Source organism: Allobosea sp. UC22_33 (genome assembly GCF_042700715.1).
Lineage (GTDB): Bacteria > Pseudomonadota > Alphaproteobacteria > Rhizobiales > Beijerinckiaceae > Allobosea.
In genome coordinates this window covers 4643904-4699057 of record NZ_CP170556.1, presented here as the reverse complement: position 1 = coordinate 4699057, position 55154 = coordinate 4643904, and the positions used below count along the sequence as shown (strand labels likewise).

Annotated in this window: 52 protein-coding genes, 1 tRNA gene and 1 pseudogene (2 of these 54 cut by a window edge); 26 read left to right on the top strand and 28 right to left on the bottom strand. The window is 66.5% G+C overall.

All coding sequences use genetic code 11. The annotated features are described in order from the left end of the window. Together ACFJGT_RS22735 and serA are read left to right on the top strand one after the other, a co-directional pair. On the top strand, nucleotides 1-342 hold the 3' portion of the coding sequence (locus tag ACFJGT_RS22735; protein ID WP_377842810.1) for an NfeD family protein. It extends 105 nt beyond the left edge of the window; the window shows 342 of its 447 coding nt (coding positions 106-447); its start codon lies off the left edge, out of view; the stop codon is at nucleotides 340-342. A 119-nt stretch (nucleotides 343-461) separates the two neighbouring features. Next, nucleotides 462-1721, top strand: a complete 1260-nt coding sequence (serA, locus tag ACFJGT_RS22730) for a phosphoglycerate dehydrogenase (RefSeq protein ID WP_377842808.1) — start codon at nucleotides 462-464, stop codon at nucleotides 1719-1721. Between the two features lie 3 nt (nucleotides 1722-1724). On the opposite strand, the gene ACFJGT_RS22725 is transcribed toward serA, so the two are convergent. After that, nucleotides 1725-1910 carry a hypothetical protein gene (locus ACFJGT_RS22725; RefSeq protein ID WP_377842806.1) on the bottom strand — a complete coding sequence of 62 codons (186 nt, stop codon included), beginning with the start codon at nucleotides 1908-1910 and terminating at the stop codon, nucleotides 1725-1727. Between the two features lie 245 nt (nucleotides 1911-2155). On the opposite strand from ACFJGT_RS22725, the gene ACFJGT_RS22720 reads away from it, so the two are divergent. Both ACFJGT_RS22720 and ACFJGT_RS22715 read left to right on the top strand, forming a co-directional pair. Then, complete coding sequence (locus tag ACFJGT_RS22720) at nucleotides 2156-3142, top strand: LLM class flavin-dependent oxidoreductase (RefSeq protein WP_377842804.1); 987 nt, start codon at nucleotides 2156-2158, stop codon at nucleotides 3140-3142. Nucleotides 3143-3400: 258 nt separating this feature from the next. After that, a complete protein-coding gene (locus ACFJGT_RS22715; RefSeq protein WP_091861663.1) occupies nucleotides 3401-3856 on the top strand; it encodes a Fur family transcriptional regulator in 456 nt (151 codons plus the stop codon). Nucleotides 3857-3865: 9 nt separating this feature from the next. Here the strand turns inward: ACFJGT_RS22715 and ACFJGT_RS22710 are convergent, their stop codons facing one another. Then, on the bottom strand, nucleotides 3866-4138 hold the full coding sequence (locus ACFJGT_RS22710; protein ID WP_377842801.1) for a GNAT family N-acetyltransferase: 273 nt from the start codon (nucleotides 4136-4138) through the stop codon (nucleotides 3866-3868). A gap of 29 nt (nucleotides 4139-4167) precedes the next feature. Next, nucleotides 4168-5781, bottom strand: a complete 1614-nt coding sequence (locus ACFJGT_RS22705; RefSeq protein ID WP_377842799.1) for a glucan biosynthesis protein — start codon at nucleotides 5779-5781, stop codon at nucleotides 4168-4170. A gap of 274 nt (nucleotides 5782-6055) precedes the next feature. Here ACFJGT_RS22705 and ACFJGT_RS22700 point away from each other — a divergent pair, with 274 nt between their 5' ends. From ACFJGT_RS22700 to ACFJGT_RS22685, 4 genes are all read left to right on the top strand, one after another. Continuing rightward, a complete protein-coding gene (locus tag ACFJGT_RS22700; RefSeq protein ID WP_377842798.1) occupies nucleotides 6056-6604 on the top strand; it encodes a glyoxalase superfamily protein in 549 nt (182 codons plus the stop codon). Nucleotides 6605-7175: 571 nt separating this feature from the next. Continuing rightward, on the top strand, nucleotides 7176-8321 hold the full coding sequence (locus tag ACFJGT_RS22695) for a type III PLP-dependent enzyme (protein ID WP_377842797.1): 1146 nt from the start codon (nucleotides 7176-7178) through the stop codon (nucleotides 8319-8321). Nucleotides 8322-8550: 229 nt separating this feature from the next. Further along, a complete protein-coding gene (locus ACFJGT_RS22690) occupies nucleotides 8551-9087 on the top strand; it encodes a GNAT family N-acetyltransferase (RefSeq protein ID WP_377842794.1) in 537 nt (178 codons plus the stop codon). A gap of 152 nt (nucleotides 9088-9239) precedes the next feature. Then, complete coding sequence (locus ACFJGT_RS22685; RefSeq protein WP_377842792.1) at nucleotides 9240-10676, top strand: homospermidine synthase; 1437 nt, start codon at nucleotides 9240-9242, stop codon at nucleotides 10674-10676. A 193-nt stretch (nucleotides 10677-10869) separates the two neighbouring features. Here ACFJGT_RS22685 and ACFJGT_RS22680 read toward each other — a convergent pair whose 3' ends face one another. The 4 genes from ACFJGT_RS22680 to ACFJGT_RS22665 form a co-directional block, all read right to left on the bottom strand. After that, a complete protein-coding gene (locus ACFJGT_RS22680) occupies nucleotides 10870-12267 on the bottom strand; it encodes an MFS transporter (protein WP_377842789.1) in 1398 nt (465 codons plus the stop codon). Next, complete coding sequence (locus tag ACFJGT_RS22675) at nucleotides 12264-12935, bottom strand: LON peptidase substrate-binding domain-containing protein (RefSeq protein WP_377842787.1); 672 nt, start codon at nucleotides 12933-12935, stop codon at nucleotides 12264-12266. The genes ACFJGT_RS22680 and ACFJGT_RS22675 overlap by 4 nt, the downstream gene beginning before the upstream one ends. A 23-nt stretch (nucleotides 12936-12958) precedes the next feature. Then, entirely contained in the window at nucleotides 12959-13858 is a 900-nt protein-coding gene (trxA, locus tag ACFJGT_RS22670; protein ID WP_377842785.1) for a thioredoxin, read from the bottom strand. Between the two features lie 82 nt (nucleotides 13859-13940). Beyond that, on the bottom strand, nucleotides 13941-14465 hold the full coding sequence (locus ACFJGT_RS22665) for a prolyl-tRNA synthetase associated domain-containing protein (protein WP_377842782.1): 525 nt from the start codon (nucleotides 14463-14465) through the stop codon (nucleotides 13941-13943). Nucleotides 14466-14698: 233 nt separating this feature from the next. Between ACFJGT_RS22665 and ACFJGT_RS22660 the strand changes: the two genes are divergently transcribed. The 3 genes from ACFJGT_RS22660 (at nucleotide 14699) to ACFJGT_RS22650 (ending at nucleotide 17138) form a co-directional block, all read left to right on the top strand. Next, nucleotides 14699-14773, top strand: a tRNA-Gly gene (locus ACFJGT_RS22660). Between the two features lie 604 nt (nucleotides 14774-15377). Next, nucleotides 15378-16241 (top strand): flagellar motor stator protein MotA, encoded by an 864-nt coding sequence (gene motA / locus ACFJGT_RS22655; RefSeq protein ID WP_377842780.1) that lies wholly within the window; start codon nucleotides 15378-15380, stop codon nucleotides 16239-16241. A 21-nt stretch (nucleotides 16242-16262) separates the two neighbouring features. Further along, entirely contained in the window at nucleotides 16263-17138 is an 876-nt protein-coding gene (locus tag ACFJGT_RS22650) for a flagellar motor protein MotB (protein WP_377842778.1), read from the top strand. Between the two features lie 49 nt (nucleotides 17139-17187). On the opposite strand, the gene ACFJGT_RS22645 is transcribed toward ACFJGT_RS22650, so the two are convergent. Further along, nucleotides 17188-18420 carry an MFS transporter gene (locus ACFJGT_RS22645; RefSeq protein ID WP_377842775.1) on the bottom strand — a complete coding sequence of 411 codons (1233 nt, stop codon included), beginning with the start codon at nucleotides 18418-18420 and terminating at the stop codon, nucleotides 17188-17190. Nucleotides 18421-18797: 377 nt separating this feature from the next. Between ACFJGT_RS22645 and ACFJGT_RS22640 the strand changes: the two genes are divergently transcribed. Then, nucleotides 18798-19511 (top strand): orotate phosphoribosyltransferase, encoded by a 714-nt coding sequence (locus tag ACFJGT_RS22640; protein ID WP_377842773.1) that lies wholly within the window; start codon nucleotides 18798-18800, stop codon nucleotides 19509-19511. Between the two features lie 3 nt (nucleotides 19512-19514). Further along, nucleotides 19515-20150, top strand: a complete 636-nt coding sequence (locus ACFJGT_RS22635) for a TIGR00725 family protein (protein WP_377842771.1) — start codon at nucleotides 19515-19517, stop codon at nucleotides 20148-20150. Nucleotides 20151-20162: 12 nt separating this feature from the next. On the opposite strand, the gene ACFJGT_RS22630 is transcribed toward ACFJGT_RS22635, so the two are convergent. Further along, entirely contained in the window at nucleotides 20163-20666 is a 504-nt protein-coding gene (locus ACFJGT_RS22630) for a MarR family winged helix-turn-helix transcriptional regulator (protein WP_377842769.1), read from the bottom strand. Nucleotides 20667-20921: 255 nt separating this feature from the next. Here ACFJGT_RS22630 and ACFJGT_RS22625 point away from each other — a divergent pair, with 255 nt between their 5' ends. Next, nucleotides 20922-21602, top strand: coding sequence for an alpha/beta fold hydrolase (locus ACFJGT_RS22625; protein WP_377842766.1), 681 nt, complete (start codon nucleotides 20922-20924; stop codon nucleotides 21600-21602). Between the two features lies 1 nt (nucleotide 21603). Here ACFJGT_RS22625 and hemH read toward each other — a convergent pair whose 3' ends face one another. Continuing rightward, complete coding sequence (gene hemH, locus ACFJGT_RS22620; RefSeq protein ID WP_377842763.1) at nucleotides 21604-22668, bottom strand: ferrochelatase; 1065 nt, start codon at nucleotides 22666-22668, stop codon at nucleotides 21604-21606. A 182-nt stretch (nucleotides 22669-22850) separates the two neighbouring features. Here hemH and ACFJGT_RS22615 point away from each other — a divergent pair, with 182 nt between their 5' ends. Continuing rightward, nucleotides 22851-24371, top strand: coding sequence for a bifunctional metallophosphatase/5'-nucleotidase (locus ACFJGT_RS22615; protein WP_377842761.1), 1521 nt, complete (start codon nucleotides 22851-22853; stop codon nucleotides 24369-24371). Next, nucleotides 24368-25066 carry a uracil-DNA glycosylase gene (ung, locus tag ACFJGT_RS22610; RefSeq protein WP_377842759.1) on the top strand — a complete coding sequence of 233 codons (699 nt, stop codon included), beginning with the start codon at nucleotides 24368-24370 and terminating at the stop codon, nucleotides 25064-25066. Before ACFJGT_RS22615 ends, ung begins: the two co-directional genes overlap by 4 nt. A gap of 9 nt (nucleotides 25067-25075) precedes the next feature. Here the strand turns inward: ung and ACFJGT_RS22605 are convergent, their stop codons facing one another. The 7 genes from ACFJGT_RS22605 to ACFJGT_RS22575 all read right to left on the bottom strand — a co-directional run bounded on the left by ACFJGT_RS22605 (nucleotide 25076) and on the right by ACFJGT_RS22575 (nucleotide 33804). Then, nucleotides 25076-26308 (bottom strand): phenylacetate--CoA ligase family protein, encoded by a 1233-nt coding sequence (locus tag ACFJGT_RS22605; RefSeq protein ID WP_377842756.1) that lies wholly within the window; start codon nucleotides 26306-26308, stop codon nucleotides 25076-25078. A gap of 169 nt (nucleotides 26309-26477) precedes the next feature. After that, nucleotides 26478-27323: an ABC transporter ATP-binding protein gene (locus ACFJGT_RS22600; RefSeq protein ID WP_377842754.1), complete on the bottom strand. Its 846-nt coding sequence runs from the start codon at nucleotides 27321-27323 to the stop codon at nucleotides 26478-26480. 70 nt (nucleotides 27324-27393) lie between these two features. Then, complete coding sequence (locus tag ACFJGT_RS22595; RefSeq protein WP_377842751.1) at nucleotides 27394-28722, bottom strand: ABC transporter substrate-binding protein; 1329 nt, start codon at nucleotides 28720-28722, stop codon at nucleotides 27394-27396. A 104-nt stretch (nucleotides 28723-28826) separates the two neighbouring features. Beyond that, nucleotides 28827-29906: a branched-chain amino acid ABC transporter permease gene (locus ACFJGT_RS22590; RefSeq protein ID WP_377842749.1), complete on the bottom strand. Its 1080-nt coding sequence runs from the start codon at nucleotides 29904-29906 to the stop codon at nucleotides 28827-28829. A gap of 13 nt (nucleotides 29907-29919) precedes the next feature. Next, nucleotides 29920-30834, bottom strand: a complete 915-nt coding sequence (locus tag ACFJGT_RS22585) for a branched-chain amino acid ABC transporter permease (RefSeq protein ID WP_377849048.1) — start codon at nucleotides 30832-30834, stop codon at nucleotides 29920-29922. Nucleotides 30835-31006: 172 nt separating this feature from the next. Beyond that, a complete protein-coding gene (locus ACFJGT_RS22580) occupies nucleotides 31007-31822 on the bottom strand; it encodes an ABC transporter ATP-binding protein (RefSeq protein ID WP_377842747.1) in 816 nt (271 codons plus the stop codon). Then, nucleotides 31819-33804, bottom strand: a complete 1986-nt coding sequence (locus tag ACFJGT_RS22575) for an AMP-dependent synthetase/ligase (protein ID WP_377849047.1) — start codon at nucleotides 33802-33804, stop codon at nucleotides 31819-31821. The genes ACFJGT_RS22580 and ACFJGT_RS22575 overlap by 4 nt, the downstream gene beginning before the upstream one ends. A gap of 271 nt (nucleotides 33805-34075) precedes the next feature. Here ACFJGT_RS22575 and ACFJGT_RS22570 point away from each other — a divergent pair, with 271 nt between their 5' ends. Next, complete coding sequence (locus ACFJGT_RS22570; RefSeq protein WP_377842745.1) at nucleotides 34076-34474, top strand: VOC family protein; 399 nt, start codon at nucleotides 34076-34078, stop codon at nucleotides 34472-34474. A 228-nt stretch (nucleotides 34475-34702) separates the two neighbouring features. On the opposite strand, the gene ACFJGT_RS22565 is transcribed toward ACFJGT_RS22570, so the two are convergent. The 3 genes from ACFJGT_RS22565 to ACFJGT_RS22555 form a co-directional block, all read right to left on the bottom strand. Further along, complete coding sequence (locus ACFJGT_RS22565) at nucleotides 34703-34975, bottom strand: hypothetical protein (RefSeq protein ID WP_377842742.1); 273 nt, start codon at nucleotides 34973-34975, stop codon at nucleotides 34703-34705. Nucleotides 34976-34978: 3 nt separating this feature from the next. After that, a complete protein-coding gene (locus tag ACFJGT_RS22560; protein WP_377842740.1) occupies nucleotides 34979-35653 on the bottom strand; it encodes a Crp/Fnr family transcriptional regulator in 675 nt (224 codons plus the stop codon). A gap of 264 nt (nucleotides 35654-35917) precedes the next feature. Further along, nucleotides 35918-39478, bottom strand: a complete 3561-nt coding sequence (locus ACFJGT_RS22555) for an indolepyruvate ferredoxin oxidoreductase family protein (RefSeq protein WP_377842738.1) — start codon at nucleotides 39476-39478, stop codon at nucleotides 35918-35920. Between the two features lie 315 nt (nucleotides 39479-39793). On the opposite strand from ACFJGT_RS22555, the gene ACFJGT_RS22550 reads away from it, so the two are divergent. Next, nucleotides 39794-40438 (top strand): DUF1007 family protein, encoded by a 645-nt coding sequence (locus ACFJGT_RS22550; RefSeq protein ID WP_377842735.1) that lies wholly within the window; start codon nucleotides 39794-39796, stop codon nucleotides 40436-40438. Beyond that, nucleotides 40429-41451 (top strand): nickel/cobalt transporter, encoded by a 1023-nt coding sequence (locus ACFJGT_RS22545; protein WP_377842733.1) that lies wholly within the window; start codon nucleotides 40429-40431, stop codon nucleotides 41449-41451. The genes ACFJGT_RS22550 and ACFJGT_RS22545 overlap by 10 nt, the downstream gene beginning before the upstream one ends. A gap of 148 nt (nucleotides 41452-41599) precedes the next feature. Here the strand turns inward: ACFJGT_RS22545 and ACFJGT_RS22540 are convergent, their stop codons facing one another. The 5 genes from ACFJGT_RS22540 to ACFJGT_RS22520 are packed head-to-tail and all read right to left on the bottom strand — an operon-like array spanning nucleotide 41600 to nucleotide 46062. Further along, nucleotides 41600-41983 carry a nitrile hydratase accessory protein gene (locus ACFJGT_RS22540; RefSeq protein ID WP_377842731.1) on the bottom strand — a complete coding sequence of 128 codons (384 nt, stop codon included), beginning with the start codon at nucleotides 41981-41983 and terminating at the stop codon, nucleotides 41600-41602. Beyond that, a complete protein-coding gene (gene nthB / locus ACFJGT_RS22535; RefSeq protein ID WP_377842729.1) occupies nucleotides 41970-42629 on the bottom strand; it encodes a nitrile hydratase subunit beta in 660 nt (219 codons plus the stop codon). The genes ACFJGT_RS22540 and nthB overlap by 14 nt, the downstream gene beginning before the upstream one ends. Next, complete coding sequence (gene nthA, locus ACFJGT_RS22530) at nucleotides 42626-43255, bottom strand: nitrile hydratase subunit alpha (protein ID WP_377842727.1); 630 nt, start codon at nucleotides 43253-43255, stop codon at nucleotides 42626-42628. Before nthA ends, nthB begins: the two co-directional genes overlap by 4 nt. Nucleotides 43256-43269: 14 nt before the next feature. Beyond that, nucleotides 43270-44466: an amidase gene (locus ACFJGT_RS22525; RefSeq protein ID WP_377842725.1), complete on the bottom strand. Its 1197-nt coding sequence runs from the start codon at nucleotides 44464-44466 to the stop codon at nucleotides 43270-43272. Between the two features lie 6 nt (nucleotides 44467-44472). After that, the gene (locus ACFJGT_RS22520; RefSeq protein WP_377842723.1) at nucleotides 44473-46062 is read right to left on the bottom strand and encodes a gamma-glutamyltransferase family protein; all 1590 of its coding nucleotides are present in this window, start codon (nucleotides 46060-46062) and stop codon (nucleotides 44473-44475) included. Between the two features lie 133 nt (nucleotides 46063-46195). Between ACFJGT_RS22520 and ACFJGT_RS22515 the strand changes: the two genes are divergently transcribed. Beyond that, nucleotides 46196-46435, top strand: a complete 240-nt coding sequence (locus ACFJGT_RS22515) for a hypothetical protein (protein WP_377842721.1) — start codon at nucleotides 46196-46198, stop codon at nucleotides 46433-46435. An 18-nt stretch (nucleotides 46436-46453) separates the two neighbouring features. Here ACFJGT_RS22515 and ACFJGT_RS22510 read toward each other — a convergent pair whose 3' ends face one another. The 3 genes from ACFJGT_RS22510 to ACFJGT_RS22500 all read right to left on the bottom strand — a co-directional run bounded on the left by ACFJGT_RS22510 (nucleotide 46454) and on the right by ACFJGT_RS22500 (nucleotide 50074). Continuing rightward, nucleotides 46454-46819: a DUF1850 domain-containing protein gene (locus ACFJGT_RS22510; protein WP_377842719.1), complete on the bottom strand. Its 366-nt coding sequence runs from the start codon at nucleotides 46817-46819 to the stop codon at nucleotides 46454-46456. Then, complete coding sequence (locus ACFJGT_RS22505; RefSeq protein WP_377842717.1) at nucleotides 46816-48951, bottom strand: TRAP transporter permease; 2136 nt, start codon at nucleotides 48949-48951, stop codon at nucleotides 46816-46818. Before ACFJGT_RS22505 ends, ACFJGT_RS22510 begins: the two co-directional genes overlap by 4 nt. Nucleotides 48952-49108: 157 nt before the next feature. Next, nucleotides 49109-50074, bottom strand: a complete 966-nt coding sequence (locus tag ACFJGT_RS22500; RefSeq protein WP_377842715.1) for a TAXI family TRAP transporter solute-binding subunit — start codon at nucleotides 50072-50074, stop codon at nucleotides 49109-49111. Between the two features lie 221 nt (nucleotides 50075-50295). On the opposite strand from ACFJGT_RS22500, the gene ACFJGT_RS22495 reads away from it, so the two are divergent. The 6 genes and pseudogenes from ACFJGT_RS22495 to ACFJGT_RS22470 form a co-directional block, all read left to right on the top strand. Further along, nucleotides 50296-51930: a glucan biosynthesis protein gene (locus ACFJGT_RS22495; RefSeq protein WP_377849046.1), complete on the top strand. Its 1635-nt coding sequence runs from the start codon at nucleotides 50296-50298 to the stop codon at nucleotides 51928-51930. 78 nt (nucleotides 51931-52008) lie between these two features. After that, nucleotides 52009-52158: a hypothetical protein gene (locus ACFJGT_RS22490; RefSeq protein ID WP_377842713.1), complete on the top strand. Its 150-nt coding sequence runs from the start codon at nucleotides 52009-52011 to the stop codon at nucleotides 52156-52158. Nucleotides 52159-52165: 7 nt separating this feature from the next. After that, nucleotides 52166-52904, top strand: a pseudogene (aztA, locus tag ACFJGT_RS22485) (zinc ABC transporter ATP-binding protein AztA). A 22-nt stretch (nucleotides 52905-52926) separates the two neighbouring features. After that, nucleotides 52927-53802 carry a metal ABC transporter permease gene (locus ACFJGT_RS22480; protein ID WP_377842711.1) on the top strand — a complete coding sequence of 292 codons (876 nt, stop codon included), beginning with the start codon at nucleotides 52927-52929 and terminating at the stop codon, nucleotides 53800-53802. A 34-nt stretch (nucleotides 53803-53836) separates the two neighbouring features. Continuing rightward, entirely contained in the window at nucleotides 53837-54772 is a 936-nt protein-coding gene (locus ACFJGT_RS22475) for a metal ABC transporter substrate-binding protein (protein ID WP_377842709.1), read from the top strand. 44 nt (nucleotides 54773-54816) lie between these two features. Continuing rightward, a protein-coding gene (locus ACFJGT_RS22470; protein WP_377842707.1) for a CobW family GTP-binding protein crosses the window boundary here: on the top strand, nucleotides 54817-55154 show its start. 625 nt of this gene lie beyond the right edge of the window; 338 of the gene's 963 nt are visible here — the first part of the coding sequence; it begins with the start codon at nucleotides 54817-54819; its stop codon lies off the right edge, out of view.

Below are 55154 nucleotides of genomic sequence, written 5' to 3'. Positions count from 1 at the left end.
GGGCTGGCGGCACTCATCACCGGCGCGGTTGTCGGCATCTTCGGCCTCGGCTGGCAGGCGGCCTGCATCGTCTTCGCGGTCTTCGCCATCGCCTGCGTCGCCGTCGGGCGCCTGCTGACGCGCCGCAAGAGCGAGGAGCCGGATGCCGCGACCGGCCTCAACGATCGCGGCCGCCAGCTCATCGGCAAGGTCTTCCGGCTGGAGACGACGATGGCGGGCGGCGAGGGGCGCGTGCGCGTCGGCGATTCGTCCTGGCGCATCGTCGGCCCGGAGCTGCTGGCCGGCGCGGAGGTCAAGGTGGTCAGGGTCGAGGGCTCGACGCTGGTCGTCGAGAAGGCCTGACACCTGGCATGAGGTTTTTGCATCCATCGCGACGTTTTTCGCGTTGGCGTTGCGTCTAGGGCGTTGGCCTCCGCCGCGGCGAGGATTATAGCAGCCGCTCCTCCATGAGCGCGGCCATCATGACCAGCCCCAGCGAACGCCTTTCCCTTCCGAAGGACCGCATCAAGGTCCTGCTGCTGGAAGGCATCAACGATTCCGCCGTCGAGCTCCTGGAGCAGGCCGGCTACAGCAACATGCAGCGGCTGCCCAAGGCGCTCGACCGCGAGGCGCTGCTCAAGGCGATCCAGGGCGTGCATGTGCTCGGCATCCGCTCGCGCACCCAGCTCACGCCGGAGATTTTTGCGGAGGCCGACCGGCTCTTCGCCGTCGGCTGCTTCTCGGTCGGCACCAACCAGGTCGATCTCGAAGCGGCGCGGCTGCGTGGCGTGCCGGTGTTCAACGCGCCGTTCTCGAACACGCGCAGCGTCGCCGAGCTCACGATCGGCGAGATCGTCATGCTGCTCCGGCGTATCCCGGACCGTTCGCGCGATGCCCATCAGGGCGGCTGGGACAAGTCGGCCAACGGCTCCTTCGAGGTGCGCGGCAAGACGCTCGGCATCGTCGGCTACGGCAATATCGGCAGCCAGCTCTCGACCTTGGCCGAGGCGATGGGCATGCGCGTGATCTATCATGATCACACCGACCGGCTGCGCCACGGCAATACCGAGCCCACGGCGAGCCTCCATGCGCTGCTCGGCGCGGCCGACATCATCTCGCTGCATGTGCCGGAGACGCCGCAGACGGCAGGCCTGATCGGCGCGGCGCAGATCGCGGCGATGAAGAAGGGCGCCTATCTCATCAACAATTCGCGCGGCACCGTCGTCGATCTCGATGCGCTGGCGGCGGCGCTGAAGAGCGGGCATCTGGCGGGCGCGGCGGTCGACGTCTTCCCGGTCGAGCCGGCCTCCAATGCAGAGCGCTTCGTCACGCCGCTGCAGGGTCTCTCGAACGTGATCCTGACGCCGCATATCGGCGGCTCGACCGAGGAGGCGCAGGAGCGCATCGGTGCGGAGGTCGCGCGCAAGCTGGTCGATTATTCCGATGTCGGCTCGACGGTGGGCGCGGTGAACTTCCCGCAGGTCCAGTTGCCGGCGCGGGCCATCGGCACGCGCTTCATCCATGTCCAGCGCAACGTGCCGGGCATGCTGCGGCGGCTGAACGACGTCTTCGCCAGCCGGCAGGTCAATATCGCCGCGCAGAACTACCAGACCGACGGCGAGGTCGGCTATGTCGTGATGGAGGCGGACGGCGTCTCAAGCGCCGAGGCGCGCGATATCCTCAAGGATATCCGCGGGCTCGACGGCACGATCCGCGCTCGCCTGCTCTATCAGCGCGACTGAGTTTCAGGCCTTCTTCGTCTTGGCGCCGGGCTTGATCGGCGTCTGCGTCGCGACGGGGTCGCTGGCGGGGAAGGTGTCCTTCAGGGCGCGATGGAGCTCGGCGTCTTTGCCGTGCTTGCGCTCGGCTTCGCGCTGCTCCTTCTGCTCCTGGCGCAGGCTTTCCTTGGCGGGGTTGGCTGTGGCGGTCATGGTCGCTCCCTTCGGCGTGATAGCTTGCCGGAGAAACGCAGCAGGGCCGCGGCCGTTCCGTCAGAACGCCAGCGCAGGCGCGCCATGACCAATCGCGTCGCCCTCTGGACCGGAGCGCCCAGCCTTCCCATCTGGTGAAGCTACGCCGTTTCGCCGGGTTTCCTCCGGCCTTTTTTCTCGCTGCATTTTCTTCACGCGAACCGGTAGCCAGTTCGCTTGAAAATGCTCAACCAGCAGGGGCCGTCATGGTCGCGATCTCCGTCCTCGATCTCGTTCCCGTCGTCGAAGGGGAGGGGCCGCGCGAGGCCCTGCTGAAATCCACCGACCTGATCCGCCATGCCGAGTCGCTCGGCTACACGCGCTACTGGGTGGCCGAGCATCACAACATTGTCGGGATCGCCAGCGCCGCGACCTCGGTGGTGATCGGCCAGCTCGCGGCGGCGACCAGCACGATCCGCGTCGGCGCCGGCGGCATCATGCTGCCGAACCATGCACCGCTCGTCATCGCCGAGCAGTTCGGCACGCTGGAGGCGCTCTTCCCCGGCCGCATCGATCTCGGCCTCGGCCGCGCGCCCGGTACCGACCAGCTCACCCTCAGGGCGCTGCGCCGCAGTCCGATGTCATCCGACAGCTTCCCGCAGGATGTGCTCGAATTGCAGGCTTTGTTTGCGCCGGCCGGGCCTAACCAGGCGATCCGCGCGGTGCCGGGCGAGGGGCTCGAGGTCCCGCTCTGGATTCTCGGGTCGAGCCTGTTCGGCGCGCAGCTCGCGGCCGAGCTCGGCCTTCCCTACAGCTTCGCCTCGCATTTCGCGCCGGATGCGCTGATGCAGGCGCTCGCCGTCTATCGCGAGCGCTTCAAGCCGTCCGAGCAGCTCGCGACACCGCATGCGATGCCGGGCATCAATGTCGTGGCTGCCGAGACGGACGAGGAGGCGCGCCATCTCGCGACCTCGCTGCAGCAGCGCTTCGTCGGCATGGTCCGGGGTGCGCGCGGCAAGCTCCAGCCGCCGATCGACGATATCGAGCAATACTGGTCGCCGGCCGAGAAGGCGCATGTCTCCGGGATGCTGCGCTACGCCTTCATCGGCTCGCCGGAGACGCTGAAGCGCACGCTCGGCGCCTTCGTACGCGAGACCAGAGCCGATGAGATCATGATCACCGCGCCGATCTTCGACCATGAGAAGCGCAAGCGTTCCTTCGAGCTCGTAGCCGGGATCGCTGGGGATCTCTGAACCGGAAGAAGCCCCAGGTGAAGCTTCGTGATTGCGAGCGCAGCGAAGCCATCCAGCGGAATGGGTAGGACGGTTCAACCCGATCGCCCCGGGGTTGCTTCGTGGCTTCGTTCCTCGCAATGACGGAGAAGCTGCTTCGGGCGTTCGAGGCGGGCCCTCCTTTTCGCTATTGAAACTCATTTGCATTATTAATGCAAATGAGAATGATATTCTTGTACCCGGTTTTGCAATTGGCTGTTGGCATTGCTATGGCAAGGCATGACCGAGACCGACCGGCGTATTGCCGTTTTCGAGAGCCAGTTGAAGGGCGCCGGGCTGCGCATGACGCAGCAGCGACGGTTGATCCTGCGCGTGCTGGCCGAAGCCGACGATCATCCCGATGCGAAGGGGATCTTCACCCGCGCCTTCGCGCATGACCCGACCTTGTCGCTCTCGACCGTCTACCGGACGATGAAGGTGCTGGAATCGCAGGGCGCGATCGAGCGCCACGCCTTCGAGGACGGCATCTCGCGCTACGAGCATGCCGACCAGGAACATCACGACCACTTGATCGATGTCGATTCGGGCGAGGTGATCGAGTTCTCCTCGGATGCGATCGAGGAATTGCAGCGGCGGATAGCGGCGGAGCTTGGCTATGAGCTCGTCCGTCATCGCCTGGAGCTCTACGGCCGCAAGAAGCAGCCGGCACGCCGGGGCGGCCGCAAGGCGTCCTGACCGGCCCGATCAGCCGTCGACGACGTCGTTGTAGTCCGGGTGCTTGGCGATCCAGCCCTTGAGGAATTCGCAGCGCACCACGGCCTTGCGCCCGCTCGCGCGGAGCAATTCGAAGGCGCCCTTCGCCAGCCGTGAGCCGACGCCCTGTCCGGCGAATTGCTGGGGCACTTCGGTATGGACGAGCACCAGCCGCTCGCCATCGCGGCGATAGGCGACAAGCGCGGTGCCGCCGTCGAGTACGAGTTCGAATCGGTTCTCTGCGGCGTTCTCGACGACGTCCATCGTGGGCTCCTTCATATCACCGTTGTCTGTCAGCCCTGCGCTTCGGCGCGCCAGGGGTAGCTCCAGGTTTCGGTGAGCGTCTTGCCGCCGGCGCGCAGGAAAGCGCGCATCTCGGCGAGCTGGCCCGGCTCGACCACGACGTCGACGAAGGCGCGGAAGCCTTCGGTCTTGCGGTTCGGCACGATGAAGGCGCGGTCGATCCGGCCATAGGCGATCGAGGGCACGATCTCGACCTTCTCCGGCTGCTTCAGATAGTAGTCGAGATCGCCGCCGGCGAAGTCGATGATGAAGCGGCGCGAGCCTTCGGTGACGGGTTCGCCCGAGCCCAGCGCCTTGGGCTTGGCCTGGTAGGTGTTGACCACGCGCCCGCCTGGATGAAGCTCGCCGGAATCGAGCATCGAGATCAGCTTGTAGCCGAAGGAGAATTCCTTGCCCGGTTCCAGCGGCGTCTTCGGCGCCCAGAGCGCGACGATATTGTCGTTGGTCTCGTCGGTCGTCGGCATCTCGATCAGTTCGACGACGCCCTCGCCCCAGTCGCCCTGCGGCTCGATCCAGTAGGAGGGGCGCAGCTCGTAGTTGAGGTCGAGGTCCTGGTAGTGCTCGAAGGTGCGGTCGCGCTGCATCAGGCCGAAGCCGCGGATATTGCGCTCGACGAAGGAGGAGACGGCCTGCTGCTTCGGGTTGCGCAGCGGGCGCCAGATCCATTCGCCGCTGCCGGAATGGATCATCAGCCCGTCGGAATCATGCAGCTCGCTGCGGAAATCGTCGAAGAAGCGGCGATCGTTCTCGCCGGTGAAGAACATCGAGGTCAGCGGCGCCAGGCCGAGCTTCTCGATCGGCGCACGCGGATAGAGCGTCGCCGCGACCTCCATGACGGTGTCGAGGTCGGGATAGATGGTGAAGCGATAGGCGCCGGTCACCGCGGGCGAATCGAGGAGCGTATGGATGACGACGCGCTCGTTGCCGGCGGCGGGCTGCTCGACCCAGAACTCGCGGAAGACCGGGAACTCCTCGGCGGCCGTGCCGGCGCCGATCGAGAGGCCCCGGGCCGAGAGGCCATAGCGCTGGCCGCGGCCGAGCACGCGGAAATAGCTGGCGCCGATGAAGGAGATCAGCTCGTCGAAGACGCGGGGGTCGTTCAGCGGGTAATGCAGGCGGAAGCCGGCGAAGCCGAGATTGACCGGCAGCGGCTTGTCGAACTTGACCTTGCCATAGTCGAACAGGTTCGCGGCATAGGGCACCGGCATGGGCACGCCGTCGCGCACGACATTCACGGTGACCGGGCGGGTGAAGAGGAAGCCCGGGTGGAACATCTGCATGCGGAAGGGCGAGCCGTTCTGCGCCAGCAGGGCGCGCTCCGGACGGAAGCGGATGTCGCGCCAGGAATCGTAGTCGAGCTTGGCGAGCGCCTCGGGCAGCGGCGCGATCGGCTCGTAGGGAACGGCGGCGATCTCGCGAGCGCGGCGCTGCACGTCCTCGAAGCCGAAGCGGGGCTGCGGCGCCGCGTTCTGCGGAGCCGGCGGCGGCTGCGGGCCCTGCTGCTGCGGCTGGGGCTGCTGGGCCAGAAGGACGGAAGGCGCGGCCGAGAGGCACAGCGCGGCTGAAAGTCCGCCCAGGACGCGGCGGCGGTCTGTCGTGGTCATGCGTGGTCCGTCTTCCCGTCGCCTCGGCTTGGCAAAATAGGCGGCTACCGAGAGTTAAGGCCATGAAATGGGGCCGGTCTAGGGCCTGTGGCATTGACAGGAGATGAACATGCGGCAACCTTCGGACCCGGCCGGATGCGGCCAGCCGCTCGCGCTCGCAAGAGCAAGGTGAACGCATCCATCAAGTCCCTGTCCTGATCCCGATCGACTCGTGGACGGATATCGGCAAGGCGAGCCCCGATCCCAACCGTCCGCAGCGAAAAGGATCACGACGATGCGTAGCTTTCGCGATGCGAAGCTGATGGCCAAGAGCCTGCGCGACACCATGGCTTCACGGCAGGTGCCGCTTTCCCATTCAGAGACCCTGGAAATCGTGGCGCGCCAGTTCGGCTATGACGACTGGAACGTGCTGGCGGCGAAGATCGGCGAGGCCGCGCCCGAGAAGCCGGCGGAGGCGGTCCGCCTCCAGATGGGGATCCCGATCCTCAGAATCTTCGACGAGGCCAAGGCGAAGGAATTCTATCTCGACTTCCTCGGCTTCACGATGGACTGGGACCACCGCTTCGGGCCGAACATGCCACTCTATATGCAGGTGTCTCGCTCCGGCCTGCAGCTCCATCTCTCCGAGCATCACGGCGATGCCAGCCCCGGCTCGACCGTCTTCGTCTGGATGGAGGGGATCGATGCCCTTCACGCCGAGCTGACGGCCAAGCGCTATACCTACTCCAAGCCGGGTATCGAGGAGGATGGGCCCGGCGGCCGGACGCTGCAGGTGCCCGACCCGTTCGGCAACAGAATCCGCTTCTGCGAGAAACGCGACTAACGCCTAGCCGGCGAAAGGTTTTTCGCCGTTAACCCGTTCCCGAACGGACGCGGATCGGCCTTGCAAAAAAATGCGGCTCCGGGTGCACAAAACACTTGTGATCCGGAGTCGTCGTCCGTATATCGCGTTCACCCAATTCGCACGTGCCTGTGGCCGCGTGCTGGTCGGTGGGCATCCGGACAAGAGGCCGGACAGCCGCCAGGGGTTGGAGGACGGATGGAGGGGATGGACATCCCTCAAATCACGCCTCCCAGTCTCCGCAAGGAGATTGTTCCCCGACACAGACCAGCAGCCGGAGGCAAAACCGGCGAACCCCGAATCTCCACGGGGGACGCAGCTTAAAGCAACGACGGAGCGGGCTTTTTTGGTCTCGCCGGCTTTCCACAGGCCGGCACCGAAGAGGCTTGTCCTTCATTGCCGGCCGTGCGGGGTCTTCCCCAATCGAACGGTGTTTCGGGTCCGGACGTATCGTCCGCTGTCACAGGCGTCTCCACAGCGCCTTGCGATGGCAACGATTCATTCGGCGATACATCGCATCGACGCCGCTTGCGTCGAAGGGGAGTCGCGTCTCATGACCGACCGCATCCGTGAGTTTCTTCGTACCCGCCGCGAGGACGGGCCCTGCGTCGTCATCGACACCGATGTCGTGCGCGAGAACTATCATGCCTTCGCCCGTGCGCTGCCCGACACCCGCGTCTTCTATGCGGTGAAGGCCAACCCGGCGGCGGAAGTGCTCGCCCTGCTCGCCAAGCTGGGCTCCTGCTTCGATTGCGCCTCGGTCGTCGAGATCGAGCTCGCGCTCGCTGCCGGCGCCACCGCCGACCGCATCTCCTTCGGCAACACCATCAAGAAGGAGCGCGACGTCGTGCGCGCCATGGAGCTCGGCGTGCGCCTGTTCGCCGTCGACTGCACGGCCGAGGTCGAGAAGGTCGCCCGTTCCGCCGAGAAGACCGGCACCAAGGACGCGCGCATCTTCTGCCGCATCCTCTGCGACGGTGCCGGCGCCGACTGGCCGCTCTCGCGCAAGTTCGGCTGCGTGCCCGAGATGGCCGCGGACGTGCTCGAGCATGGCCATCGCCTGGGCCTGCTGGCCTATGGCATCTCGTTCCATGTCGGCTCGCAGCAGGCCAACGTGAACGCTTGGGATTCGGCCCTGGCCTCGGCCTCGGCGATCTTCAAGGAATGCGCCACCCGTGGCATCTCGCTGTCGATGGTCAATCTCGGCGGCGGCTTCCCGGCGCGCTACCTGAAGCCGATTCCTGGCGTGCCGTCCTATGGCGACGCGATCTTCCGGGCGCTGTCGAAGCATTTCGGCAACCAGCTGCCCGAGACGATCATCGAGCCGGGCCGCGGCATGGTCGGCGAAGCCGGCCTGATCGAGGCCGAGGTCGTGCTGATTTCGAAGAAGGCCGAAACGGACGAGGTCCGCTGGGTCTATCTCGATATCGGCAAGTTCAACGGTCTCGCCGAGACCATGGACGAGGCGATCCGCTACCCCATCCGCACGACGCGCGATGGCGATGCGACCGTCCCGTGCGTGCTCGCCGGCCCGACCTGCGACTCGGTCGACGTCATGTACGAGAAGACCCCGTACATGCTGCCCTTCTCGCTGGAGATCGGCGACAAGGTGCTGATCGAGGGCACGGGCGCCTATACGACGACCTATTCGGCCGTCGCCTTCAACGGCTTCCCGCCGCTGAAGCAGTACGTCATCTGACGTCGGAAGGAGCGCGAGCTCCTTCCTGATCCCATCGGGTCCGGCGAAGCGCCCTGTCGCAAGGCAGGCTGTCCGATGCCAAGTCGGGTGGAGCGTTCGTATCTCCAGAATGGAGGTATGGGCGTGGCTCCCGCCGGACCCCTCTTCCCCACATCGTTCCATTGTGGCCGCGCGCGAGCGTGGCGCCGGGTAGGTCCATGAGAATGGGCGCTCCGGCCGGAGGTGCGTCATGATCACGATCCGCGACGAGATCGCCGTCGACATTCCCGCCCGCGAGGCGCTGCTCGACCGTTGCCTGGGCGAGCGCCGCACCGCCAAATCGAGCGAGCGCCTGCGCGAGGGCCGCCTGCCGGCGCAGGGCCTGGCGCTCACCGCCGAGCGCGACGGCGAACTGCTCGCGACCGTCCGCCTCTGGCATGTGGAAGCCAATGGCGTGCCGGCGCTGCTGCTCGGCCCGCTCGCGGTGAAGCCTGAATTGCAGGGCGAGGGGCTCGGCAAGGCGATGATGCGCGAGGCGCTCTGGCGCGCGGCCTGTCGTGGGCATGGCGCCGTCATCCTCGTCGGCGACGCGCCCTATTACGCCCGGTTCGGCTTCGGCCCGGCGCTGACGCGCGATCTCGCGATGCCGGGCCCGGTCGAGCGCGAGCGTTTCCTCGCGATCGAACTGCGCGACGGCGCGCTCGACGGCGCGCTTGGCGTGCTCGTCGCCAGCGGCGCCATGATCCCTGCGGCCCTCGCAGCGGACGAGGTGGCGCAGGCCGCCTGACGTTCCCGACCATCGTCATCGCGCCGTCATCGCGCGGCGCTTTCCATGCGCTGACCCGCATGGGAGGCGTCCCCGGCGATTGACGGCGCGATTTTGCGCTCATACGACCCTTTTCGACCTTTTTTACCCCAGGAACCCAGGAGTTACAGAGAATGACGAATTGGCCCGTCTACGGCGAGATCACCGGCCCGATCGTGATGATCGGTTTCGGCTCGATCGGCCGCGGTACGCTGCCGCTGCTCGAACGGCACTTCAAGTTCGACAAGAGCCGGTTCGTCGTCATTGCTCCCGATGATTCCAATCGCCACCTGCTCGACGAGCGCGGCATCCGCTTCATCCAGGAAGCCGTCACCATCGAGAACTACAAGACGATGCTGGAGCCGCTGCTGACCGCCGGTGGCGGGCAGGGCTTCTGCATCAATCTCTCCTGCGACACCGGCTCGCGCGACATCATGGAGTTCTGCTCCAGCCTCGGCGCGCTCTATATCGACACGGTCAACGAGCCCTGGCTCGGCTTCTATTTCGACGAGAGCAAGGGCCCGGCCGAGCGCTCGAACTATGCGCTGCGCGAGATGACGCTGGCCGCCAAGCGGGCGCGCCCGGCCGGCACGCCGACGGCGGTCTCCTGCTGCGGCGCCAATCCCGGCATGGTCTCCTCGCTGGTGAAGCGGGCGCTGACCAACCTTGCCGCCGACATGCGTCTCAACGCGACGCAGCCGAACACCCGCGAGGAATGGGCGGCGCTGATGCAGCGCGTCGGCGTCAAGGGCATCCATATCGCCGAGCGCGACACGCAGCGTTCGAAGCACCCCAAGCCGCCGGGCGTCTTCGTCAACACCTGGTCGGTCGAAGGCTTCATCGCCGAAGCCGTGCAACCGGCCGAGCTCGGCTGGGGTACCCACGAGAAGTGGATGCCGGCGAACGCGCATGGCCACGAGACCGGCTCGCAGGCGGCGATCTACCTGATGCAGGCCGGGGCCGAGACCAAGGTCCGGAGCTGGTGCCCCACGCCCGGTCCCCAGTACGGGTTCCTCGTGACGCATAACGAGTCGATCTCGATCGCGGATTATTTCACCGTGCGCGACGAGGCCGGCAAGGCCATCTTCCGGCCGACCTGCCACTACGCCTACCACCCGGCGAACGACGCCGTGCTCTCGCTGCACGAGATGTTCGGCAATGCCGGCCGTCCGCAGGAAGAGCAGCACATCCTCGAGGAGAACGAGGTCGTCGACGGCATCGACGAGCTCGGCGTGCTGCTCTACGGCCACGAGAAGGGCGCCTACTGGTTCGGCTCGCAGCTTTCGACTGAGGAAGCGCGTTCGCTCGCGCCCTACCAGACCGCGACGGGCCTGCAGGTAACGTCGTCCGTGCTCGCCGGCATGGTCTGGGCGCTGGAGAATCCGCGCGCCGGGATCGTCGAGGTCGAGGAGCTCGACTTCAACCGCTGCCTCGAGATTCAAAAGCCGTATCTCGGGCCGGTGAAGGGCTATTACACCGACTGGACGCCGCTCGACGGCCGCCCGGGGCTGTTCCCGGAGGATATCGACGAGAGCGATCCCTGGCAGTTCAAGAACATCCTGGTCCGGTGAAGCGCCTTATTTGAAGGGTGTCATCCCGTGCGCGCTGCGGCATGTGAATGCCGCTGCGCAGACACGGGACCGTTTTCAGGAAAGGGCGCCCTTTCGTGCAGGGGCACCCTTTTGGCTGAAAGTCGCCTTCTCGTCGCGCGGTCCCGCATCTGCGCAGCAGCACTGCGTGCCGCAGCGCGTGCGGGATGACAACTTACGAGTTGCGGGTGACCCTCACGCCCGCGAGCAGCGCTGCGCCCGTCACAAAGAACACGATCAGCACGGCCAGACCCGCCCGCTGGCTGGCGAAGATCGTCGTCGCCAGCGCGACCAGCGTCGGACCCATGAAGGACGTGACCTTCCCCGACAGCGCAAACAGCCCGAAGAATTCGCCGATGCGTCCCTCCGGCGCCAGCCGTGCCATCAGGCTGCGCGAAGCCGCCTGCATCGGGCCGGCGACGAGGCCGATCAGTAGGCCCAAGCCCAGATAGACCCGCTCCGGCAGCGAGGCGAAGAGGCCGTCTCCGGCTACGGGCGGCGCGGCCGGGATCACGAACAGGATATGGTCGGCGCTGAGCGAGAGAATGCCGATACAGGCGAAGAGCAGGCAGGCGATCGCGCCGAGCACGACCGGCTTGCCGCCGATGCGATCGTCGAGCTTGCCGCCGAGCCAGGCGCCGAGCGTGCCGGTGACGGTGAGCAGGATGCCGAAGATGCCGAGTTCGATCGTCTGCCAGCCGAAGACGCCGGCCGCGTAGATGCCGCCGAAAGCGAAGAGCGCCACCAGCGCATCCTGATAGATCATGTTGGCGAGCAGGAAACGGCCGAGCGAAGGCAGCTTCGGCAATTCGGCCAGCGTGTCCTTCAGGCGCCCGACGCCGCCCTTGGCCGCTTCGGCAAGGCTCAGGCCCGTCCTGCCGGAATCCGGGGTCAGCAGGAACATCGGCGTGACGAAGACGATGAACCAGAGCGCAGTCAGCGGGCCGGAGAAGCGGTCGCCCTCGCGTGCGGCGGCATCGAGCCCGAAGATCGGCGTGATTCCGGCCAGCGTCTTGCCGGTCTGCGGATCGGCCGCGAGCAGGCCGAGCGTGATCGCGAGCGATAGGAGGCCACCGAGATAGCCGACGGCCCAGCCGGTGCCGGACAGCCAGCCGAGCCGCTCCGGCGGCACCAGCCGCGTCATCATCGCATTGTTGAAGGTGGTCGCGAATTCGGCGCCGATCGTGGCGATGACGAAACCGGCCAGCGCGATCGGCACGGCGGCGGCCGAGCCCGGCACGGCGAACCAGAGCATGGCGGAGCCGATGACGAGCAGCGCGCCGAAGGCGGCGATCCAGGGCTTGCGCGGCCCGGTCCGGTCCGCGATGCCCCCTAAAAGGGGCGAGAGCAGCGCAATGCAGAGGCCTGCGAAGCCCGTCGCATAGCCCCAGAGTGCCTGGCCGTCGGCCGCGTCCTTCGCCAGCACTGATGCGAAGAAGGGCGCGAAGACGAAGGTTGTGATCAGCGTGAAGAAGGGCTGGGCCGACCAGTCGAAGAACAGCCAGGCGGTGACCGCGCGGCGCGGCGGCCAGACGGTCGGTGGCGCTTCGGCGGGCGGCGTCGCTGGCGTCACTGCAGGGTCGTGTCCGGATCGCCGCCGCCGCGGGCCAATTCGATCTCGGTGATCGCGACCAGCACCTCGGCCCGGTCCTTCAGCGTCGATGCTTCCAGCAAGGCCTGCTTCTCGCGCGGCCCGAACGGGCACATCATCGAGAGCGCATTGACCAGCGCCTCGTTCGGCGCCTCGTTGACGCCCTTCCAGTCGATCTTGAGGTCGTTGGCCTTGGCGAAGTCGCGGAGCGCCTTGAGCAGGCCCTTGCGGTCGACCTCCTCCTCGCCGGTCCGGGCGACGAAGTCGGCGGCGAAGCTGTCATAGCTCACACGACCCTGGCGATAGGGCGTCGTCACCGCCAATTCGTCGAGCAGCCGGAAGCGGCTGATCCCGGTCAACGTGATGATGTAGCGGCCGTCGCCGGTCTCGGAGAACTGGGTGAGGCGGCCGAGGCAGCCGACCTTGAGCAGCGGTGGGATCTCCGGTTGCCGGCCATTTTCCGGCTCGGGCTGGATGATGCCGATGACGCGATCGCCCTTGAGAGCGTCATCGATCATGGCGAGATAGCGCGGCTCGAAGATATTGAGCGGCATCTGGCCGCGCGGCAGGAGGAGCGCGCCGCCCAGCGGGAAGAGCGGGATCGCCGCCGGGCAATCCTTGGCTCCCTCGTAGACCGCGTTCATGCCCATGCGCGCCTCGTCCTTATCGCCGGTCAGGAGAACAGCAGGGTCGAAAGCTTGCGGCGCCCGCTGACACTTGCCTCGTCCATCGGGCCCCAGGCCTCGAAGAACTGCAGGAGCTGCTTGCGCGCACCGTCGTCGTTCCATGTCCTATCGGCCTTGATGATGGCGACGAGATGATCGACCGCCTCCTCGCGCCTGTCGCGGGCGTTGAGCGCCAGCGCCAGATCGAAGCGGGCCTGATGGTCCTTCGGATCGGCCGCGACCTTGGCTTCCAGTTCAGCTGTGTCGCCAAGCGAGGCCGCCTGCTCGGCGAGCTCGATCGCGGCGCGGATGGCGGTGATAGCCGGGTCGCTGGCCTTGTCCGGCGGTGCCATGCCGAGAATGCCCTTGGCGCCCTCGATATCGCCGCTGTCGAGATGCAGCCGCGCCAAGCCCGCGATGGCGGCGAGGTTGTCGGGTTCGATCTCGAGCACGCCGGCATAGAGCTCGCTCGCCCCGGCGGGGTCGCCGGCAGCGATGGCGGCCGCGGCGGCCTCGATCAGCTCGGCCGTCTCGCCCGGACCCATCGGGCCGACGAGGCGCTCGATGAAAGCCTTGATCTGGCCTTCCGGCTGCGCGCCCATGAAGCCGTCGATCGGCTTGCCCTGCTTGAAGGCGATCACGGCCGGAATCGACTGGATACCGAGCTGGCCGGGGATCTGCGGGTGCTCGTCGATGTTCATCTTGACGAGCTTGACCTTGCCGCCGGCGGCCTTGACCACCTTCTCGATGACGGGGGTGAGCTGCTTGCAGGGGCCGCACCAGGGCGCCCAGAAATCGATCAGCACCGGCTGCTTCATCGACTCGGCGATGACGTCCTCGCGGAAGCCCTGGGTCGTGGTGTCCTTGATCAGGCCGGGTTGCCCGGCCGCCTCGCCATTGACCAGCATCGGTCGTCCTTCGTGTGATATTCTGGAGGCGCAAGGCGTGCCCTGACGGCCGCCCGCGCAGTTGCGCCATAGATGGGGTGCTTCAGCCGTTCTGTCCATCGGGCGGGACCGGCAAATCGACGATCAGCGGCTCATGCCCGGTGCTCCGGAAGAAGGCCAGGAGATCGTCGCGGCTGACCCGCAGCGTCGCCGTGTTGACCAGCGGGTGGAAATTGACGTCCTCGCCGGTCGCGAGCGTTGAATCCAGCACCATGGTGACGTCGCCCGCGCGGTCGTTGATCACGGCGAAGGCGGTGACGGAGCCCGGCGTGACGCCGAGCTTCTCCATCAGGAGCTCGGCCGAGCCGAAGGAGAGCCGGCCGCTGGCGCCGATACGCTCTTGCAGGCGTTTGAGATCGATTCGCGCGTGAGCCTCGGCCGAGACCAGGAAGATCCGCCCCTTCTTGTCCTTGAGGAAGAGGTTCTTGGTGTGGTGGCCGGTCATCTCGTCGCGATGCGGCGCCGTCTCGGCGACGGTGAAGACGGCCGGATGGTCGGTGCGATGGAAGGCGATGCCCTTCTCGGTGAGATAGGCGCAGAGCTGGTCGGGCGTGACGGGCGCGGTCATGGCTGGGCGATCGGCAAGGGGCAGGGTTCGAGACGGCACTGAAAACCCCTGCCGGAACGGCAGGGACGAGCGGGAGAATGCCTAGCCTTGCATGGCGCCGACAGCAAGACGGGCGGGATGAAACCGGCTTTTGTGGAAGGCGGCAAAAAAACTTTGGCCTGGGTGCTTGCGCTTCGCGGCGCTTTGGGGCAATAACCCGGCCGCGCCGCCAACACGGCGTGACTGTCTCGGATGCGGGTGTAGCTCAGGGGTAGAGCACAACCTTGCCAAGGTTGGGGTCGAGGGTTCGAATCCCTTCGCCCGCTCCAGACATTCTCAAGGCTTGAGAAGCATGCAAGCGTCGGATCTCCCGGCGCTTTTTGCTTTTTGGGCCTGCCGGATTCGGAGCCGTTTCAGAACGCTCCAAAAGCCCTTGGTTACATCGCGGTTGCAAGTAGGCATGGCGCGCATTCGCCGCCGCTGATTGCTTGAAGCAATTTTCTCGGTGCCACCGCAGGAAATGCGGATGCGGACAATCCTGGGTTCGCAGCGGGGGTGGTGCTCGAGATATCCAGCACATTGGATGCCAAGCGCGATCCGAGCCACCTCGTCCCTATCGCGTCACAATCGGGCATTGGGAGATCGCCCAAGTCCGGACACTCCTCGCCGCGCCACAGCAAGGCGGCGCAGCGTCGATAACCCCTGGAAACGGTCCCGCATTGGACTGTGATCACCGGGATTGGCGGGAGGCATTGCCCCCGATGTCCTCCCCTGGATCTCCCCTGCCGCGCTAAGTCTCGTGGCCGAGGACGACGCTTACAAGCCTGCGGGTCAATGGCCATAAACTCGCCCTTAACCTCGATCGGTCATTTCGTCGGATCAGTAGTGGCTTCGCGCGGGCTGTAGCTGCTGCGGTGCGAGGGTGACAAAACCATGCGGCTGATCGTCGGCGCAATCATCGTCTTCGTCTGCGTCTTCGGCAGCTACGCGGCCATGGGTGGCCACCTCGAGGTCCTCTGGCAGCCGTTCGAGTTCGTCATCATCCTCGGTGCGGCGATCGGTGCCTTCATCATCGGCAACCCCGCGCCGGTGCTCAAGGCCGTGCCTTCCATGCTCGGCACGATCGTGAAGGGCTCCAAGTACAAGCAGGAATGCTATGTCGAACTGCTGGGGATGCAGTATTCATTGTACAAACTCGTGAAGCAGAAGGGCATGCTCGCGGTCGAGCAGCACATTGAAAATCCGAGCGAATCGACGCTGTTCAACGCCTTCCCGACTTTTGCAGCGAACCATCATGCGGTCGAGTTCGTCTGCGACTACATGCGCATGTTGACGCTGGGCGCCAACAACGTCCACGAAATCGACGCTCTGATGGACGAGGAGCTGGAGACGCACCACCAGGAGCAGGAGCGTATCGTTTCGGCCATGCAGTCGATCGCCGACGGAACACCGGCGCTCGGCATCGTCGCCGCCGTGCTCGGCGTGATCAAGACGATGGGCGCGATCAAGGAGCCGCCGGAGGTTCTGGGACATCTGATCGGCGGCGCGCTCGTCGGCACCTTCTTCGGCGTCTTCGTCGCCTACGGCTTCTTCGCGCCGATGGCGGCGTCGCTCAAGAGCACCTTCGAGGCGGAAGCCAAATACTTCCTGTCACTCAAGGCGGGTCTCCTCGCCCATATCAGCGGGCAGCCGCCGGTGATGGCGGTCGAATTTGCCCGCAAGGCTCTGATGAGCGACGTCCGCCCAACCTTCGCCGAGGTCGAAGCGGCAACCGCCGCCCTGCCCGCCAGCGCCTGACCCAACCTTCAGTAGGACTCGATGGCCAAGTCGACCCAGCCGATCATCATCAAGAAGGTCAAGAAGGCTGCTCATGCCCACCACGGCGGGGCTTGGAAGATCGCCTATGCGGACTTCGTGACCGCCATGATGGCGTTCTTCCTGCTGATGTGGCTGATCAGCATGACGACGCAGGAGCAGAAGGATGGCCTGGCGGAATACTTCGCGCCGACATCCGCTCTAAGTCCCGGCACGAGCGGCTCCGGCGGCATCCTGATGGGCACCGCCCTGGACAAGTCGGGCAACAAGACGTCGGCGCCCCGCGACGTCGCGAGGGATACGACCGGGCAGGAGGACAAGGCGCGACCGAGCAATTCGGGCGGCGGCGGCGACCGAGAGGTCAACCGCCGGGCAGCCAACATGCAGGCCAATTACAGCGCCATAGCCAGCCTCCGGCAGGCGCTCCAGAAGATGCCCGAAATTGCCGAGCTGTCGCGCAACATCGTGATCGAGCAGACCAAGGATGGGTTGAACGTTTCCCTGGTGGACGAAAACGGCCGCTCCATGTTCCCCGAGGGCTCGGTCCAGCCCTACGAGCGCACGCGTCTCGTGCTGGAGGCGATCGCGCCCACCCTGCGCCGGATGCCCAACCAGATGTCTGTCACCGGCCACACAGCCGCCGCGCGCCCGGGCTCAGCGCAGGCTGTCGATTCCTGGAGCCTGACAGCCGGCCGCGCGCTCGCCGTGCGTGAGATCCTGGCGGGTGCCGGGCTTCCCAACGACCGCTTCACGTCCGTGGTGGGGCGCGCCGACACCGAGCCGCTCTTCGTCGACAATCCCTACATCCCGCCGAATCGACGGGTGACGATCACGCTGCTCAATGCGGAGCCGCCGCTGCCCCCGGGCGTCATTCCCTGACGAGAGGGCGCCGTCTGGCGCTTTCGTCAAGGCTTTGCCGCTGCCCGCCTCAGGTCAGCTCCGCGCCGCGCTTCTCGGGGATGAGGAGCCACATGGCGATGAGGTCGAGGATGTAGAGGGTGGCCAGCAGCGCGATCGCGGTCTGGAAGCCATGGGTCGCTGCGATCGCGCCGACCACGACCGGGCCGAAGCCGCCGACGCCGCGGCCGATATTGAACAGCACGTTCTGGGCCGTGGCCCGCGCCGCTGTCGGGAAGAGCTCGCTGATCAGCGCGCCATAGCCGCCGAGCATGCCGTTGACGAAGAAGCCCATGACGGCGCCGCCGACCAGCAACTGCGTCGGATCGGTCAGGCGCGAGTAGACCATCACCATGACGGCGGCGCCGATCATGTAGCCGAAGAAGGCCGGGCGCCGGCCGATGCGATCGGCGATATGGCCGAAGGCGAAGATGCCGAGCGCCATCCCGCCGATGGTCACCGCCGTCCACACCGCCGACTGGGTCAGCGCGAAGCCGAACCGCGTGGCGAGGTAGTTCGGCAGCCAGATCATCACGCCGTAATAGCCAAAGTTCTGGACCGAGCAGAGGATGACCATGCCGAGGCTGAGCTTCGTGGTCTCGCGGTCCTTGACCAGCAGGCGCAGCGCCGATTCCTTCGGCCGGTCCTTGGAGCGGGCGACGAAGACCTCGGGCTCGTGCAGGGAGTGGCGGATGAAATAGGCGGCGACCGCCGGCAGGATGCCGATCGCGAACATGCCGCGCCAGCCGATCGAGGGCAGCAGCAGCGGGGTTGCGAGCGCCGCCGCCAGCACGCCGACCTGCCAGCCGAGCCCCACATAGGACGAGGCGCGGGCGCGCTTCGAGGCCGGCCAGGCCTCGGCGACCAGCGCCATGCCGATGCCGAACTCGCCGCCGAGGCCCAGGCCCGCGATGGTGCGGTAGAACAGCAGATCCCAATAGCCCTGCGCCAGGGCGCACATCCCGGTGAAGACGGCGAAGAGGACGATCGTCCAGGTCAGGACGCGGACGCGGCCGATGCGGTCCGACAGCATGCCGAAGCCGATGCCGCCGAGCACGGCGCCGACCAGCGTCGCGGTGACCAGCGAGGCGGCCTGGGCCTGGCTGAGCTGGAGATCGGCCGAGATCGCTCGCAGCATGAAGCCGAGGATCAGCAGGTCGAATCCGTCCATGGCATAGCCGATCGCCGCGCCCCACAGGGCCTTGCGCGCCTTGCTGTCCACTTCCGTCGGTGCAGCGGCGGCTGCCGCTTGAAGATCGCTCATGATGAAGGCCCCTTGTCTGCTCCGACCAAGCCCAACGGAGCGGCGATGCCGATAGGGCATCGCCCCATAATTCAGATCATGTCGCATCTCACGCAGCCTGAGCCGGCGCAATGATCGTGGACAGCCCAGCCTGTGGATGTCGTGGGAAACGCTGCAACGGTCGTTTTTCGGCAACGCTGAGGCCATCTCACCGCGAAGTCGGCGCTGGAGGCCTGCATACGACCGAACAGCCCTGCCGCTCGCGGTGAAAATCGCCGTGCGGAGGGATTGACCTGCCGGGCCGAGGCGATCAGAAGGGGCCGTTTGCCAATTCGACCAGCCCCAGAGCCCTTGCCGTTCCCGGCGAGCGGCGCCGCTCAGCCCGGAGACACCGCGCCATGTCCAACCTGTTCACCCCCACCGACAGGGCCGAGATCGCGCGCGAAGCGGCCAAGATGCTGCTCGAAATCAAGGCGGTGCATTTCTACAGCGACAAGCCCTTCTTCTTCACCTCGGGCTGGGCGAGCCCGGTCTATATCGACTGCCGCAAGATCATCTCCTATCCGCGCCTGCGCTCGACGCTGATCGATTTCGCGGCGACGACGATCGTGCGCGATATCGGCTACGAATCGCTCGACATCATCGCCGGCGGCGAGACGGCGGGCATTCCCTTCGCCGCCTGGATCTCGGACCGCCTCTCGCTGCCGATGCAGTATGTCCGCAAGAAGCCGAAAGGCTTCGGCCGCAATGCCCAGATCGAGGGCTCGGTCGTCGAGGGCGCGCGCACGCTGCTGGTCGAGGACCTCGCCACGGATGGCCGCAGCAAGGTCAATTTCGCCGAGGCGCTGCGCAATGCCGGTGCAGACGTGCAGCACTGCTTCGTGCTGTTCTACTACGACATCTTCCCGAAGAGCCGCGAACTGATGACCGAGATCGGCATCAACCTGCACTATCTCACGACTTGGTGGGACGTGCTCGCCGTCGCCAAGGATAGCGGCCATTTCGAGCCGAAGATCCTGGCCGAGGTCGAGAGCTTCCTGAACGATCCCGCGAGCTGGTCGGCCAAGCATGGCGGCATCTCCGCCTTCGGCGAGGAAAAGAAGCCGGCCTGAGCCATGGCGTCCGACCTGCAACTGCGACTCGATACCAAGAACGGGCGGTTGCATGACGGGCGCGGCCGGATTTTCGATCCGGCGGCGCGACGCTGGAAAATGACGGCGGTGGCGCCGGGGGGAGAGACCGTCTCGCCCACGCGTGCCCTGCTCTGGCTCCAGCGCGACAGCGGGATGCCGCTGCGTGCGCCCGTCGCCGTTATCGGGACGCGCACGCCAACGACGCTTCAGATCGATGCCGCGTTTGCCATGGGGCGCCTGCTCGCCGAGCATCGCGTCACCGTGCTGTGCGGCGGTCGTTCCGGGGTGATGGAAGAGGTCTGCCGCGGTGTGGCGGAGGCTGGCGGCCTATCGATCGGGCTTCTGCCGGATGATGAGCCGGAGGCGGCCAACCCTTATGTCACGGTTCCGCTTGCGACCGGCATCGGTGTCGCCCGCAATGCCCTGATCGCCCGGGCGGCCAATTGCCTTGTCGCGATCGGCGGCGGCCACGGCACCTTGTCCGAGATCGCCTTCGGGCTGCAGTTCAAGCGGCCGGTCTTCCTGCTCGAAGGCGCCCCCGCGGTCGATGGCGCGCATGCTTGCCCTGATCCGAACGCCGCGCTCGACCGGGTTGCGCGGGCGATTCTGGCGCTCTGAAGGCGCCGGGCTTCAGGGCTTTTCGGAGCGAGTTGCGGCAGCGCTGCCACGCGCCTCCAGCGCCTTGCCGACGCGGCGCATCGCTTCGCCGGCGGCGTTGCATTCCTCATCGGTGAGGACCTGCATCATCGCCTCGATCTCGGCGACATGGACCGCCATCGCCTTGCGGGTGATCGCCTCGCCGGCCGGCGTCAGCCAGAGGCGGCGCAGGCGCCGGTCGGCCTCGTCATTGCGCCGCTCGATCAGACCGCGCTTCTCCAGCACCGGCAGCAGCATGCTCATGGCGCTGCGCCCGACCAGAAGCTTCTCGGCCAAGGCCTGCTGCGAGAGGCCGGGGACGTGGAAGATGTTGGCCAGCACGTCGTAATGCGCGAGCTGGATGCCGAGCGGCGCCAGCGACTCGGTCAGCACCTTCTCCCACATGTTATGGGCGCGGGCGATCGAGACCCAGTTGCGGAAGCGCGGCAGGTCCCAGGGCAGGGTCTGCGTCTCGGAAAGCTCTTGCTTTTTGTTCATGACTGAACATAATAGTTCAGCGTTGAACAAAATCGGATATCCGCCATGAGCGCTTCCGCCCTCCGTTACATGCGCCCGCTGGTCCGTGCCGCGAGCTTCATAGCTCCGCGCACGACCGGCCGGCTGGCCTTCCGTCTTTTCTGTACCCCGCCGCGGTCGTCAAAGCGAAACGGAAATGGCAAGGCTGGCGAGCAGGCCCTGCCGCTGCGATTGCGGCAGGCGAGCCGACGGGCGATTCCGTTCCCGTGCGGGAGCGTGCAGGCCTATGTTTTCGAGCCGGAAACGGGCGTTGCGACGCGGACGGTGCTGCTGGTCCATGGCTGGACCGGAGATGCGGGTTCGATGGCCGGTTTCGTCGAGCCGCTGCTGGCGGCGGGATTCCGGGTCGTCGCCTTCGACCTGCCCGGCCATGGCGCCTCGACGGGGCGCGAGCTCAATATCCCGCTGGGTGTCGCAAGCCTGGCTGCTGTGGCGCGGGTCTTCGGGCCGTTCCAGGCGATCGTCACGCATTCCTTCGGTGGCGCGATCACGCTGGCTGCGCTGGCGGGCTCGGTCAGGGGACAGCCGGCGGTCAGCGCGCAGAGGCTTGTGCTGATTGCAGCGCCGTCCTCGATCACCCGGATCACCCGGCAATTCGGCCATGCGATCGGGCTGGGCCGGCGCGGGCAGGCGGCGCTGGAACGGTGCATTCACGTTGTGGCCGGAAACCCGGTCGAGGCTTTCGAAGGGCCGCTGCAGCTCAAGGCGATCGGGTTGCCGACGCTGGTGATCCACGATCGGCAGGATCGCGAGCTCGGCTTCCAGCACGCGCAGGCGCTGGCCGAGAGCGGCCCGTTCGTCCGGCTCGAGGCGACGGACGGGCTGGGCCACCGCCGCATTCTGAAGGCGCGGCCGGTGGCCGAGAGCGTGGCGCGCTTCGTCGCTGGCGAGGGCTAGCTCAGAGCCAGCCCATCAGTTCGCGCTGGACCACCTCGGCGATGACGTCGATGCCTTCGCGGGAATCGTTCAGGCAGGGCAGGTAAGCGAATTTTTCGCCGCCATTATGCAGGAAGATTTCGCGGTTCTCGCCGTCGAGTTCCTCCAGCGTCTCCAGGCAATCGGCCGAGAAGCCCGGCGCGACGATCGCCATCGATTTCTTGCCGGCCTGGGCGAGCGCCTTCACCGTCTCGTCGGTATAGGGCTGCAGCCATTCGTCCGGGCCGAAACGCGACTGGAAGGTCAGCGGGAACTGCTCCTCGGACAAGCCGAGCTCGGCGCGCAGCAGGCGCCAGGTCTTCACGCACTGGCAGTAATAGGGGTCGCCCTTCAGCAGGTATTCCTTGGGCATGCCGTGGAAGGAGCAGAGGATGACCTCGGGCGCGAAGTCGAGCTTCGCCAGCGAGGCGCGCATCGAGCGGGCGAGCGCGCCGATATAGACGGGGTCGTCGTGATAGGGCGGGGCGACGCGCACGGCAGGCTGCCAGCGCATCTGCATCAGGGCGCGAAAGGCCTGGTCGCAGGCGGTGGCCGAGGTCGGCGCGGCATATTGCGGATAGAGCGGCACCAGGAGGATGCGGTCGCAACCCTGGTCGAGCAGGGCCTTCAGCCGGCTTTGCACATCGGGGAAGCCGTAGCGCATCGCCCAGTCGAAGACGACGCGCTCGCCGGCCAGCGGCTTCAGGCGCTCGGTGAGCTGCTCGGTCTGCGAGCGCGTGATGGTCTTGAGCGGACCTTCATTGCGCTCGTTGTTCCAGATCGAGGCGTAGTCCTTGCCTTTTCGGCCGGGCCGGGTCGACAGGATGATCAGGTTGAGGATCGGCCACCATTTCCAGCGGGGCTCCTCGATGACGCGGCGGTCGGAGAGGAATTCCTTGAGATAGGCGCGCATTGGCCAGTAGCTGGTGCCCTCGGGCGTACCGAGATTCATCAAGAGCACGCCGATACGGCCATAGCGCACCTTGGGATGGTCTGATGGCAGGGAAGCGGCCTCGCGGCCGGGTGCCGTGGCGATGTCTGCGGTCATGAGCGCGGGCTCTCCTTGAACCCGTGGTTTAGACAAGTTCGCGCTTTCGTCCAGCCTCGAAACCCTCCGAAAGGCGAGGTGCGACACTGCCGCCACCGCCTGTCCGGCTGCGCCGTCCTCTGGTCAGCCCGCCCGCACTCTTGCTAGTCTGGAGCGGTTCTCAGGATGCAAGGGCGCCCGCCATGACGAAGCTCACCCGCCGCAAGGCTCTCGGCGTCTTGGCGGCCCCGGCGACGCTCGCCGCGACCGCGCCCGTGGCGCTGGCCCAGCAGCCGGCGCCGAGCTTCACGCTGCTGCTGGTCAACGACATCTACAAGATGAGCGACGACAAGGGCCGCGGCGGTTTCGCGCGCGCCGCCGGCATCGCAAAGGCCGAGCGGGCCAAGGGCGTGCCGGTGCTGTTCTGCCATGCCGGCGACTGCTACTCGCCTTCGCTGATGTCGGGCTTCGACCAGGGTGCACATGTCGTCGCGATGCAGAACAAGATGGGCATCGACGTCTTCGTGCCCGGCAATCACGAGTTCGATTTCGGCAAGGAGAACTATCTCAAGCTGACGGCGGCGCAGACCTATCCGACCTTCGCAGCCAACCTGCGCGACGCGGCCGGCAGCATCCTGCCGCATCACAAGGATTCGCAGATCTTCGAGCTCGGCGGCATCAAGGTCGGCGTCATCGGTACGGCCTTCGATCCGACGCCGCAGGTTTCCTTCCCGGGCGACCTGAAATTCTCCTCGACCATGGAAGCGCTGCGCCGCGAGGCCAGGGTCCTGAAGGGGCAGGGCGCCGACATCCTCGTCGCGGTCGTCCATGCCGACCGGAAGATGGATTACGAGATCGTCCGCTCGCGCGTCGTCGATATCGTGCTCACCGGCCACGACCACGATCTCGCCATCGCCTATGACGGCAAGGTCGTGATGGTCGAGTCGAACGAGGAGGGCAATTACGTCACCGCGATCGACATCGCGGTCAGCGTCAAGGGCGAGGGTGCAGCACGGCAGGTCTCGTGGACGCCGACCTTCCGGGTCAACGATTCCCGCGCGGCGACGCCGGACCCGGATGTTGCGGCGATCGTGAAGGGCTATGAGAGCGAGCTGTCGAAGGAGCTCGACGTTGACATCGCCATGCTGGCCGCGCCGCTCGATTCCCGCACCGGTGTCATCCGCACGCAGGAGACGGCGATCGGCAACCTGATTGCCGACGCGATCCGCGCTGCGACCGGCGCCCAGCTCGCCATCACCAATGCCGGCGGCATCCGCGCCAACAAGCAATATGCCGCCGGGCAGAAGCTGACGCGCCGCGACGTGCTGAGCGAACTGCCCTTCGGCAATGCGACGGTGATGGTCGAGATCACCGGCAAGGACGTGAAGGATGCGATCGAGAACGGGTTGCGCGATGCGCCGCAGGGCGCCGGCCGCTTCCCCGTCGTCTCCGGGCTCACGTTCGAGGCCGATCTCAAGCAGCCGCAGGGTTCGCGCGTCACCGCGGTCACGGTCGACGGCAAGCCGATCGACCCTGGGGCCAAGTATACCGTGGCCTCCAACAACTTCATGCTGGAAGGCGGCGACGGCTATACGGCGCTGGGCCGTGGCCGGACGCTGGTCGGCCTTACCGACGGCAAGCTCATGGCCAATGAAGTGATGGTCTATGTCCGCAGGCTCGGCACGGTCGATGCCAGGGTCGAGGGCCGGGCGGTCCTGAAGTGAGTTGCAGCGAGGCGCTTGCGGCCTTCCTGGCGAGCGGGAATTCAAGGGGCTGGCGGGACCTGCCGGTCTTCGCCGCCAATGGGGCTGCGGCGCGCGCCTGTGCTGCCGTCGATGCCGAGCGGGCGGCGGGGCAGGTCGTGGCACCCGCGCCGGAGCGCGTCTTCGCCGCGCTGGCGCTGACGCCGCTCGATAATGTCAGGGCTGTCATCCTCGGACAGGACCCCTATCCGACGCCGGGCCATGCCAACGGGCTCGCCTTTTCCTATGTCGGGCCTCCGCCGCTGCCGCGTTCCCTTGTCAACATCTACAAGGAGCGGGCGGAGGACCTGACCGAGCCTGCGCCAGCCGATGGCGACCTGACCCGCTGGGCCAAGCAGGGCGTGCTGCTGCTCAACACCGCGCTGACGGTGCGGGAAGGGGCGAGCAAGGCCGGCTCGCATCTCTCGCTCGGCTGGGGCGCGGTGACCGATGCGGTGATCGCGGCGGTCTCGCGTGAGCGGCGCCATGTCGTCTTCCTGCTCTGGGGCAATCCGGCGCAGGCGAAGCGGCCCCTGATCGACGAGAGCCGGCATCTGGTCATCGCCAGCGCCCATCCCTCGCCGCTGTCGGCGCGGCGTGGCTTTTTCGGCTCGAAGCCGTTCAGCCGGGCCAATGCCTGGCTGGAGGAGCAAGGAGAGAGGCCGATCGCGTGGTGAAGCGCGGCCTCACCCCACCGGCCGTTCGTCGGCGATGACCTTGCCGTCGTTCGGCAGCGCGCCGAGCGGCAGGATTTCGACCTCTCCCTTCAGCTTGGTCACCTGCTGCAAGGTCGAGGAGACCGCGTCGACGAAGCCCGCGGGCTCAGCGTAGATCTCGGCCTTCAGCGTCATCGTGTCGGTCTCGTTGGCGCGGCCGACGACGAGGCGCAGTTTGGCGATTTCGGCGTGGCGCTTGGCGATCTCGGCGACCTGCTCGGGCCGCACGAACATGCCCTTGATCTTGGCCGTCTGGTCAGCGCGACCCATCCAGCCCTTGATCCGGGTGTTGCTGCGGCCGCACGCACTCTGGCCCGGCAACACGGCGGTAAGGTCGCCGACCGCGAGCCGAATTTGAGGATGGTGCGGGTCGAGATTGGTGATGACGACCTCGCCGACCTCGCCTTCGGGCACGGGATCGCCGGTGCCGGGCCGGACGATCTCGACGATCAGGTTCTCGTTCAGCACCATGCCTTCGCGGGCCGAGGTCTCGTAGGCGATGACGCCGACATCGGCGGTGGCGTAGAGCTGGTAGGCATCGATGCCGCGCTCCCGGACCCAGGCCTGAAGCGAAGGCGGGAAGGCGGCGCCGGAGACGACCGCGCGCCTGATCGAGGAGATGTCGACGCCGCGCGTCTGCGCCGCCTCGATCAGGATCTTCAGGAAATCGGGTGTGCCGGCATAGGCGCTCGGCCTATAGGCCGAGATCACCTCCATCTGCTGCTCGGTATTGCCGGGGCCGGCCGGGATCACGGCGCATCCGAGCGCGCGAGCGGCCGAATCCATGATGAAGCCGCCGGGCGTCAGGTGATAGCTCAGCGTGTTCAGGACGATGTCGCCCTGCCGGAAGCCGGCGGCATAAAGGCCGCGCGCGGCGCCCCAGGCGTCGGTCGCGGTGCCCTCGGGTTCGAAGATCGGGCCGGGGGAGGTGAAGAGGCGGCCGAAGGAACCGGGCGCTTCCGCGACGAAGCCGCCGAAGGGTAATGCGGCCTTTTGCAGGGCGGGCAGGTCCGCCTTGCGCAGGATCGGCAGGCTGGCGAGCGCCTTGCGGTCGGTGATCGCGGCGAGGTCGATGCCGGCGAGCCGCTCGGCATAGGTTGGCGCCTTCATGGCCGCTGCCAGCACTGCGGGCAGACGGGCGAAGAGATCGGCCTCGCGCGCGGCAGGCGAACGGGTTTCGAGCGCGTCGTGGTGCTCTGTCATCAAAGCGTCCTCAGGTCACCTGCAAACCAGCGTGGTCATCCCGGGCGAAGCGAAGCGCAGACCCGGGATCCATGCCTGAACTCTTATCGGTAATGCTCCGGCATGGATTCCGGATCGGCGCGGCTTCGCCGCTTGTCCGGGATGACACGGCCAAGGAAATCGCGCCCTGCTACGACAGCCAGCGCTTGCGGCGCTTGTAGCTCTTCACCTCGCGGAAGGACTTCTTGTTGCCCTCGGCGACGCCGAGATAGAATTCCTTCACGTCCTCATTCTCGCGCAGCATCTTCGCCTCGCCGTCCATGACGACGCGGCCGGTCTCCATGATGTAGCCGTAAGTGGCGTAGCGCAGCGCCATGTTGGTGTTCTGCTCGGCGACCAAGAAAGAGACGCCCTCGTCGGCATTGAGCCGGCGGACGATCTCGAAGATCTCCTCGACGATCTGCGGGGCAAGGCCCATCGAGGGCTCGTCGAGCAGGATCATCTTGGGATTCGACATCATCGCCCGGCCGATGGCGCACATCTGCTGCTCGCCGCCGGAGGTGTAGCCGGCCTGCGACGTTCGCCGCTGCTTCAGACGCGGGAACAGCGTGTAGATCTTCTCGAGGTCGCGCTTGATCGCGGCATTGCCGTCGCGTCGGGTGAAGGCGCCGGTCAGCAGGTTCTCCTCGATCGAGAGATGGCCGAAGCAGTGCCGGCCCTCCATGACCTGGATGCAGCCGCGCCGGACCAACTCGTTCGGGGACATCTTGTCGACGCGCTCGCCATCGAAGACGATCGAGCCCTTGGTGACCTCGCCGCGCTCGGCCTTGAGCAGGTTGGAAATCGCCTTCAGCGTCGTGGTCTTGCCGGCGCCGTTGGCGCCGAGGATCGCGACGATGCCCTGGCGCGGCACGGTGAGCGAGACGCCCTTCAGCACCAGCACGACATGGTCGTAGATGACCTCGATATTGTTGAGCGACAGGATGGTGCCGCTCGCGGTCGTTGCGGCTGGTTTTTCGAGGGTGGCGGTCGACATCGGCCTCTCCCGGACAATCGGTATCGATGAGGGTGCCGGCGGCGGGGAGCCGCCGCCGGCTGCCGTCAGATCAGGACGACTTCTCGCAGGGCTCGGTGCGCTTGGGCCAATTGCCGGCCTTCTCGATGTAGTCCTTGGCGTTGGACTCGATCAGCGGCCGGACCTCGTCCTTCAGAGGCTCGACCCAGTCGCCCTTCTTGGTCCACTTGGTGCCATCCCATTCCGAGACGAACATCTTGCTGTGGCCGGAATGGTCGGTGCAGGAGATAGCGGTCGGGGTGACGAAGCCGCCCAACCCGATCTCCTTGAGGCGCGCCTCGGTCAGGTTGAGCGATTCCAGCCCGCGACGCATGTCCTGCGCATCGATCACCTTCTTGCCGGTGAGCTTCTGCGCGTTGCGGATGCCTTCGACGACGAGCATCGCGTTGTAGACGCCGCGGTTGTAGAGGGCCTCGCCAACCTTTTCCTTCGGCGTCGTGCTCTTGCCCTTGTCGACGACGTGCTTGAGGATGTCCTGCATCGCAGGCGCCTCGGTGCCGGCGAGCGTCCAGCTCAGCGACTTGTAGCCCTTGGCCTGCTCGCCGCCGGCGCGGGCGTCGTCATCGCCGCCGGCCCACCAGACGCCGACCAGCTTGTTCATCGGGAAATTGTTCTTGGCGGCTTCCTTGACCGCGGTCGGGTTCATCGCGCCCCAGCCCTGGTTGTAGAGATAGTCCGGCCGGTCGCGGCGGATCGAGAGCCAGAGCGAGCCCTGGTTCTGCATGTCGGCGGCGGCCACCGGATAGAGCTTCAGCTCGAAGCCGTATTTCTTGGCGAGATTCTCGAGAACCGGGATCGGCTCCTTGCCGAAGGGCGCGTCGAGATGGATCAGGCCGAGCTTCTTGCCCTTGAGCTTGTCCATGCCGCCGAGCTCTGCCGCCATGTGCCGGACCATGACGGAGGCGCCGTCCCAATAGGTGAAGGGCGGAATGAAGACCCAAGGGAAGTTCGTGCCGTCGGCCGAGGAGGACAGGCCATAGGCCATCGACAGGATCGGGATCTTGTCGACATGGGCGCGCGGGATCGCGGCCAGCGTCGCGCCGGTCGACCAGGGCGAGTAGACGATGGTGTTCTTCGACTTGGCCTGCTCGTAGCACTCGATCGACTTCTTGGTGTCGTAGCCGGTCTCGCATTCCTCGTAGATGACCTTGACGCCGTTTACGCCGCCGTCGCGCTCGTTGATCATCGCGATGTAGTCACGCATGCCGTCGCCGATCGGGATGCCCGAGCCCGAGAACGGGCCGGTGCGATAGGCGTTGTTGGCGAAATAGACGCTGTCCTGCGCCATGGCCGGGGCAAGCGCGCCGGCAGCGAACAGGGCTCCGAGCGCGGCACCCTTCAACAGATTGCTGGTCTTCATGGACTTCCTCCGTTCGTTTCCTCCCGACCAGACTGCTGTCGGATCGGTCTTTATCCGCCGGCGCTTCACTGTCGCCGGTCGTTTCTTGGGTCCGTCCCCCAGCCTCAGTAAGGGAAGGGCCACGTCCGCAATTTCTGCTTTCCGATCTGCCAGAGCCTGGCGAGGCCGTGCGGCTCGACGATCAGGAAGGTGATGATCAGCGCGCCAACCAGCATGAAGGTGACGTGCTCGGCCGCCGCACCCTGGATCGGGATGCCCAGCGCCGGCAGGCCGAATTTCAGCGCCGTCGGCAGGATCGAGAGGAAGGCTGCGCCGAAGAAGGAGCCGATCAGGGAGCCGAGGCCGCCGATGATGACCATGAACAGGATGTTGAAGGAGAGGCGGATCGAGAACACGTCCGCCGCCTCGCCGCCGCCGTACCAGAGGAAGATCATCATCGCGCCGGCGACGCCGCAGAAATAGGAGGAGACGGCGAAGGCCATCAGCTTGGCGTTGAGCAGCTTGATGCCCATCAGCTCGGCGGCGATGTCCATGTCGCGCACCGCCATCCAGGAGCGGCCGAGCTTGCCGTGGACGATGTTGGAGGCGAACCAGGTCAGCACCACGACGAGGCCAAGGCAAACGAAATAGCGTGTTTCGGGCGTGGCGGACGCACCCGTCAGGGGAATGTCGAAGAGCGTGCGCTGCGGCACCTCGATCGCGCCCGAGGCATTGTAGTTGAACAGCCAGGGCACGCGCACGAAGGCCCATTGCAGGAAGAACTGCGCCGCGAGCGTCGCGACGGCGAGGTAGAAGCCCTTGATGCGCAAGGAGGGCAGGCCGAAGAGCACCCCGATGCCGGCCGAGAACAGCCCCGAAACGAGGATCAGGACGATGATGTTCACGCCCGGGAAAAGCGTGGTGAGCTTGTAGCAGCTATAGGCGCCGACACCCATGAAGGCGGCGGTGCCGAGCGAGATCAGCCCGGTATAGCCGGTGAGGATGTTGAGCCCGATCGCTGCCAGCGAGAAGATCAGGAACGGGATCATCACCGAGGCGATGAAGAAGTCGCTGCCCAGGAAGGGGATCGCGATGAGCGCTACGCCCAAGATCACTGCGATGCCGATCCGGTCCTCCTTGAGGGGGAAGACCGCCATGTCGCTGGCATAGCTGGATTTGTATTGGCCGGCCTCGCGGTAGAGCATGTCGTCCGGCTCCTCAGATGCGTTCGATGATCTTGTCGCCGAAAAGGCCCTGTGGCCGGAACAGCAGGAAGCCCAGGGCGATGAAATAGGCGAGCCAGCTCTCGATGCCGCCGCCGATCAGCGGGCCCCAGTAGAACTCGCCGAGCTTCTCGCCGATGCCGATGATCAGGCCGCCGACGATGGCGCCGGGGATCGAGGTGAAGCCGCCGAGGATCAGCACCGGCAGGGCCTTGAGGGCGACGATCTCCAGCGCGAAGGACACGTCCGAGCGGGCGCCCCACATGATGCCGGTGATCAGCGCAACGATGCCTGCGGTGAACCAGACGATGACCCAGATCTGGTTGAGCGAGATGCCGACCGAGAGCGCCGCCTTGTGGCTGTCGGCGACAGCGCGCAGCGCACGACCGATGCGGGTGTACTGGAAGAAGGCGGCGAGTGCCGCGATCATCAGCGAGGCGATGACGGCGGCGGCGATGTCGATCTTCTGCAAGGAGACCAGCCCGCCGAGAATCTGCAGGTCGACGGCGCCCTTGGGCAGATAGAGCTGTTCGGCGATCATCTGCTTGGGATTGCCGCCGAAGAGCGCCTCGCCGAAGCCGATCAGGAAATAGGTGATGCCGAAGGTCGCCATGAACAGGATGATGTCGGGCTGGTTCACCAGCGGGCGCAGCACCACGCGCTCGATGGTGACGGCGAGCGCGAACATCACGCCCAGCGTGATGATGACGGCGAGGAAGGCCGGCACGCCCTTCTCGTAAAGGCCGACCAGCGTCAGCGCCGCGAACACCACCATGATGCCCTGGGCGAAGTTGAACACGCCCGAGGCCTTGAAGATCAGCACGAAGCCGAGCGCGATCAGGGCATAGAGCACGCCGGAGACGAGCCCTTCCCAGACCGTCTGCACCAGCAGGTCCGGCGCCTGGACCATCTGCTGGAACGGGTCGACGAAGATCGCGTAGAGCGTGTTGGTGGGATCGAGCCGGACGCCGATCGCGAGCGCGGCGATGATGGCCGCGACGATCAGGCCGAACTTGACCAGCGGGCTGGCGAGGAGGTTCGGGGCGGGGCGGGTGGCGATGTCGCTCATATGTCCACGCTCCTCAATGTGCCACGCCGAGATAGGCATCGATGACGCGCTGGTCGGCCTTGACCTCGTCGGGCGTCCCGTCGGCGATCTTGCGGCCGTATTCGAGCACCACGACACGGTCGGACAGGTCCATCACCACGCCCATATCGTGCTCGATCAGCGCAATGGTCGTGCCGAACTGGTTGTTCACGTCGAGGATGAAGCGGCACATGTCCTCCTTCTCCTCGAGGTTCATGCCGGCCATCGGCTCGTCGAGCAGGAGCAGCTCAGGCTCCATGGCGAGCGCGCGGCCGAGCTCGACGCGCTTCTGCAGGCCGTAGGGAAGCTTGCCGACCGGCAATTTGCGGATGTGCTCGATCTGCAGGAAGTCGATGATGTCCTCGACGACGCGGCGATGCGCGATCTCCTCCTGCATCGCCGGGCCATGGCGCAAAGCCTGCCAGAAGAAGCCCTTCTTCATCTTGAGCGTGCGGCCGGTCATGATGTTGTCGAGCGTCGACATGCCCTTGAACAGCGCGACGTTCTGGAAGGTGCGGGCGATGCCGCCGGCGGCCGCGCGATGCGGGCGCATCTTGGCGCGGCGCTCGCCCTTGAAGACGATCTGGCCTTCCTGCGGCTGGTAGAAGCCGTTGATGCAGTTCAGCATCGAGGTCTTGCCGGCGCCGTTGGGGCCGATGATGGCGCGAATCTCGCCCTTGCGGATGTCGAAGGAGACATCGGTGATCGCCTTCACGCCGCCGAAGCGCAGCGAGATGTTCTCGACCGAGAGCAGGATCTCGCCCTTGGCTCGGATGGGTGTGCCGGTCACGTTGATCGGTTCCGCGTTCATGCCGCCTTCGCCGCTGACGGCGCCCCCTCGATCGTGACGGGATAGAGCTTGGCGTCGCGGACCTTGACGCGGGCCGAGATCGCGCCCTTGCGGCCGTCCTCGAAGGTGACTTCCGTCGAGATGTCGGCGGCGTCCGAGCCGTCATAGAGCGCGGCGACCAGCGGGGCGTAGCGCTCGGCGATGAAGCCGCGGCGGACCTTCTGGGTGCGGGTCAATTCGCCGTCGTCGGCGTCGAGTTCCTTGTGCAGGATCAGGAAGCGCTTGATCTGCGCGCCGCCCATCATCGGCTCCGAGGCGAGCGAGCGGTTCACCTCGTCGACATGCTTGGCGATCATGTCGTAGACGAGATCGTGGCCGGCGAGCTCCTGATAGGAGGCATAGACCACGTTGTTGCGCTCGGCCCAGTTGCCGACGGCGATCAGGTCGATGTTCAACGCGACGGTGGCGTAGTCGCGGCCCTGGCCGAAGGCGACGGCTTCCTTGATGTTCGGATAGAACTTGAGCTTGTTCTCGATGTATTTCGGCGGAAACAGCTCGCCATTCGCGAGCTTGCCGACATCCTTGGCACGGTCGATGATCTTGAGATGGCCGCCTTCGTCGAAGAAGCCGGCATCGCCGGAGCGGACATAGCCGTCGGCGGTCATCGTCTCCGCGGTCTTATCGGGGTCCTTGTAATAGCCGCCGAAGATCGAGGGCGAGCGGTAGAGCACCTCGCCATTGTCGTCGATGCGGATCTCCACCATCGGGGCCGGCTTGCCGACCGTGTCGGCCTTGATCTCGCCGTTCGGCTGCATGGTGATGTAGACCCCGGCCTCGGTCTGGCCGTAGAGCTGCTTCAGGTTGACGCCGATCGAGCGGTAGAAGCGGAAGAGCTCGGGGCCGATCGCCTCGCCGGCGGTGTAGCCGACCTTGATATTGGTCAGGCCGAAGCGGTTGCGCAGGGGTCCGTAGACCAGCCAGTCGCCGAGCTTGTAGAGCAGGCGGCCTTTCAGCGGCACGCTCTCGCCGTTCAGGATCTGCTCGCCATAGCGCTTCGCGACGTCGAGGAAGTAGTGGAACATCTTCCGCTTCAGGCTGCCTGCATCCTCCATGCGGACCATGGTCACGGTCAGCATGTTCTCGAAGACGCGCGGCGGGGCGAAGGCATAGGTCGTGCCGACCTCGCGGCGATCGTCGATCACCGTGTCCGGGCTTTCCGGGCAGTTGACGCAGAAACCGGCCAGCATCGCCTGCGCGTATGAAAAGACGTGGTCGCCGACCCAGGCGATCGGCAGATAGGCGATGACCTCGTCGGTCTCGTTGAGCCCGTCGAAACCACAGCCGATCTCGGCGGCTATCAGCACGTTGTAATGGCTGAGCATCACGCCCTTGGGCCGCCCGGTCGTTCCGGAGGTGTAGAGGATGATGCCGAGATCGGAGCCCTGGCCCTGCTCCATCTCGCGGGCGAGCGCGGCTTCCGCCTGCGGGTCCTTCAGCGCCCGGCCACCCGCCGCGATCACCGCCTCGATCGCGTGGAGCTTGCTGTGGTCGTAGTCGCGCAAGCCCCGCGGCTCGTCATAGAGCATGTGCCGGAGATGCGGCAGGCGATCGGCAATCGAGAGCAGCTTGTCGACCTGCTCCTGGTCCTGGACCACGGCGAAGACCGCCTCGGCATGGTCGAGGACATAGGCCATCTCCTCGGCGACGCCGTCGGCATAGACCGGGACGGGAATGGCGCCGATCCATTGCGCCGCGCACATCGACCAGTAGAGCCGCGGCCGGTTCTGCCCGATGATCGCGACCTTCTCGCCGCGCTTCAGGCCGAGGTCGTGCAGGCCCTTGGCGAAGTTGCGGACGTGCTCCGCGACCTCGGCCCAGTTCCATGACTGCCAGATGCCGAGATCCTTGTGACGGAAGGCGACGCGCGAGGCGCGCTCCCGTGCATTGCGCAACAGCAATTTCGGAAAGGTATCCGCCTGGCCGGCGGTGCCGCTTGCCACGATTGCGTTCTCCCTGTCGAGCCGCCATGCGTCGTGGCGACTTCCGCGGGCCGGTTTCCGGCCTCGTTCTCATGCAAGACTTGCAGGCGGCCATCATCCTTGCAAGGACCCGCTTGACAGACAATTCGCCTTTTGGTGACTATTGTCCCGCCGAAGTTTGCTTCTCACGCAGATGTGTTGCATGGCTTTTTTGCTTCGGCCCTGATTTTCCACACGAATTCGGCAGATTGAATCGGCGGGCAGAGCCTTGTCCGCGGCGATGGCGGACCGACTCATGCTTCATCATCTGTCTTTCGGCGTTTCCGATATCGAGCGCGCCTGCGCCTTCTACGACGCGGTGCTGGCGCCGCTCGGCTATGTCAGGGTCTGGCAGGATCTGCGCCCGGGCGAAGCCGGGCAGGCGGTCGGCTACGGGCTGCCGGGTGGTGGCGACAAGCTTGCGTTGAAGCTGCGCCCGGACGGCCAGAGGCCGCCGGGGCCGGGCTTCCATCTCGCCTTCGCCGCGCCGGATCGCGGGGCGGTCGACCGGTTCCATCAAGCGGCACTTAGCCATGGCGGGCTGGACAATGGCGCGCCGGGACTGCGCGCGCATTACGGGCCGCATTACTACGCGGCTTTCGTGGTCGATCCCGACGGCCATGCGATCGAGGCCGTGTTCAACGCGCCGGTGTAGCTCGCGATTGAACGACGCTGGTCATCCCGGGCGACCGCAGGGAGACCCGGGATCCATGCCGAGCGCTTCCGGTAGAGGGTCAGGCATGGATCCCGGATCTCCGCTTCGCTGCGTCCGGGATGACCCCGCGTCCTTATGAAAGCGCGGGGTCACACTGCAACTGACCGCAAGGAACAGCCCGCTACGCAAGAACATGACGGGCCGGTTCGATGTGATTTACGCCCAGAATCAACGGCGGCGCGTTGTTCCGTGGTTTGCTGTCTCACTGCGCGACCGATGGTCGGCGCGAACCTTCACCGGCTGGCAGGCATGGAAGGGATCGAGCCAGTTGCCCCAGAGGCGCCGGGCGATCTCCGACTGGGCGGCGGCGTATGCGAGGATCTGGTCGTTGACCCGTTTCGTCATGAGGTCGAGGAGGCCAAACATGGCGGCGGTTCCTTTCTCAGCCTGGGCTGTTCGGGAGAAGGAACGCGCGAAACGCGATTTGGTGCCCTGCAGCAATTTTCAACCTTCGTAGCGGGCGAGCCTGTCGAGGTCGCGGATGGTGACGCTGCCATGGCCGAGCTCGATCAGGCCGAGATCGGCGAGCTTCGCCAGGCCCTGATTGGCCATCTGCCGGGAAATGCCGGCGAGCATGCCGAGCTCCTCCTGCGAGATCGCCAGCGTGCGGCCGAGATCGGGGTAGAGGATCGGGTTGAACAGCCAGGCGAGATTGCGGGCGAGGCGCCCCGTGGAATCGAGCGTGCGCTCGGTCTCGGCCAGCGAGATGAACTGGGCGAGGCGCTCGTTGAACTGGTGCACGAGGAAGCGGTTGAACGCAGCCGAGTGCTCGAACAGCCAGAGGAAGGTCGAGCGCCGCATCAGGGCGAGCCGGGTTTCGCGCAAAGCCACCAGCTCGTAGCGGCGCGGCTCGGCCTTGATGACCGTGCCCTCGCCGAACCAGGCGCCGCCCCGCATGCCGGCGAGCGTCGCGGATTTCCCGGTCTTCGAGGTCGTCGCCATCTTGACCAGCCCGTCGGCGATACCGGTCCAGGCTTCCAGGCGGTCTCCGACATGGCAGATCGAAGCGTTCTTGCCATAGGTCTTGAAGGATATGCCGCGCCGCGCCTCCTCGAACTCGGCCTCCGACAGGTCGCGGGACCAGGAGGCGATGGCGCGCAGTTCCTCGGGGGTGATCAAGGTGGCGGTTATCCGGGTTGGCGGCGGCGGGCGACAGTATGGGCTGCGAGGGCAATCGGACTCAAGTTGAACCAAAGAGGCGCAAGCGAGACGGAAAGGCGCGGGGAACCCTCTCCCGGAGGGAGAGGGCAGGGTGAGGGGTAGGTCGTTGGACACTGTGGCCGTGACCTGACCGCTGCGCCGCTGAAAGGTGGAGCTTTACTGGTCCAGGGGCCTACAGCTCACCCCTGCCCCTCTCCTTACAGGAGAGGGGTTCCCCGCGTTCTATTCGGCAGCCTGGGGCAGAGTTGATGCCGTGGAAGTGCCATCCCGCAACCGCACCAGCAGCACCGCCTCCTCGGCCTTCGCCGCCTTGAGATGCCGTTCCTTGACATGGCCGAAGCCGCGGATCTTTTCGGGTATCGCCGCGAGCGCCACGCAGAGCGCGTGGTTCTCCGGCGACAACCGCGTCAACAACTCGTTCAAGAGCGCCTCGTAATCGGAGATCAGCCGGCGCTCGGTGCGCCGTTCCTGCGTGTAACCGAAGAGATCGAAGGCCGTGCCGCGCAGGCCCTTGAGCTTCGCCAGCACGGCGAAGGCACCCATCATCCAGGGGCCGAAGCTCATCTTGCGCGGCAGGCCGGTGTTCGGATCGCGCCGCGCCAGCAGCGGCGGAGCGAGGTGGAACTCGTAGCGCAGCTTCTTGCCGTCTCCGGCGTCTGCCTCGAAAGTCGCCGCGACCTGCTTGCGGAAGGCACCGTCGCTGTAGAGGCGGGCTACCTCGTACTCGTCCTTGTAGGCCATCAGCTTGAAGAGGTTGCGGGCGACGGCTTCGCTGAGCGCGGTCTGGCCGGGCATCACTGCCGCCTCCCGCGTCTGCACGCGGGCGACGAGATGGCGGTAGCGCGCGCCATAGGCCGCGTTCTGATAGGCGGTGAGGAAGGCGACGCGGCGCTCGATGATCTCGTCCAGCGTCTGCGAGAGCTGGCGGGCCGGCGTCGCGGCCTTGCTTTGCGACAGGAGGCTGGCGAGCGCTTGCGGATCATGCGCGGCGCGGCGGCCGAGCTCGAAGGCCTGCCTGTTCATGGCGACGGCCTCGCCGTTGAGCTCGATCGCCTTGAGCAGCGCCTCACGCGATAGCGGGACGGCGCCGAGCTGCCAGGCATGGCCGAGCATGAACATGTTGGCGGCGATGGCATTGCCGAGGAAAGCGACGGCCGCCGCCGTCGCGTCGATGAAATGCGTCTGCTCGCGGCCGGCGGCCCCCAGGATCGCGCGCTTCAGGCGCTCGGTCGGCAGCGAGAAATCGGCGTTGCGGGTGAAATCGCCCGGCAGGCTTTCGGCCGTGTTGACGATGACAGTGCCGCGTTCGGGCCGGATCGCGCCCAGCACCTTCTTCGAGCCGGTGACGGTCAAGTCGCAGCCGAGCACGAGATCGGCCTGTCCGGCGGTGACGCGGATGGCGTGGATATCGTCCGGGTGGGGCGCGAGCTTGACGTGGCTGAAGACGGCGCCGCCCTTCTGGGCGAGGCCGGCCATGTCGATCATGCCGCAGCCCTTGCCTTCGAGATGCGCGGCCATGCCGAGGATCGCGCCGATGGTGACGACGCCGGTGCCGCCGACGCCGGTGACGATCACCGCGAAGCTGCGGTCGAGCGCCGGCACGACAGGCTCGGACAGTTCGCCATGGCCAAGCGTCGAGACATCTAGCCGGAGCGGATCGGCTTTCTTCGGCTTCGCACCATGGACCGTGACGAAGGACGGGCAGAAGCCCTTCACGCAGGAAAAATCCTTGTTGCAGTTCGACTGGTCGATCTGGCGCTTGCGGCCGAATTCGGTCTCCAGCGGCTGGACCGAGACGCAGTTCGACTGCACGCCGCAATCGCCGCAGCCCTCGCAGACCAGCTCGTTGACGATGACGCGCTTGTCCGGGTCCGGGTAGGCCCCGCGCTTGCGCCTGCGGCGCTTCTCGGTGGCGCAGGTCTGGTCGTAGAGCAGCAGCGAGACGCCGGAGACCGTGGCAAGCTCGCGCTGGACGGCGTCGAGATCGTCGCGATGGTGCAGCGTGGTGCCGGCCGGCCATTGCGTGCCTGGCGGGTACTTGCCGGGGTCGTCGCTGACGACGGCGATGCGGGCGACGCCTTCGGCCGCGACCTGCCGCGCCATCTGGTCGGGCGAGAGATGGCCTTCCGCCTGCTGGCCGCCGGTCATGGCAACCGCATCGTTGTAGAGCAGCTTGTAGGTGAGGGTGACGCCTGAAGCGACCGCCCAGCGGATCGCGAGCGAGCCGGAATGGGTATAGGTGCCGTCGCCGAGATTCTGGAAGACATGGCCGCGCTTGGAGAACGGCGCTTCGCCGATCCAGTTCGCGCCTTCGCCGCCCATCTGGGTGAAGCCCGCCGTGTCGCGGTCCATCCACTGCACCATGTAATGGCAGCCGATGCCGGCATAGGCGCGCGAGCCCTCGGGCACGACGGTCGAGGAATTATGCGGGCAGCCCGAGCAGAAATAGGGCGTGCGCCTGGCGATCTCCTGCGCCTCGGCGAGGCGGCCTTGTGCGGCGGCGATGTCCTCCAGCCGGGCGCGCAGGGCGGGATCGTCGCGGTATTGCAGCAAGCGGCTGGCGAGCGCGATCGCGATATCGTTGGGGTCGAGCGCGCCATGGACGGGGAAGAGCCAGTCGCCCTTCTCGTCCTTCTTGCCGACGACCATCGGCTGGTGCTTCGCGCCGTAGAGCTCCTCGCGGACCTGGACCTCGATCAGCGAGCGCTTCTCCTCGACCACCATGATCAGGTCGAGGCCTTCGGCGAAGGCCTTCAGCTCGGCCGGATCGATCGGCCAGGGGCAGGCGAGCTTGAACAGGCGGATGCCCAGATCATTGGCGCGGACCTCGTCGATGCCGAGATCGGCGAGCGCCTGCTGCACGTCGAGATAGGATTTGCCGACGGTGGCGATGCCGATGCGCGGTGTCTTGCCGCCCTGCGTGACAATGCGGTTCAGCTTGTTGGCGCGCAGATAGGCCAGCATCGCATCGCGCTTGTAGAGATGCATCCGGCGTTCCTGCTCGACGAAATCGAGCTCGCGACGGATGGCGAGGCCGCCTTGCGGCGGAGTGTAGTCGGTCGGCGTGACGATCGTGACGCGATCGAGCGAGCCGTCGATTGAGGCGGTCGATTCGATGTTGTCCTTGACGCATTTGATGCCGACCCAGACCGAGGCGAAGCGCGAGAGCGCGATGCCGTGCAGGCCGTAATCGATGATCTCCTGCACGCCGGCCGGGTTCAGGATCGGCATCATCCGGTCGACCAGCACGAATTCGGTCTGGTGGGCGTTGGTCGAGGACTCCGCGGTGTGATCGTCGCCCATCAGGCAGATGACGCCGCCCTTGGGATCAGTGCCGGCCATGTTGCCGTGGCGGAAGACGTCGCCGGAGCGGTCGACGCCCGGGCCCTTGCCGTACCAGAGCGCGAAGACGCCGTCGTGCTTGCCCTCGCCGCTCAGGCCCGCCTGCTGCGTTCCCCAGATCGCGGTCGCGGCGAGGTCCTCGTTCAGGCCCGGCTGGAAGACGATATTCGCGGCCTTGAGGGGCTTCGCGGCGCGCATCAATTGCTGGTCGAGCCCGCCGAGCGGGGAGCCGCGGTAACCGGAGACGAAGCCTGCCGTGTCGAGCCCGGCCCGGCGGTCGCGCTCGCGCTGCATCAGTAGCATGCGGGCGACGGCCTGGGTGCCGGTGAGGAAGACCTCGCGCTTCTCAAGGTCGTATTTGTCGTCGAGCGCGACTTCGCGCAGGCCGATCTGGCGCAGCGCGCCCGCCTCGGTGCCGGATTTCCGCGGTATCTCGGCCATGTTCGGCCTCCCGGATCGTCGTTCCCGCCGACGGGCCGGTGATCCCGGCCTCATGTTTCGCCGTCTCCGCGGCGAATATGTCAGTGAGGCTGACATATCGACCGGAGGCGGTCAATCGATCTGGTATCATTCCAGTTTTCGGGGCTGGGTCCAGAGATTTGCGGGAGTTGCCGGTGTGCGCCACGCGGGAGGCGCCGCGATTTGGCCCTGTTTGGCGGGGAAGGCTGGAGGAGCGATCCGGCGCGACGAAGCGCGTGTTGACGATCGCTTAACCATGATCCACGCAGAGCCACGGGGATCACAGAGGGTTCGCCTTTGACGCGACGCGCGCATCTTTCGGCCCTGTCGGGGCTCCTGCTGGCGGCTATCGCCGCCGGGCCGGCGGCTGCGCATCCGCATGTCTTCGTCGCGGCCAAGGCCGAGATCGTCTTTTCGGCCGATGGTTCGGTGCAGGCGATCCGGCACCATTGGAGCTTCGATGAGGCCTATTCGGCCTATATCACCCAAGGGCTCGACAAGAACGGTGACGGCAAGCTGACTTCGGACGAATTGGCCGATCTCGCCAAGATCAATGTCGAATCGCTGCCCGATGTTGAGTTCTTCACCGCCGCCAAGCTCAACGGCCGCAAGCAGGAATTCGGCACGCCGGGCGAGCAGGTCATGTCCTTCGACAACAAGGTGCTGACGCTGGTCTTCACGCTGCCGTTGAAGACCCCGGCCAAGGCGCGCTCCTTCGGCATCGAGATCGGCGACCCCACCTATTTCGTCGCCTTCGACATCGTCGATGCACCGGATGCGGTGGTGACCAAGGGCGCGCCGCAGGGCTGCGTCGTGCGGGTCAACCGTCCGCCCAAGCTCGACGATGCCACGCAGAAGCGCCTCGCCGAAGCCGACATCACCGCGACGCCCGATGTCAGCGGGCTCGAAGTGACGACACGGGCGCTGGTGGCATGTCCGTGACAGCAACCGAGACAGCACGCCCGACCGGTGCGGCTCTTTCGCGGCGGCTGATCGCCTGCGCGCTGGCGCTGCTTCTGGTCGGGAGCGTGGTCGCGCTGATCGCCTTCCTGATCGCGAGCGTGAGCCCGCCGCCTCCGCCCCCGCCGCGCAATCCTTTCGGCACGGCCCTGCCGCGTGAAGCGCTGCCGTCGACCACCGGCTTCGGCGCCATCTTGATCGCCTGGCAATCGAGTTTCTATCGCGAGCTGACGGCGACATTGAAGGCGATCGCGACGGGGCCTGCCGCGCTCTGGGGCCTTCTCGGACTCTCCTTCGGCTATGGCGTCTTCCATGCGGCCGGGCCCGGCCATGGCAAGGCGGTGATCTCCGGCTATATCGTCGCCGATAATCGCAGCCTGAAGCGCGGTCTGGTATTGAGTTTCGCGGCGGCGCTCCTGCAGACCGTGGTCGCGATCGCGATCGTGACGGTCGCGACGCTGCTCCTGCGGGTGACCGCGATGCAGATGAATGCGGCGACCACCGTGATCGAGCAGGGCAGCTTCCTGCTGGTCGCACTGGTCGGGTTGCTGATGCTCTGGCGGAAGTCGGGCGCGCTGGTCAGGCTGGAAGCGGGCGGGGCGCATGATCCGGCGGCTTGCGACCATGTCCATATGCCCGATGCCGAACAGGTCTCGCGGCTCGCCGGCTGGCGCGACATGGCCGGCGTCGTCGTCGCGGCCGGGGCGCGGCCCTGCGCGGGCGCGCTGATCATCCTCGTCTTCGCCAATGCGCAAGGGCTGTTCTGGGCCGGCATCGCCGCGACCTTCGCCATGGCGTTGGGCACGGCGCTCACCACCGGAGCGCTCGCGGCCTTCGCGGTGTTCTTCAAGTTCGCGGCGCTGAAATTCGCGGGCGGCGGCAGCCTGCGCTCGGCGCGATTGATCGCGGGACTCGAATTGCTGGCTGCCGCCTTCGTCGCCGTGCTCGGCGCGGCACTGTTCACCGGTCTCTGGATAGGCGGGATGGGAAGCTAAAGCGGTTCGGTTCGGTGCAGAGCCTCGCCGTCATCCCGAACAAGCGACGTAGTCGCGTAGATCCGGGATCCATCGTAGAGCGTCGAGCCTTACGAAGGATCCCGGGGCAAGCCCGGGATGACGGCGGAGGTTCTGGCGCTCCTGCCTGCTAACGCAGCGGATCGTTCTCCAGCAGGATCGGCTTGCCATGCGGCGTCGCCTCGGCGGCGCGGGTCCAGGAGGCGGCGAGCGCGTCGACGCCGTCATGGGAGGCAAGCCCCTTTTCGATCAGCAGGTGCTCCAGCGCCTCGCACCAGCGCTCGTAATAATCCGAGCCGTCGCGGCAGCCTCCGGCGGCCAGCGCCTCGCGGATTTCGGCGCCGAGCGCCTGCGCCCATTCCTCGGGGGTGAAGACGCCCTTGTTCTGGAGTTCGACGACCAGCGCGAAGGCATGGGCCTGCCAAGGCTCGGCGAAGATCGGCCCCTCGGCATCGCGCGGGATCGGCGTGTCGGCGGCGAGCGCTGCCGCCAGATCGGTCTCAGGCCGGCTCAAGATAGCTCTCCCAGGCCTCGATGCTGACGGTTGAGGTCGGGTCGGCATCGCGGCCCCAGAGCTCGTGGCCGTCGAAGACGACCGTGTAGAGCCATTGCGCCGTCTCGGGCTGCCCCTGCGCTCCTGTATCCGGGAAGACATGGCAGCCGACGATGCGCTCGACCATACCGGTCTTGCCGCGGGCATAGCGCGGCAGGCGGGTGTGGTGCTGCGGGTGCATCACGATGGTGCGGACCTTGTCACCGACCGCGAAGCGGGCCGCAGCCTTGGCCTCGCGTTCATAGGGGAAGCCGCGGCGCAGGACGCCCGCGACCTCATCACCCTTGAGCACGCGCTTGGGCTCGCGGCGTTCAGGGGCCGGGTTGCCGGTCGCGAGTTCGTCCGTGCTCAGGAAACCGTGCTTGACCAGCACCTTGTCGAGCGCGGCGAGCCAGATCTCGTAGTAGGTCGAGGAGAGGTACTGCGCCGGCGGCAGGCTTTCGCGGGCATGGCGAATCTCGTCGATCGACCAGGCGCCCATGGCACCGGCCGCGACATTGATCGCGAGCACGCGCTTTTCCCATTCGCCATGGAAGACCGGCTCGTTCGGCTCGGGAACGACGGGGCCGAAACCCATCTGGCCGCCGAGATCATGGGCGCTGTTCATGCGGCGTCCTCCACGCGCGGCAAGCCGGTGCCGATCATCGAATCGCGCGTGACGATGCTGGCGAGCTTCTCCTCGCTCCAGCCCTCGGTGTCGGCGGGTCGCATCGGGATGACGATGAAGCGGGTCTCGGCGGTCGAATCCCAGACGCGGACGCGCTGGTTCTCCGGCAGCGTCACGCCGAAATCGGCGATCGTGCCGCGCGGGTCGATCACCGCCTTGGCGCGATAGGGCGGGGATTTGTACCAGACCGGCGGCAGCCCGAGCACCGGCCACGGATAGCAGGAGCAGAGCGTGCAGACGATCAGGTTATGCTGCTCAGGCGTGTTGAAGCAGGCGACGATATGCTCGCCGCCGCGCCCGCCATAGCCGAGCTCGGCAACCGCGGCCGTGCCGTCCGCCTTCAGGCGTTCGGCGAAGGCCGGGTCGGTCCAGGCTTTGGCGACGATGCGGGCGCCGTCGCGCGGGCCGATCTTCGTCTCGTAGGTGTCGATGATCGCGTCGAGCGCGGCCGGGTCGACATAGCCCTTCTGGACCATCAGCGTTTCCAGCGCCTTCACCCGCGCCTCGATGGCCGTGAAGTGGTTGTCGTGGGCGTGATCGTGATCGTGGTGGTGATGTCCGCTCATGGCGGTCTCTCCTCTCAGGCGATCCGGATGCGGGCGGCGCTCTCGCAGCGCAGCGCGAAGGCGACGAGCGAACGGTCGGAGCCCTTCGGCCCGATCAGCGACAGGCCGAGCGGGGCCCCCTCGCGTTGCGCCACGGGAATCGTGACCTGCGGGAAGCCGGAGAGGCCGGCAAGGCAGAGCAGCCGCAATGCCCGGTTGCGGAAATCCTCCAGCTCGGATTCCTTCGCCGCGATCAGCGGAGCGACATCCGGCATGGTCGGCAGGATCAGCACGCCGTCCTGCCCGAGCAGGCGCGCGAGCCGGGTGCGGAAGGATTTCCGGGTGGCTTCGCCCTTGGCGTATTCCGCGTCGGTCACCGCCTTCGAGAAGGCGAAGCGTTCCTTCACACCCGGTCCGAGCGGCGGGTTGAAGCGCTCGATCATCGGGCCGTCCGACAGCCAGGCTTCGCGGCCCTGGATCCAGCGGAAGGCCCAGTAGAGCGCATCGAGATCGCGCGCGAGCTTGACGCCTTCGGGCTGGCCGAGCGCGGGAATCGTGCGCTGCACGACATTGCGCAGGATCGTCTCGGCTTCGGGCACGGCCTGGGCGAACATGTCGTCGGCCAGCAGGAGGCGCGGCATTTCCGGTAGTTCGGTCTTGTCGGGGCCGAACAGGACATTGGCGACGCGGGCGAAGATATCGCCGTCACGGGCGAACCAGCCGGGCGTATCCAAGCTTTCCGCCAATGGCCATGCCCGCTTCAGCGAGAGCCGGCCATGGCTTGGCCGGATGCCGAAGAGGCCGCCATAGCTCGCGGGAGCGCGGACCGAGCCGCCGGTATCGGAACCCAATGCGATATCGGCGAGACGCCCGGCCACCGCCGCCATCGAGCCGCAGGAGGAGCCGCCGGTGATGCGGTCCGGCGCGGCCGGATTGATCGGCGAGCCGAAATGCGCGTTCTGGCCGTTGAGCGAGAAGGCGAGCTCGTCGGTATGGGTCTTGCCGACGAAGCGGGCGCCCGCCTGCAGCAGATCCTTCACGATCGGCGCGGTCTTGGCCTTGATGCCGGACTGCGCCAGCACCAATGGCGAGCCGGCCCCGGTCGGGTAGCCCTTGATGTCGAAGAGGTCCTTCACCGCCAGCGTCAAACCGGCGAGCGGGCCGGCGACGGCGTGTTTCACGGGGGCGTCGGGATAGGGCACGAAGCAGCGGAACGGATCGTCGAAAGTCATCTGGCGTCAGATCCCCCTGGAATCGCCGTCGGAACGCGGATCATGCACGGCTTCGACATGGCCTTTGGCGTGCCTAACCAGCATGCCGGCATGGCCGAAGCCCTCGGAATAGGCGAGGCCGCTCTCCTCGACCGGGTGCCCGGCGGCATCGAGCCGCTCGAGCAGCGCGGCGTCGAAACGGCTCTCGAACTTGAGGCTGGTCGAGCCCGCGCCCCAGGTCTTGCCGAAGAGCCAGCGCGGCGCATCGACCGCCGTGGCGAGGTTCTGGCCGGCGCGATAGCGGGACAGGATCTGGGCCTGGAACTGGGGCTGGCCGTCGCCGCCCATCGCGCCATAGGGCAGGACGCGATCGTCGTCGAAACGCGCCAGAGCCGGGTTCAGCGTGTGGAAGGGCTTGCGGCCGGGCCTCAGCGGGTTGGCAGCGTTCCGGTCGAGCGAGAAGGAGACGCCGCGATTCTGCCAGTGGATGCCGGTGGCAGGGAGCACGCAGCCGGAGCCGTATTCCCAATAGATCGACTGGATATAGGAAACGGCGAGGCCATTGCCGTCGATCGCGCCCATCCAGACCGTGTCGCCGTCGCCATGGCGCAGCGGCAGCTTCGCGGCCCGTTTCATGTCCACGGCCGCCGCCTCACGCATCAGGGCGGCATCGCTCAGGAAATCGGCGGGCGGGTGATCGAGCTCGGCCGGGTCGGTGACATAGCGGTCACGGATGGCGAAGGCGCGCTTCGTCGCCTCGATCAGCCCGTGATGATGCTCGAACGAATCGAGTCTCGCCTCGCCGAGACGCTCGAAGATGCCGAGGATCATGAGGGAGGCCAGCCCCTGCGTCGGCGGCGGCAGGTTGGCGACGCTGAGGCCGGGAAGCTTCAGCGTCAACGGGACGACCGATCGCGCCCGATAGCGGGCGAGGTCGGCGCGAGTGACCGGCGCGCCGATACGTTCGAGATCGGCGGCGATTTCGCGGCCGACATCGCCGCGATAGAAATCCTCCAGCCCGGCATGGCCGAGCTGGTCCAGGGTGGCGCCGAGCGCTTCCGGCCGGCGGCGGGCGCCGGGCTTGGGCGGGGCGCCGTCGATCCAGAAGGCGGAGAGGAAGCCGGGCGCCGCCTTCAGCTCTTCCAGCTCGTTCGGCTTGTTGCCGCGCTCGGAATCCGAGACCGCATAGCCCTCGCGGCAATGGCCGATCGCGTTCAGCAGCACATCGCGCAGCGGCATGCGCCCACCCAGGGAACGCGAGAGATCAAGCGCAAGCTGCCAGCCAGCGAGGGCGCCCGCGACCGTCAGCGCCGCTTCCGGGCCGCGCGCGGGAATGGCGTCATAGCCCTTGCCGCGATAGTGCTCGATCGTGGCCAAAGAACCGGCCGGGCCGCAGGCCTCGATGCCATGCAGCCGCCCGCCGGGCTCATGCACCAGCCAGAAGCCGTCGCCGCCGATGCCGTTCATATGCGGATAGACCACCGCGATCGTCGCGGCCATCGCGACCATGGCCTCGATCGCGTTGCCGCCTTCGGCCAGGATAGCCCGGCCCGCCTCGGAGGCGAGGCGATGAGGGGCTGCCACGGCGGCGGAGGCGAAGACGGGCGTATCGAGCATCGGGACTTTTCAAGCGCGGAGATCGTGCCCATCTGCGCGAAGGGCGCGAATTTGTTGCATGGGGCGGCAAGCTCCGCTAGGTGCGTGGGGCGCATGGCCGCGCAAGGCGGCCCGCGCGTGAAGGAAGGACAGCATGGCCGGACGGCATATGAACTGGCGCAACCTGATCATGGTCTCCTCGTTCGGGATCCTGATCGCCGTCGAACTCTTCGGCGTGGCGCTGGCGGCCGGCTGGGCATTGGCCGGCCTGTTCGAGCTCGGCACCATCTTCGAATACATCATGATGGCGATCTTCTCGGTCTTCGCCGGCTACGGGCTGGTCAACCTGATGCGCCGCATGCTGAAGATCGAGCACCTGACCGAGGTCGATTGAGGCCTTCGGCCTCTCCCCTCACTCGCAGATCTTCAGCGTGACCGGGTCGGCATCGGCCGGAAGGTAGTCGCCCATCGCGCGGCAGCCGGCGGCGGTGCAGATGCGCCAATCGGCGGTCGCGCCCGAGCGCCGCATCACCACATCCTTCAGCGGCGGCAAGGCCGGGCGCCAGCGCCAGAAACCGTTGACGAGCTTCGCCCCATCCGGCGGGTCCATGCCGGCGCCGGAGCCCTCCACCCGCGCCTCGATGATTTCGAGCCCGGCAGGCGTCTCCCGCCAGACCTCTTCCCACAGCGTCTTCTGCACCGAATGGCGCCAGCCCAGCGTGATCTCGCCCTGGCCGAGCGCCACGACGAGCGCACCGGCCGCGAGGCAAAGGCTCATGCGGCGGCAGTCTCGGCCTTGCGCGCCGCCAGCCAATGCCGCCCGACGATGGCCGCGGCGAGCGCATAACCGAGCGGGTCGCTATAGGCGAATTCGCCGAAGAGCAGCACTGCCGCGCCGAAGCAGAGCACGCGCTCGATCACGCTGAGGCGGCCGAACAGGTAGCCGATCGCGACCATGCCGAAGAGGCCGATGGCGATCGTCGCCTTGAAGGTGGCGTAGACCACGGCCGGCCAGAAGCCGATGACATTGGCCATCGGATCGCCCGGCTGCAGCATCAGGGCCGGCGAATAGACCGCGATGAAGGGGATGACATAGCCCGCGAGTGCGACGCGCATCGCCTCCCAGCCGATCTTGTCCGGGTTCTCCTTGGCGATCGGGGCCGCTGCCAACGCCGCGAGCGCCACCGGCGGCGAGAGATCGGCCATGATGCCGTAGTAGAAGGCGAACATGTGGCTGACGATCAGCGGCACGCCGAGCTTCTCCAGCGCCGGAGCGGCGAGCGCCGCGACGATAATATAGGTCGGGATCGTCGGGATGCCGGTGCCGAGCAGGATCGACAGAATCATCGTCAGGATCAGGGCCAGGAACAGGCTGTGCTGGCCAAGCCCGATGATCCAGGCGCCGAAGGTGGTGCCGATGCCGGTCTGCGTCATCAGGCCGATGATCGTGCCGACGATGGCGCAGGCGATGCCGACCGGCAGTGCCGTCTTGGCGCTGTCGGCGAGCGCGTCGCGGCTGATCGCGAGCGTCGTTCGCCCGCCGAGCGTAAAGGCGTTGGCGAGGATCAGCACGGCGATCAGGCCGGCGACGAGGCGGATGTCCATGCCCTCGCGGAAGAGCGCGGCAGCGATCAATCCGAGCCCGACCCAGAAGATGACACGCAGGGTCTGCGTGCCGAGCCCTGCCGCAAAGCCCGCGCCGAGCAACAGCCCGACGGTCAGCGCCAGACCGATCGTGCCGGCGAAGAGCGGCGTGAAGCCGTGGAACAGCATGAAGACGAGGACCGCGAGCGGCAGCACGAGATACCAGCGCTCGCGGAGCGCTTTCAGCGGGCTCGGCAGCATGGCGCGCTCGATGCCCTTGAGCCCGTATTTGCCGGCTTCGAGATGCACCATCCAGAAGGCGGAGGCAAAATAGAGCACGGCCGGAATGACAGCGGCCTTGACGATTTCGGCATAGGGCACGCCCAGCGTCTCGGCCATGATGAAGGCGACGGCGCCCATCACCGGCGGCATGATCTGGCCGCCCATCGAGGCTGTCGCCTCGACGCCGGCGGCGAAGGCGCGCCGGTAGCCGAACTTGATCATCAGCGGAATGGTGAACTGGCCGACGGTGACGACATTGGCGACGCCGGAGCCGGAGATCATGCCCATCATGCCCGAGGACACCACGGCGACCTTGGCCGGGCCGCCGCGTGCACCGCCGAAGATGCCGAGCGAAACGTCGTTGAAGAGATGGATCATCCCGGCCTTCTCGAGGAAGGAGCCGAAGACGATGAACAGGAAGATATAGGTCGCGGAGACGTAGATCGGCGTGCCGTAGAAGCCCTCGGTGCCGAAGGAGAGATGGCCGATGATCTGGTCGTAGCCATAGCCGCGATGGTTGAAGGGCGAAGGCAGATACTGGCCGAAGAACCAGTAGAGCAGGCAGACACCGCACATGATCGGCAGGGCGTTGCCCATCAACCGGCGCGCCGCCTCGAAGATCAGCACGATCAGGAGCGTGCCGACGACGAGATCGAGCGTCGAGGGGTCGCCGTCGCGCAGGATCAGGTCGGCGTAGAAGATCCATTGATAGAGGCCGATGCCGAAGCCGAGAAGGCCGAGCGCCCAGCCGAGCAGGCGGCCCGGCGTGTCCTTCGCCCGGAAATTGGCGATGAGGCCGAAGGAGAGCAGCAGCAGGAAGCCGACATGGACGCCGCGCGCCGCCTGGCTCGGCAGGAAGTTCCAGGCGGAGACCGCGATCTGGAAGCCGGCGAAGGCGAGCGCCAGCCCGTAGGCGAACACGCCCCAGGCCCCAGGGCCGAAGCCGGGGGGAAAGCCGTGTTCGAAATTGTCGAGATCGGCGTGCTCGACCTCGCCCGGTTTGGCGCCGGAGAGGGTTTCCAACTGGTCGGTCTCTTGGGTCATTCTTAAAATCCAGCCGGTGTCATCCCGCACGCGCTGCAGCACGCAGTGCTGCTGCGCAGATCCGGGACCGTCATCAGGTAGAGCGCCTTCTCGTCATGCGGTCCCGTGTCTGCGCAGCAGCGTTGCACGCTGCGGCGCGCACGGGATGACACGCTCTCTACGAGCCGACCTTGAGGCCCTTTTCCTTCAGATAGCGCGCGGCGCCCGGATGGAGCGGGACCGGCATGCCATCGGTTGCCTTCTCCAGCTTGATCTCCTTGCCGGCCGAATGCGAGGCGGCGAGCTCACTGAGGTTTTCGAAGATGTTCTTCGTCATCTGGTAGACGAGTTCCTCCTTCACGCCCTCATGGGTGACGAGGTAGTTGACGACGGCAGCCGTATTCACGTCGGCGGTCTGGCCGGTATAGGTGTTGGCCGGAATGGGGGCGCTGATGAAGGGCGGGCCGGCCTTGTCGATCACGGCTTTCGGCACCTCGACGACATTGATCTCGACCGAGGTCGAGAGGTCGCGCAACGAGGCGACGCCGAGGCCTGCCGATTGCAGGGTGGCGTCGAGCTGGCGGTTCTTCATCAGCTCGACCGACTCGGCGAAGGGCAGGTACTCGATCTTGCCGAGATCCTTATAGGTGATGCCGGCAGCGGCGAGGATCGCGCGGGCGTTGAGCTCGGTGCCGGATTTCGGCGCGCCGACCGAGAGGCGCTTGCCCTTGAGATCGGCCAGCGTCTTGATGCCGCTCTCCTTGGAGGCGACGATCTGGACATAGTTCGGATAGACGGCGGCGATGCCGCGCAGCTTCTTCAGCGGCGCCTTGAAGCCGGCCTCCTCATCGCCCTTCCAGGCGGCGTCGAGCGAATCGCCGAGCGTGAAGGCGATCTCGCCGCGGCCCTGCTGGAGGAGAACGAGGTTTTCGACCGAGGCCTTGGTCGCCTGCACGGTCGGCCGGACATTCTGGATCTTCTCGCCATAGATCTTCGAGAGCGCGACGCCCATCGGGTAATACACGCCGGAGGTGCCGCCGGTCAGGATGTTGATGAAGTCCTGGGCGCTTGCCGTGACCGGTGCGGCCATGAGTGCGACAGCGGCGGCAAAGCCGGCAAGGCGATTGCGGAACAGCGATGTCATGATGTCTCCCTGAAGGTCGCTCCGGCTCATGCGGCCAGTTGTCGCGTTTTTTAGAGCATGCTGAACCGGAAAGGGGAAGCGCTCGACAACCGTTGGCAGTCCGCCTTTAGCCGAAGGGCCGGACTGGTTTCGCCATGATTGGCTGCCTATCTCCGGTTTCGCGCGGGCGCCTCGTCATGGCGGGCGGCCGTGCCTCCGAGCAACGAGTGACCAGGAACGACATGCAGGACCGCGCCGAGCAGGGTAGCAGCCAGGGGCTTCGCCTCGACCGACGGACTCTTCTCGCAGGTGCGGGTGCGACAGCCACGCTGGCGGCGCTCGGCTTCACGCCGGAGGCGCTGGCGCAGCAGGGGCTCAAGCTCGGCGATAGCCGGGATTTCACCTTCGAGGCGCTGAAGGCGCGGGCGAAGGAGATGGCGGCCAAGCCCTATGAGGCGCCGCCGAGCCCGCGGCCCGAGGCGATGCAGCGCATCGACTACGATGCCCATGGCAAGATCCGGTTCAAGCCGGACGCAGCGCTCTGGGCGGAGGGCCCCTCGCCCTGGCCGGTGACGTTCTTCCATCTCGGCCGCTTCTTCCAGAAGCCGGTCAGGATGCATGTCGTCGAGGTCGGGAAGGCGCGCGAGATCATCTACGATGCCGGCTATTTCGATATGCCGGCCAACTCCCCGGCGCGCGATCTGCCGGCCGGGGCGGGCTTCGCCGGTTTCCGCCTGCAGGAAAGCCGCAGCGGCCATCCCGGCCGCGATGGCGAGGCGCTCGACTGGAAGACGAACGACTGGGTCGCCTTCCTCGGCGCCTCCTATTTCAGGGCCATCGGCGAGCTCTACCAGTACGGCCTGTCGGCGCGCGGCATCGCGATCGATCCGGCCGTCTCCGGCAAGACCGAGGAATTCCCCGACTTCACCCATATCTGGCTGGAAACGCCACAGGCGGGTGCCGAATATGTCGTGATCTATGCGCTGCTATCGGGGCCGAGCCTGGCCGGCGCCTATCGCTTCCGCATGCATCGCGGCAAGGGCGTCACGATGGAGATCGAGACCGCGCTGCATCTGCGCAAGGATGTCTCCCGGCTCGGCATCGCGCCGCTGACCTCGATGTTCTGGTATGCCGAGACCGCGAAGCAGACGGCGATCGACTGGCGTCCGGAGGTGCATGATTCCGACGGGCTCGCGCTCTGGACCGGGCCGGGCGAGCGCGCCTGGCGCCCCCTCAACAATCCCCCGCACACCATGGCCTCGTCCTTCGTCGACGGCGACCCGCGCGGCTTCGGCCTGATGCAGCGGGATCGCGAGGCCGGGCATTATCTCGACGGCGTGCATTACGAGCGCCGTCCAAGCCTCTGGGTCGAGACCGACGGGCAATGGGGCCGGGGTTCGGTGCAGCTCATCGAGATTCCGACCGATGATGAGATCCACGACAATATCGTCGCGATGTGGGTGCCCGAAGGCCCTGCCAAGGCCGGCAATGCCTATCAGTTCCGCTACACGCTGCACTGGCTCGCCGACGAGCCCTTCCCGACAAAGCTTGGGCGTGTCGTCGCGACGCGCCTGGGCAATGGCGGCCAGCCCGGGACGGCACGGCCGCGAGGCGTGCGCAAGTTCATGGTCGAGTTCCTCGGGCCTGCGCTGGAGGCGATCCCGTTCGGCGTGAAACCGGAGGTTGTGCTCTCGACCTCACGCGGCAGCTTTTCCTACGTCCTGACGGAAGCGGTGCCGGACGACGTGCCCGGCCATTGGCGCGCGCAGTTCGACCTCACCGTGGGCGGCAGCGAGCCGGTCGAGATGCGCTGCTATCTCAAGGCGGGCGATACCGTGCTGACCGAGACCTGGCTCTATCAGTACCAGCCGTTCTGAGCGGGGAAAGAGGCCGGAGCGGGGACAGGTGCGGAATCGCGCTTGCTCCGGCGTGGGCGTAACATTATATCGTTTCTCATGGCTCACGCGCACGCTCCCCACACGCATCGCGCTGCCTCGGAGGCTCCGGGGTGGTCGCTGCTGCGTCTGTCGGCGGGGACGCGCGTGGGATTGGCCGCTGCCATCGTCGCCCTGCTCTGGCTGGCGACGCTGGCCGTGATCCTGTGAGTTTGCGTTGATGTCCGCCATCCGCCTGACCGACCTGACGCTGGGCTATGATCGCCATCCGGCGGTGCATCACCTCTCCGGCGAGATCGCAGCCGGGAGCCTGACGGCCATCGTCGGGCCGAACGGCGCCGGCAAGTCGACTCTCCTCAAGGGCATCGCCGGTGCGCTCGCGCCGCTGTCCGGCGGCGTTGCGCTCGCCAAGGGCAAGCGGCTGGCCTATCTCCCGCAATCGGCCGATCTCGACCGCTCCTTCCCGATCCATGTCTACGATCTCGTCGCCATGGGGCTGTGGAACCGGGCCGGCATATTCGGCCGCATCGGTGCGGGCGCTGCCCACAAGATCGAGCATGCCATCGCGGCTGTGGGCCTCACTGGTTTCGAGAGCCGGCCGATTGGTACATTGTCCGGCGGACAGATGCAGCGAGCGCTGTTCGCGCGGCTCCTGCTGCAGGATGCCGACGTGATCCTGCTCGACGAGCCCTTCACCGCGATCGATGCGCGCACTACGGCGGACCTGCTCGACCTGGTCCGGCGCTGGCATGGCGAGAGTTCGTACCGTCGTCGCGGTGCTGCACGATATCGAGACGGTCCGGCAGGCCTTTCCGCAGACATTGCTGCTGGCGCGCGAGGCCGTCGCTTGGGGCGAGACCGCGACCGTGCTGACGCCCGAGAACCTGCTGAAGGCGCGCCGCATGGTGGAGTCCTTCGACAGCCACGCCGCTCCCTGCCAGCGCGACGCCGCCTGATCCGTCCAAACAGGCCAAGCCGATGCTCTACGATCTCCTCATCGGCCCCTTCGCCGAATTCGATTTCATGCGGCGCGCGCTTGTCGGCGTCGTGGCGCTGTCCGTTTCGGGCGCGCCGATCGGCGTCTTCCTGATGCTTCGGCGGATGAGCCTGACCGGCGATGCGATGGCGCATGCGATCCTGCCCGGCGCGGCGCTGGGCTATCTCGTCGCCGGCTTCTCGCTGCCGGCGATGACGATCGGCGGGCTCGCTGCCGGTTTCGCGGTGGCGCTGGCGGCCGGTGCCGTGGCGCGGGCGACCGTGCTCAAGGAGGACGCCTCGCTTGCCGCCTTCTACCTGATTTCGCTCGCACTCGGCGTCACCATCGTCTCGCTCCGGGGCTCGGCGATCGACCTGCTGCATGTGCTGTTCGGCAATGTGCTGGCACTTGACGATCAGGTGCTGATCCTGCTCGCCGGCGTCGCGACCGTGTCGCTCTTGTCGCTGGCGGCGCTCTATCGGCCGCTGGTGCTCGAATGCGTCGACCCCGGCTTCCTGCGCTCGGTCAGCCGCTCCGGCGGGTTCGTACACCTGACCTTCCTCGCGCTGGTCGTGCTCAATCTCGTCGCCGGCTTCCATGCGCTGGGGACCTTGCTTGCCGTCGGCATGATGATGCTGCCGGCCGCGGCGGCGCGTTTCTGGACGGCCGACATCACGCGTCTGCTGCTGCTTGCGGCCGGTTTCGGCATGGTTTCCGGCTATGCCGGGCTCGTGACGTCCTATGCGGCGGGGTCGAGCCTGCCGGCGGGGCCGTCGATCATCCTCGCCGCGGGAGCGATCTATATCGGCTCGCTCCTGTTCGGCTCGCAGGACGGGCTTGCGCGGCGCCTCTTGCCTCGCGTCCATCTCCAGAGATAGAAACGTTATATCGTTTCATTTCTCGGAGCCTCCCATGCCCAATCGTCGCGCCCTTGTCGCCAGCCTTGCTTTCGGGCTTGCCATGGCTACCGCGCCGTTCGGCGCTTTCGCTCAGGAGAAGCTGCCGGTGGTGGCAAGCTTCTCGATCCTCGGCGATTTCGCCCGGCAGGTTGGCGGAGACCGCGTCAGCGTGACCACGCTGGTCGGCCCCGACGGCGACGCCCATGTCTATTCGCCGACGCCGGCCGATGCGAAGGCGATGGCTGCGGCCAGGCTCGTCCTCGTCAACGGCCTGCATTTCGAGGGCTGGCTGCCGCGCCTCGTGAAGTCGTCGGGCACCAAGGCGACCATGGCCGAGGCGACGAAGGGCATCACCCCGCTCGAAGCCGATGACGACCATGACGACAAGGGCAAGGGCGGTCACGCCCATGGCCATGACGATCCGCATGCCTGGCAGAGCATCGCCAATGCGAAGGTGTATGTCACCAATATCCGGGACGCGCTGAGTGCGGCCGATCCGGAGGGCAAGGCGAGCTACGAGGCCAATGCCACGACCTATCTTGCCGAGCTCGACAGGCTCGAAGGCGAGGTGAAGGCGGCTATCGCGCGCATCCCGGCCGAGCGGCGCAAGGCGATCACCACCCATGATGCCTTCGGCTATTTCGTGAAGGCCTATGGCATCGCCTTCGTCGCGCCGCAGGGTGTCTCGACCGAGGCCGAGGCTTCCGCCAGGGATGTCGCCCGCATCATCCGGCAGGTGAAGGCGCAGAAGATTCCGGCCGTCTTCCTCGAGAACGTCACGAATCCCCGCCTTGTCGAGCAGATTGCGCGGGAGAGCGGCGCCAAGGTTGGCGGCCGGCTCTATTCGGACGCGCTCTCGGCCGCAACCGGCCCGGCGGGGACTTACATCCGGATGATGAAGCACAATATAAGCGAAATCGAAAAGGCGCTGACCGCCGGCCCGGCCTGACCCGGGCGGTGTCCTCCTCGCGTCGCAGTCATTCAGGTCAAGCCATGTCCGAGAAAATCCCCGTCACGGTGCTCACCGGCTATCTGGGCGCCGGCAAGACCACGCTCCTCAACCGCATCCTGACCGAGGACCACGGCAAGAAATTCGCCGTCATCGTCAACGAGTTCGGCGAGGCCGGCATCGATGGCGACCTCATCGTCGGCGCCGACGAGGAAATCTTCGAGATGAACAACGGCTGCATCTGCTGCACCGTGCGCGGCGACCTGATCCGCATTCTCGACGGTTTGATGAAGCGCAAGGGCAAGTTCGACGCGATCATCGTCGAGACCACCGGTCTCGCCGATCCCGCGCCGGTCGCCCAGACCTTCTTCGTCGACCAGGA

Excerpts from the sequence above, each read along its gene's own strand:
- serA (WP_377842808.1), top strand. The coding sequence starts at position 462 with ATGACCAGCCCCAGCGAACGCCTTTCCCTTCCGAAGGACCGCATCAAG.
- ACFJGT_RS22725 (WP_377842806.1), bottom strand. The coding sequence starts at position 1,910 with ATGACCGCCACAGCCAACCCCGCCAAGGAAAGCCTGCGCCAGGAGCAG.
- ACFJGT_RS22720 (WP_377842804.1), top strand. The coding sequence starts at position 2,156 with ATGGTCGCGATCTCCGTCCTCGATCTCGTTCCCGTCGTCGAAGGGGAG.
- ACFJGT_RS22715 (WP_091861663.1), top strand. The coding sequence starts at position 3,401 with ATGACCGAGACCGACCGGCGTATTGCCGTTTTCGAGAGCCAGTTGAAG.
- ACFJGT_RS22710 (WP_377842801.1), bottom strand. The coding sequence starts at position 4,138 with ATGGACGTCGTCGAGAACGCCGCAGAGAACCGATTCGAACTCGTACTC.
- ACFJGT_RS22705 (WP_377842799.1), bottom strand. The coding sequence starts at position 5,781 with ATGACCACGACAGACCGCCGCCGCGTCCTGGGCGGACTTTCAGCCGCG.
- ACFJGT_RS22700 (WP_377842798.1), top strand. The coding sequence starts at position 6,056 with ATGCGTAGCTTTCGCGATGCGAAGCTGATGGCCAAGAGCCTGCGCGAC.
- ACFJGT_RS22695 (WP_377842797.1), top strand. The coding sequence starts at position 7,176 with ATGACCGACCGCATCCGTGAGTTTCTTCGTACCCGCCGCGAGGACGGG.
- ACFJGT_RS22690 (WP_377842794.1), top strand. The coding sequence starts at position 8,551 with ATGATCACGATCCGCGACGAGATCGCCGTCGACATTCCCGCCCGCGAG.
- ACFJGT_RS22685 (WP_377842792.1), top strand. The coding sequence starts at position 9,240 with ATGACGAATTGGCCCGTCTACGGCGAGATCACCGGCCCGATCGTGATG.
- ACFJGT_RS22675 (WP_377842787.1), bottom strand. The coding sequence starts at position 12,935 with ATGGGCATGAACGCGGTCTACGAGGGAGCCAAGGATTGCCCGGCGGCG.
- trxA (WP_377842785.1), bottom strand. The coding sequence starts at position 13,858 with ATGCTGGTCAATGGCGAGGCGGCCGGGCAACCCGGCCTGATCAAGGAC.
- ACFJGT_RS22665 (WP_377842782.1), bottom strand. The coding sequence starts at position 14,465 with ATGACCGCGCCCGTCACGCCCGACCAGCTCTGCGCCTATCTCACCGAG.
- motA (WP_377842780.1), top strand. The coding sequence starts at position 15,378 with ATGCGGCTGATCGTCGGCGCAATCATCGTCTTCGTCTGCGTCTTCGGC.
- ACFJGT_RS22650 (WP_377842778.1), top strand. The coding sequence starts at position 16,263 with ATGGCCAAGTCGACCCAGCCGATCATCATCAAGAAGGTCAAGAAGGCT.
- ACFJGT_RS22645 (WP_377842775.1), bottom strand. The coding sequence starts at position 18,420 with ATGAGCGATCTTCAAGCGGCAGCCGCCGCTGCACCGACGGAAGTGGAC.
- ACFJGT_RS22640 (WP_377842773.1), top strand. The coding sequence starts at position 18,798 with ATGTCCAACCTGTTCACCCCCACCGACAGGGCCGAGATCGCGCGCGAA.
- ACFJGT_RS22635 (WP_377842771.1), top strand. The coding sequence starts at position 19,515 with ATGGCGTCCGACCTGCAACTGCGACTCGATACCAAGAACGGGCGGTTG.
- ACFJGT_RS22630 (WP_377842769.1), bottom strand. The coding sequence starts at position 20,666 with ATGAACAAAAAGCAAGAGCTTTCCGAGACGCAGACCCTGCCCTGGGAC.
- hemH (WP_377842763.1), bottom strand. The coding sequence starts at position 22,668 with ATGACCGCAGACATCGCCACGGCACCCGGCCGCGAGGCCGCTTCCCTG.
- ACFJGT_RS22615 (WP_377842761.1), top strand. The coding sequence starts at position 22,851 with ATGACGAAGCTCACCCGCCGCAAGGCTCTCGGCGTCTTGGCGGCCCCG.
- ACFJGT_RS22605 (WP_377842756.1), bottom strand. The coding sequence starts at position 26,308 with ATGACAGAGCACCACGACGCGCTCGAAACCCGTTCGCCTGCCGCGCGC.
- ACFJGT_RS22600 (WP_377842754.1), bottom strand. The coding sequence starts at position 27,323 with ATGTCGACCGCCACCCTCGAAAAACCAGCCGCAACGACCGCGAGCGGC.
- ACFJGT_RS22595 (WP_377842751.1), bottom strand. The coding sequence starts at position 28,722 with ATGAAGACCAGCAATCTGTTGAAGGGTGCCGCGCTCGGAGCCCTGTTC.
- ACFJGT_RS22590 (WP_377842749.1), bottom strand. The coding sequence starts at position 29,906 with ATGCTCTACCGCGAGGCCGGCCAATACAAATCCAGCTATGCCAGCGAC.
- ACFJGT_RS22585 (WP_377849048.1), bottom strand. The coding sequence starts at position 30,834 with ATGGTCCAGGCGCCGGACCTGCTGGTGCAGACGGTCTGGGAAGGGCTC.
- ACFJGT_RS22580 (WP_377842747.1), bottom strand. The coding sequence starts at position 31,822 with ATGAACGCGGAACCGATCAACGTGACCGGCACACCCATCCGAGCCAAG.
- ACFJGT_RS22570 (WP_377842745.1), top strand. The coding sequence starts at position 34,076 with ATGCTTCATCATCTGTCTTTCGGCGTTTCCGATATCGAGCGCGCCTGC.
- ACFJGT_RS22555 (WP_377842738.1), bottom strand. The coding sequence starts at position 39,478 with ATGGCCGAGATACCGCGGAAATCCGGCACCGAGGCGGGCGCGCTGCGC.
- ACFJGT_RS22545 (WP_377842733.1), top strand. The coding sequence starts at position 40,429 with ATGTCCGTGACAGCAACCGAGACAGCACGCCCGACCGGTGCGGCTCTT.
- nthB (WP_377842729.1), bottom strand. The coding sequence starts at position 42,629 with ATGAACAGCGCCCATGATCTCGGCGGCCAGATGGGTTTCGGCCCCGTC.
- nthA (WP_377842727.1), bottom strand. The coding sequence starts at position 43,255 with ATGAGCGGACATCACCACCACGATCACGATCACGCCCACGACAACCAC.
- ACFJGT_RS22525 (WP_377842725.1), bottom strand. The coding sequence starts at position 44,466 with ATGACTTTCGACGATCCGTTCCGCTGCTTCGTGCCCTATCCCGACGCC.
- ACFJGT_RS22520 (WP_377842723.1), bottom strand. The coding sequence starts at position 46,062 with ATGCTCGATACGCCCGTCTTCGCCTCCGCCGCCGTGGCAGCCCCTCAT.
- ACFJGT_RS22515 (WP_377842721.1), top strand. The coding sequence starts at position 46,196 with ATGGCCGGACGGCATATGAACTGGCGCAACCTGATCATGGTCTCCTCG.
- ACFJGT_RS22510 (WP_377842719.1), bottom strand. The coding sequence starts at position 46,819 with ATGAGCCTTTGCCTCGCGGCCGGTGCGCTCGTCGTGGCGCTCGGCCAG.
- ACFJGT_RS22505 (WP_377842717.1), bottom strand. The coding sequence starts at position 48,951 with ATGACCCAAGAGACCGACCAGTTGGAAACCCTCTCCGGCGCCAAACCG.
- ACFJGT_RS22500 (WP_377842715.1), bottom strand. The coding sequence starts at position 50,074 with ATGACATCGCTGTTCCGCAATCGCCTTGCCGGCTTTGCCGCCGCTGTC.
- ACFJGT_RS22495 (WP_377849046.1), top strand. The coding sequence starts at position 50,296 with ATGCAGGACCGCGCCGAGCAGGGTAGCAGCCAGGGGCTTCGCCTCGAC.
- ACFJGT_RS22490 (WP_377842713.1), top strand. The coding sequence starts at position 52,009 with ATGGCTCACGCGCACGCTCCCCACACGCATCGCGCTGCCTCGGAGGCT.
- ACFJGT_RS22480 (WP_377842711.1), top strand. The coding sequence starts at position 52,927 with ATGCTCTACGATCTCCTCATCGGCCCCTTCGCCGAATTCGATTTCATG.
- ACFJGT_RS22475 (WP_377842709.1), top strand. The coding sequence starts at position 53,837 with ATGCCCAATCGTCGCGCCCTTGTCGCCAGCCTTGCTTTCGGGCTTGCC.